This window comes from Devosia sp. MC532, assembly GCF_016461625.1.
Taxonomy (GTDB): Bacteria; Pseudomonadota; Alphaproteobacteria; order Rhizobiales; family Devosiaceae; genus Devosia.
On the sequence record NZ_JAEMNZ010000009.1, the window covers coordinates 57,672 to 111,750 of the forward strand.

The following is a 54,079-nucleotide window of genomic DNA, read 5'->3' on the forward strand; positions in this document are numbered from 1 at the left end:
CGGTGCAAAGCCGGCGATCGGGCCTGTGATGTCTGCTAGGAAGCCGATCTTCACGTCGTCTGCCAGAACTGGCGCGGCGGCAAGCAAGGTGGCGGCAGCGACTGCCAGGCTCAAAGATTTTTTCAGCATTGTTATCCCTCTTATGGTTGCGCCAGAGACCTTTGCATCAGTCCCTCCCTACGGCGCGGCACCTTTAGGGGGCGCGTCATACGCCCCGCTGAGTAAAGTCTTGCATAGAACTGAGGGAAAAGTCACCGGTATTTAGACGAGCATTTCATAAGCTCGTTCGGTTGCTTAACGTGGCCCCCTTCGGCATAAGTTGAGCCTTACAAGACGGAGTACAGGCCGCTATGCATAGACAGGCGATAACGGGGCTATTCTTGGCGGCGATGACGATCTCGGCGCAGGCTCAGTTTAGCGTGTTGAACGATGAAGCCGCGCCCAGTGAAGCGGCCCCGTCAACGGCGGAGAGTGTTGCGCTTCTTGCCTGCGGCACCCAGCCGATTGCCATGGCCAAAATGGGTTGGCCCTCTGCTGCACTTTTGGCTGAGGTTCATGCCAATATTTTGCGCGAGGCATATGACTGCGATGTGCAGTTTGTTCAGGGCGATCTCGCAGCGACGGCCTCCAGCATGGGCGCAGCAGCCTTGCCAACAGTTGCTCCCGAAATGTGGGTCAGCCGTATTGCCGAGGTGTGGAACAGCGCAATGGACAGCCAATTGGTGCGTTCGGCAGCGCCCAGCTACGACACGCAGAGCTTTGAGGGCTGGTTTATGCCGACCCAAACGGCGCAGTCATTCACTGGCGCCCCCAATCTTGCCAATCTGGCAGAAGCGATCCCGCTTTTGTCCCGTAACGAAAAAATCCCATTTATCTCCTGCCCGGCTGACTGGGCTTGCTCGGTCATCAATCGCAATCTGATTGGGGCGCTTGGCCTTGGATCATTGGTCGAGGTGGTGGAGCCCGCCAATCGGTTCGAAATGGATAAGTTGATCGCTGAAGCGGTGAACAAACGCGATGCTTTTCTCTTTTACTACTGGCAGCCAAATCCGGTTCTGGCTCAGCTCGATTTCACCCCTGTGGATATGGGGGCATATGACGAGGCTGCGGCTAAATGTCTGGCGTCATTGAACTGTGCGCTGCCAAAGCCGTCCGCCTTCGCGCCCGAAACAGTCGTTATTGCGCTTTCTGAAAATCTCGTGGTGAATTCGCCCCTTATTGCGGGATATTTTCAAAGAGCGACGCTCTCACTGAAAGAAATGGACGCAATGTTGGCAGAGTTGAGCCAGCCTGGGGCAAGCGAGGAAGCTGTGGCAGCGCAGTTTGTCGAGCGAAATCAATCGATATGGCGTGCTTGGGTTAGCCCGGAATAGATCCGCTAATCGCGGCAAATGACAGTTGCATGACAGCTTCGCCTTTTGTGCTAGTTGCGTACCGGTGCGTACACCGATTATAACCAACCGTCGCTAGTGCTGGTTTAGGGAGACGAGCCTTGGAATTGAAGCGTATTAACGATCACGTCAGTGTATCGGGACAGATACAGCCGGAAGACGTGACGACGCTGAAAAGCCTTGGTTTCACGACGATCATCAACAATCGTCCAGATGGGGAATCGCCGGATCAACCGGCTGGAGCTGAAATCGAAGCAGCCGCAAATGCTGCCGGGCTCACCTATGTTTCTATTCCACTCGGCCGTGACGGGGTAAACCCGGAACTGATCGAAAACACCAAGTCTGCGCTTGAGGGGAGCGAAGGCAAGGTATTCTGTTTCTGCCGCTCGGGTACGCGTTCTACAACGCTCTGGGCTCTTTCGCGCGCTGGTGAGGAGCCAGCCGAAGAGATCATCGCTCAGGCAGCAGAAGCAGGCTATGACATGAGCCATCTGGCTGGTTACCTCAGCCAATCTTAGAAACTTACGACGGTTGGGCGGGCAACCGTTCATTCCGTCGATTACTGAGCCGACCTCACCGTGAGGAATACGCCCCTCTAGCTCGGGTTTAAATCGATGCCAATCAAGAAGATCCTCGTCGCCAATCGCAGCGAGATTGCAATCCGTGTGTTCCGCGCGGCAAACGAACTTGGGCTTAAGACCGTCGCGGTCTATGCCGAAGAGGATAAACTCGCGCTGCACCGGTTCAAGGCTGACGAAGCCTATTTGATCGGTAAGGGGAAAGGCCCGGTTGAGGCCTATCTGCAGATCGACGAGTATATTCGTGTCGCTAAGGCCTCGGGTGCGGATGCAATCCACCCCGGTTATGGTCTTCTCTCGGAAAGCCCAGAATTCGTTGACGCTTGCGAAGCCGCTGGCATTACCTTTATTGGCCCGCGCGCGCAGACCATGCGCGATCTCGGCAATAAGGTCGCCGCGCGCAATATGGCGATCAAGGCCAATGTCCCGGTTGTCCCGGCCACCGACGCGCTTCCAGACGATATGGACGAAGTGAAGCGTATGGCGGCCGAGATCGGCTACCCGCTGATGCTTAAGGCGTCGTGGGGTGGCGGTGGTCGCGGCATGCGCCGCATCATGGACGAAAGCACCCTTATCGCCGAAGTCTCTGAAGGCAAACGTGAAGCCAAGGCTGCGTTCGGCAAGGATGAGATGTATCTCGAAAAGCTGATCGAGCGTGCGCGTCACGTCGAAGTTCAGCTGATCGGTGACGATCACGGCAATCTTGTGCATCTTTACGAGCGCGACTGCTCGGTGCAGCGTCGTAACCAGAAGGTTGTGGAGCGCGCTCCTGCGCCATACCTTTCGGAAGACGTTCGTGCCGAACTGACTGGCGCGGCTGTGCGCCTCGGCAATGAAGCGAACTATCGTGGTGCTGGTACAGTCGAATTCCTGATGGATGCCGACACCAACAAGTTCTACTTCATTGAAGTGAACCCACGCATCCAAGTCGAGCACACTGTCACTGAAGAAGTGACCGGAATCGACATCGTCAAGGCGCAGATCCATCTGCTCGATGGCGCTGTGATCGGTACGCCAGAATCGGGTGTGCCGCTGCAGGAAGACATTCGTCTTAACGGCAACGCCATCCAGTGCCGCGTTACCACTGAAGATCCAGAACAGAACTTTATTCCAGACTATGGCCGCATCACTGCATACCGCGGTGCGACCGGTTTTGGCGTGCGTTTGGATGGTGGTACGGCCTATGCTGGCGCGATCATCACCCGCTATTATGATCCGCTCTTGGAAAAGGTCACCTGCTGGGCGCCGTCCGCAGATGAAGCCATTGCCCGTATGCACCGCGCGCTGCGCGAATTCCGTATTCGTGGCGTGTCGACGAACCTGGCCTTCCTCGAAAACATCATCACCCACACCGACTTCGTCGAGAACCGCTACACCACGCGCTTCATCGATACGACGCCGGATCTATTCAATTTCAAGCCGCGCAAGGACCGTGCGACCAAGCTTTTGACCTACATCGCCGATGTGACGGTCAATGGTCACCCGGAAGTGCGTGATCGTCCGCGTCCGCCTGCTGCTGCGGCGGCGCCGTTCGTGCCGGAATTCCCGGAACTGACCGCAATCGAAGGCTCGCGTCAGATTCTTGATCGCGATGGCCCGGCTGGTCTTGCGCAGTGGATGAAGGATCAGAAGCGGGTTCTCTTCACCGACACGACCATGCGTGACGCGCACCAGAGCTTGCTGGCAACGCGTATGCGCAGCTTTGACATCACGCGTATTGCTGAAGCCTATTCGCGTGGTTTGCCAAATCTGTTCTCGCTCGAATGCTGGGGTGGGGCGACATTCGACGTGTCGATGCGCTTCCTCAACGAAGATCCGTGGGAGCGTCTGGCCAAGGTTCGCGCCGGTGCGCCGAACATTCTGACCCAGATGCTGCTGCGCGGCAGCAATGGCGTTGGCTACACCAACTATCCAGACAACGTCGTAAAGTTCTTCGTCGCGCAGGCGGCTAAGGGCGGCGTTGATATCTTCCGCGTCTTCGATTGCCTCAACTGGGTCGAAAACATGCGCGTGTCGATGGATGCGGTGCTGGAAGCCAATAAGGTCTGTGAAGGCGTTATTTGCTACACCGGCGATATGCTCGATCCAGATCGCGCGAAGTACGATCTCAAGTATTACGTCAATCTGGCCAAGGAATTGGAAGCCGCTGGCGCCCATGTACTTGGCTTGAAGGACATGGCGGGCCTCCTGCGTCCGGCAGCAGCCAAGAAGCTGATTGCAACGCTGAAGGAAGAAATCGGTCTGCCGATCCACCTGCATACACACGACACTTCGGGCGCGGCCTCCGCAACCGTTCTGGCAGCTGTAGATGCGGGTGTTGATGCGGTTGACGCGGCGATGGACGCGCTTTCGGGCACGACCTCGCAGCCGACCCTTGGGTCGCTGGTTGCCGCGCTTGCTGATACCGACAAGGATCCGCAGCTCGACGCTAAGGCGATCCGTCAGCTTTCCTTCTACTGGGAAGCCGTGCGCACGCAGTACCGTGCCTTCGAGAGCGATCTCAAGGGCGGCGCTTCGGAAGTCTATCTGCACGAAATGCCGGGCGGTCAGTTCACCAACCTCAAGGAACAGGCGCGTTCGCTTGGTCTTGAAACTCGCTGGCACGAAGTGGCGCAGACCTATGCTGACGTGAACCAGATGTTCGGTGACATTGTGAAGGTGACGCCATCTTCCAAGGTTGTCGGCGATATGGCTCTGGCTATGGTTTCGGCTGGTATTTCGCGGTCAGACGTCGAAAATCCAGACAAGGACATCGCCTTCCCGGATTCCGTTGTCGGCTTCTTTGCTGGTGACCTTGGTCAGCCTCCTGGCGGGTTCCCGCAGGCACTGCAGAAGAAGGTTCTCAAGGGCAAGACCGCGCTCACCGAGCGTCCGGGTTCCTACCTCAAGGATGTTGATCTGGAAGCCGAGCGTAAGAAGGTTTCGGAAGAAGTCGGCATGCCGATCGATGACTTCCGTCTTGCCTCTTACCTCATGTATCCAAAGGTCTATTCGGACTTTGAAAAGACCCAGGATCGTTATGGTCCAACTGAAGTTCTGCCGACCCCGGTTTACTTCTACGGTCTGAACGAAGGCGATGAGCTGCTGATTGACATCGAACAGGGCAAGACCCTCGTTGTGAACTATCAGGGCCGTGCGGAGACCAACGAAAAGGGCGAAGTACGTGTGTTCTTCGACCTCAACGGTCAGCCGCGTACCATCACCGTACCGGATCGTCTGAAGGCCGGTGACATCAAGGTTCGCGCTAAGGCTGTTGCCGGTGATCCGAAGCAGGTTGGCGCTCCGATGCCGGGCGTTATCTCGACCCTAGCGGTTAAGGAAGGTCAGAAGGTTTCGGCTGGCGACGTTCTCTGCTCGATCGAAGCGATGAAGATGGAAACCGCCATCCACGCTGAAGTGGATGGGGTTGTCGCTGAGCTTCTGATTAAGCCGGGTGACCAGATTGACGCTAAGGACCTTCTGGTTCGCCTCGACTAAGCTTGGAAGGCCCCGCTTAACGCGGGGCTTTCTTTTTGTTCAGCTATTGGCGCTGTGCCCGCCACCAGCGTATCTGGGCCACCGGCCTCGGCGCTCTTGAGGGCCTGCTGGGCCCGCATCAAAGCTTGGGTGTAGGTTTCGTCTGCCCCGATTTCTACAATCCCCACACTGATGGTCATTGGGCCCAGATTATCGTCGCTGCAGAAGTTGTGGTCGCGCAGTGTCGCCTTGAAATCTTTCAGCGTGTCGATCCCAATCGCCAGTTTGGTTTGGGGGAGAAGAATTAAAAATTCTTCGCCGTCGAAACGGCCCGTTAGATTGGCGCGACGGATATTGCGGGCGAGGACGTGGCCAAACTCCGCAATGATGCGATCGCCTTCCTCATAGCCTTGGCGTTGGTTAAAGCGGCGAAAGTTGTCGATATCAAAGATCGCTAAGCAGCAAGGTAAACTACCGCTTTTACTGAGCATTTCCTCTGATCGCTGATGGAAGGCGCGGCGTGAGAGGACCCGTGTCAGCCGGTCTCTGTCGCGATCATCGGTCATGTAATTCACGGTGTCGTAGATACAGGCGCAGAGCACTGCAATGGCAACCGCTGATCCAAATGCAGAAAGGCACAATTGCAAGGTGAACCAATAGGACGAGATCATGAAATCGTCCGGCTCCATCTGCAGCCCGAAGCCCGCAGTCAGAATAGTGCGCGGGAAAAAGTGAAGGCCGAAAAGGAGCAAGCTCCAGAACAGCAGCTTTTCGGTGAACACCGCGTGGCGTCCGGGCATGGCTGTTAAGGCCGTAATGATCAAGATTAGCCCGGCCGAGAAATTGAGGAGATAGATGCGCGCCAACTGGTTCGGGTTCACATAAGTGAAGTACCAAGTCTGTAGGGCAAGGATGATCAGCACGGGGACCATAACGCGGTAGGGCGGCTGCCTACCCATGCGCTTGGCCAGTCCTGCGCAGAACAGGAAGCCCGCTATGACGTAGAGAATGTTGGCCGGGAGGCCAGTCTCTGTTTCGTTAAGCGCATCAATGATTTGCGTCAGCATGCCAAGGCTGAACGTGCCAGCTGTGGCTGCAAAAATCAGCAGGTGGGTATGTTGTCGGTTTTGAAAATAAAGAACTAAAAAAATTACGGCAAACGCCGAAAGTGTAGCAGGCCCAGCAAGGCTAAAAGTAACATTCGTAATCTGTCGATCCATTAGGAGCACCATTTCACGCATAAATTATTCTTACGCGGAATAAGTGCTCGCTGTCACGGCAAAAAACTAAACTTATAACTCTGCTGGACTATGCCTTTGATTTATCGACGCTTGGCTGTGCCGTCGATGGTGGGGCCATGCTTGCCGGAATAGACCTTAGCGGGGACCGGTATACGCGAGACGATCCAGCTAACCATCAGCGGGATAAGGACAAAATCGTCCACCCAGCCAATAAAGGGCAGGACATCGGGGACGATGTCAAAGGGGTTGATGAGGTAGAAGGCTGTAAACAGCGTTGCCGCTTTGAGATAAAGCGGGGTCTCGCGTGCCCAGAATGCTTTCCAGAGCTGCGCGACTTCTTTGCGGAACAGGATCAGACGGGGGAGGAGGAGGTTCATCATGACCCATAAATGGGGGATGATTGCTCCCGTTCAAGACTTGTCGGTGATCACAAAGTTCACGGGTTCTTGAGCGCTGATTTATAACGATAATTCTGTCGGCGCGCCGTGTTTAGGGCGTTTTGGCCTCTATTGGCCTTTTTGTGGCACTTGGCTGGCACTTCTGGGCGGCTCACTGGGCGCGGCCTTGGCATACGAGAGTATCGCGCCCCTCGAGAGGCACGGTTGCGCATTTGCGTTGAGCGTCACGCCATTGTTGAGTTGCCAGTCCATGGTGGAAGGCCTATTTGCGTAGGCAAGAGTATCTTCGGGGAAGAATATGTCCGGTCCAGCGCCGCGTAGGCAGTCTGTTGGTGTCAATGTCGGTGGCGTTATGGTTGGCGGCGGGGCTCCCGTCGTGGTCCAATCCATGACCAATACCGATACAGCTGACATCGATGCGACCGTAAAGCAGGTCATGCAGCTGGCACGCGCTGGCTCTGAGATCGTGCGCATCACCGTGGATCGCGACGAGAGCGCGGCTGCGGTTCCTGAAATTCGCGATCGTCTTCTGACCATGGGCTATGACGTGCCGCTGGTCGGGGATTTTCACTATATCGGCCATAAGCTCCTCACCGATCACCCTGCCTGTGCGCAGGCTTTGGCCAAGTATCGCATCAATCCGGGCAATGTGGGTTTCAAAGCCAAGCGCGATACCCAGTTTGCCACACTGATTGAGATCGCGAATAAATACGACAAGCCGGTGCGCATCGGCGTCAATTGGGGCTCGCTCGACGAAGAGCTGCTGACGCGGTTGATGGATGATAACGCCAATTCGGCTCAGCCGATCTCGGCTGCGGCTGTGCAGCGCGAGGCGATCATCCAGTCTGCTCTGCTTTCTGCGGCGCGGGCCGAAGAGCTCGGGATGCCGCGCAATAAGATCTTGCTCTCGACCAAGGTGTCGGATGTGCAGCATCTGATCGCGGTCTATCAGGATTTGGCGGCACGCTGCGACTATGCCTTGCACCTTGGTCTGACAGAGGCCGGTATGGGCTCTAAGGGCATTGTGGCTTCCTCGGCGGCGCTCGGGATTTTGCTGCAGCAGGGGATTGGCGACACCATTCGCATTTCGCTGACGCCGGAGCCGGGTGGCGATCGGACGACGGAAGTGAAGGTGGCGCAGGAACTCTTGCAGACCATGGGCTTCCGTCAGTTCTTGCCGGTGGTGGCGGCGTGTCCGGGGTGTGGGCGCACAACATCTTCGACCTTCCAGACCCTTGCCATGGAAATTCAGACCCACCTCAACGACTCCATGCCTGCGTGGCGCGAGCGCTATCCCGGTGTGGAAACGCTTTCTGTCGCGGTGATGGGCTGCATCGTCAATGGTCCGGGCGAGAGCAAGCACGCCAATATCGGTATTTCGCTGCCCGGTACCGGGGAAACGCCAGCGGCGCCGGTTTTCGTCGATGGCGCGAAGGTGGCAACGCTACGCGGCGCCGATGTGGCCGATCAGTTTAAGGCCATGGTCGCTGCTTACATTGAAAAGAAGTTCGGCGCAGGCCGTCAGGATGCGGCTGAATGAGTGAACGCAATGTACGGCGACTGTTTTGGTTCGCCATGCTGATCATCGTGCTCAGCGCTTTAAAATTCACCGGGCATCTGAATTGAAAAAAAGGGGCGCTGAGCGCCCCTTTTGTTTGTTTGGCTTGGCGTGCGCCTTAGATCAGGCCTTCGGCCTTGAGCGTTGCCAGAACGGCTGGGCGGGCACCAACGGCGGCCATCAGTGCGCCAACGCGTGGGAAGGCTGCAAAGTCGAGGAGCTGGCGGCCCCAGTTGATGACTGTGAAGGCATAAGCGTCAGCCTGGGTGAAGTCACCGAGGAAATATGGGCTGGCGTCGGTGAGCGTTGCTTCGATCTGGCCAACACGACGGTTGATTTCACCGATAACGGCGGCCTTTTCTTCGTCCGAGAGATTTGGCTTGAACAGGCCACCGAAAGCCTTGTGCGTGTCGCCAATGATGCCGAGCGCTTCTTGGAGACGCGCGCGTTCGATCGAGCCGTAAGCAGGCTTGAAAGCGGCGATGTCGGAGTTGTCGCCCAGATACTGCAGAATTGCAGGGCCCTGCGAAATAACGGTGCCTGGAGCCACTTCGAGCGCCGGAACAGCACCACGTGGGTTCAGCGCGAGAAAATCAGCGCCGCTTTCGGTTGTCTTGGCGCGCAGGTCGACCTTTTCAATGCTGAAAGTGCCGCCGATTTCGTTCAGAACAATATGCGAAGCCAGCGAGCAAGCGCCTGGCGTATAAAACAGCTTCATTTGATACCTAACCCAGAACTACGCCGTCCTTAGACGGCGCAGCATAGGTAGGTGATTAATCTGTGTTCAGCCAGATGCTGCGACAGTTTGATCGAGAAATTACGCGTTACCTTCAGTCCACTCGGGGAGCGGGAAAATGCGGTCGTAGGCCCAGTTAAAGACCAGCGCGTAGATCATGTAAAAAATGGCGAGGGCCAGATCCATGATGAAGGCGTCGAGTAGCGAAATCTGCAGGTACCAAGCGATGGGTGGCAGCATGATCGCGAGCAGGCCGACTTCAAAGAAGATCGCGTGAAAGACGCGGATCAGCTTGGTCTTTTCGGTTGTGCCCCGGAAGCGCTGCATGCCGTGGTCGAACATCAAATTATAGATGTAGTTCCACAGCATAGCGACGGTGGCGCTGGCGATAACGATGACCATCGAATCGCCGCCCTCCAAATGGAAGGCGAAGGCCGCGAGCGGGGTCGCGAGCAAAATGCCGATGAGCTCGAAAGAGATGGCGTGGCGGATACGATCACGTGTGGTGCGCATGGATGACCCCATGGTTATCCGGGCCGTCCCGGTACACAAACCAAACTGGAAGAGGTCGTCCTCTTGAGCTGGCGATATAGGAGGATTGCGACATATTGGCAAGTTTTGGCCGGGCAAGGCCGATATGCGCGAGGGGGAGGGAACCTTCTTAGTGGCGCTCGATGAGCGCGAAAATCCCCGATGGGACGGGGGATTTTGCGCCCATGTCTGGCACAGAATAGCGCGCGATCTCGCGCATGGCGTCAGCGGGTCGGGTGGATCGATACGGATCGCCGATCAGAACTTGCGTGCCGGTTTGGGCAAGGGCTTGAAGGAGCGGCAGGACGGCTGCGGCGCTGTCCTCGTCATAAAAGACATCGCCCGCGACGACGATGTCGGTGTGGAGCAAGGTTGGGACGAGGGTGAGGGCAACGCCATTGGCCTCGGCGTTAAGCGTGGTTGCCACTTGCGCCAATGGATCTGGGTCTAGGGCGAAGACCGCAGCGGCGCCCAGCTTGGCAGCGGCTATGCCCACCAGGCCTGAGCCCGAGCCGAGATCGAGAACAGTTTTACCAGCAACCAACTCCGGATGGGCTTTGAGATGAAGGGCCAGCGCGGCCCCGCCAGCCCATGCGTAGGCCCAATAGGGTGCGGCTCGGTGGCCATAGGCCTCAAGCCAAGCGGCGAGGCCGCTATGGGCATTGGCTTGATGCAGAACAATGTCGGGCCAGAGGCTCAAAGGCTGAAGCGGAAGCTTTTGCGCAATGAACTGCTCTGGGCTCATCGCGTTACTCGGGCAATTGGGCCGCATCGACCCAATTATTGCCGCAGAGCTCGGCAAGGCGCTCGACGGTCAGGCGCACCGAGGAATGGGTGCTGCCGCCTGCGGGGATGACCACGTCATAAATCTTGAGCGAGGTATCGAGATAGATTTTGAGCGGTGCGGGCAGGCCAAAGGGGCAAACGCCGCCAACTTGATGGGAGGTGAGACGAAGCACGTCTTCAGCACCCAACATGCGCGGACGGCCGCCAAAGGCGGTTTTGGACTTTTGGTTGTCGAGCCGGGCATCGCCACGCGTGACCAGCAAGAACTCTTCGTCTTTGACTTTGATGCAAAGCGTTTTGGCGATCTGTCCGGGTTCAACGCCATGGACTTCGGCGGCCAGCTGAACAGTTGCAGTGGAGTCTTCGGTGACGATGACGGCAAGGTCTGGGGCGCGGGCGGCGAGGTCCGCTTGGACAGATTCAAGGCTCATGGAAAACTCAGAATAGTCGGTTCAAATTGGTTTCGTATTTTTCGCGCGTCTTTTCCCGCAGTGGCGTGGTGAGAGCGCGGCGCATGAAATCGTCGGGGATGAGGGCAACACCATCATAGCCCATGATTTCGGCGGTGGTGATTCTTTCGCCAGAGTAGGGGGTGATGGTGACATCCATGCCTGCTTGTACGGTTCCCGGGGTGATCACACGGCAATATGCGCCGGAGCGTCGGGCTTTTTGGAAGCGTTTGACCCAAGCAGGATTGCCCATGCGGGCCGAGAAGGTACGGCAAGGCTTGCGGTAATAGGTCACCTCAAGAACGAGTTCGCCAATGGTGAAGCGATCGCCAATGGCACAGGTGAGGCTATCGGTGCCCGAGAGGGTGAAGTTTTCGCCAAAGAGACCGGGCTCGGTGGCGACGCCTTGGCTTTCCCAGAAAATATAGTCCTCTTGGAAATAGACGTAGATCGCCTGGTCAGCACCGCCGTGGTGACGGCGGTCGGCGATGATGTCTGTGGCGATGCCTTCGCGGGTGATGGCGACGGGGCCTTCGACCGGAAGCTTATAGATGCCCGTCAGCGTCTGGGTGCCGGGAATGTTGCGCGGGACGCCGACATTGACGCTGAGGAGCTGAGCCAAGTTATTTCTCCCGTGAGGCAAAATAGCGGGCGGTGGCGCGCAGGCCGTCGGCCTTGGGGCCAAAGGTGCGGAGACACCCAACTGCTTCATTGACGATTTGCGCCAGCGCCTCGCGCGCGCCATCGACGCCCAGACGAGCGACGAGGGTTTGCTTATTCTTATCGGCGTCCTTGCCCGTGGCCTTGCCCATGGTTTCAGCGGTGGCGGTGACGTCTAAAATGTCATCGGCAAGCTGGAAGGCGCGGCCTGCGGCTTCTGCATAGGCTGTGAGGGCGGAGAGAGCGCGCGGTTCAGCACCACCGAGAATCGCGCCCATGCGGACGGAGGCGCGAATGAGCGCGCCGGTCTTCATCGCCTGCATGGTGGAAATCTCATCCGGGGTGAAGCCGCCCTTTTCCCCTTCGATGTCGCGCATCTGCCCGCCAACCATGCCGCCAGCACCAGCGCCGGAGGCGAGCTCGGTGACAAGGCGAATACGCACCGTGGGGTCTGCGTGGCAGGCTTCATCGGCCAGCATGGAAAAGGCGTGGGTAAGGAGCGCGTCGCCCGCCAGAATCGCTGTGGCGTCGTCATAGGCCTTGTGGACCGTGGGGCGGCCGCGACGCATGTCGTCATTGTCCATGGCGGGCAGATCGTCGTGGATCAGCGAATAGCAATGGATCATTTCAACGGCGAGGCCCGCGCTCAGCGTCGCCTCTTTGGGCACGGAGAAAATGGCCGCGGCCTGACGCACCAGTAGCGGGCGCAGGCGCTTGCCGCCTTCGAGTGCGCCGTGGCGCATGGCCTCAACCAGGCGATCGGCAGGAATACCCGGTCCACTCAGCTGAGTGGCCGTTAGATATTGCGAGAGGCCGGCTTCAACGGCGCGGGCGCAATCAGCGCTATCGGCAGAAAAATCGTACATGGCTCGTTGCTAGCCCGAAGGGGGAAATACAGCAAGAGGCCGGGGTGGCACGGGTTTGCAGGACCGAGAGGTTCTTTTAAAGAGGGGGAATGTCCAAAGGCATCAAATCACTATTTAGAGCCCTCAAAATACCGATGATCATTCTCGGGGTGTTGATCGCCATTCCCGTGGTGATGACGCCGATCTATCTGGTGGTGCCGCCCATTTCGGTGCCGATGATGGTGCGCGGGGTGACGGGGCAACCGGTGACGCGGGTGTGGCGCGATATTGACGATATTTCGGACCGCTTGAAGGCCGCGGTGATCCTTTCCGAGGACGGGCAGTTCTGTCGGCACTGGGGGGTCGATATGAGCGCGTTGAGAATCGAGATCGACAATTACTTTGCAGGCAAACCGACCCGCGGCGCTTCGACGCTGACCATGCAGGTGGCGCGCAATCTCTTCCTTTGGAATGGGCAGAGCGCGGTGCGCAAAGCGCTCGAGGTGCCGCTGGCGATGTATATCGATCTGGTCATGCCCAAAAAGCGGATCATGGAGATCTATCTCAATATCGCCGAATGGGGACCGGACGGGGAATTTGGTGTGGCAGCGGGCGCTAACCGGGCTTTTGGGCGGGAGCCGCAGAATCTGGACTGGCGCACGGCGAGCCTTTTGGCGGTGACACTGCCCAATCCGATCGTGCGCAATCCGGCCAATCCCAATCGCGGACTCAGCCGCGTGGCGGGGATTGTGCAGCAACGTACCCAAGAATATGGGGCCCGGGCGTCCTGTGTGGGGCAGGGCGGGCAGCTCTCACTTTAGTGCAAAGGCCCGTGTTTTGAGTCAGAAACCCCTAGCCAAGGGTGGTTTTCTGATCTATAGACCGCACCAATCCTGACAGAGATAATCTCTCTGGGCCGCTAGTTGGCGGCACAACGATATTGAATTCGGAGTTCCGACCATGGCAGTGCCAAAACGCAAAACTTCGCCAATGAAGCGCGGTTTCCGCCGCTCGCATGACGCGATTGCAAACCCAACCTATGTCGAAGACAAGGATTCGGGCGAGCTTCGCCGTCCGCACCACGTTGATCTCAAGACCGGCATGTACCGCGGTCGCCAGATCCTCGCGGTCAAGGGCTAAGCCGAAAGGCGGTTTGGCGCAGATGCGCTAGATTTGATATTAAACGGTCGATCCAGTGATGGGTCGGCCGTTTTTGTTTACCCCCACCGCCACAAGAAGCGGTGTTTGCAAACAGTTTGGAGAAGGCAAATGAGCACGCGCGTCGAATCGGACACCATGGGCACAATCGAGGTTCCGACCGATAAGTATTACGGGGCACAGACGGCGCGTAGCCTGATGAACTTCGATATCGGCGGGGAAAAGATGCCCGTCGAAATCATCCGTGCCTTCGGCATTCTGAAAAAGGCGGCGGCGCTGGCCAACCACAAGCTGGGCCTGATGGATGCGGCAACGCGCGACCTCGTGGTTGCTGCGGCCGATGAAGTCATCGAAGGCAAGCTCGCTGACCACTTCCCGCTCGTTGTCTGGCAGACCGGCTCGGGCACACAGTCCAATATGAACGTCAATGAAGTGATCTCGAACCGCGCCATTGAAATGGCGGGCGGCGTCATGGGCTCCAAGAAGCCTGTGCACCCGAACGATCACGTCAATATGAGCCAGAGCTCGAACGACACCTATCCAACTGCGATGCATATCGCGGCGGTGGAAGCGGTCGAGAATTATCTCTACGAACGCGTCGAGCTGCTGCGCAACACGCTCAATGCCAAGTCCGAAGAGTTCATGGATGTGGTCAAGATCGGCCGCACGCACTTGCAGGACGCAACCCCGCTCACCCTTGGTCAGGAAATCTCGGGCTGGGTGGCGCAGATCGACTATGCGCTCGACGCTATCAAGAAGACCATGCCGCAGCTCAAGGAGCTGGCGCTGGGTGGCACTGCTGTTGGGACCGGGCTTAACGCCCATCCAGACTATGCGGTGACTGTGGCGGCGGAAATCGCGGCGCTGACCGGGCATGACTTTGTCACTGGCCCGAACAAGTTCGCGCTGCTCGCGGGGCACGACGCTTTCGTTGGCACCTCGGGCGCGCTCAAGCAGCTCGCTGTCGCCTTCATGAAGATCGCCAATGACGTGCGTTGGTTGGCTTCGGGTCCTCGCTCGGGTCTGGGTGAAATCACCATCCCAGAAAACGAGCCGGGCTCTTCGATCATGCCTGGCAAGGTGAACCCGACTCAGTCGGAAGCCATGACCATGGTTGTGGCTCAGGTGATGGGTAATGACGCGGCAATCGGCTTTGCGGCTTCGCAGGGCAATTTCGAGCTCAATGTCTTTAAGCCCGTGATCGCTTACAACTTCCTGCAGTCCGTGCGTTTGCTGGCGGATGCGGCCAAGTCGTTCAACGACAATTGCGCCATCGGCATTGAGCCAGACCACAAGCGCATCAAGCAGCTGGTGGACCAGTCGCTGATGCTGGTGACGGCGCTCAACCGCAAGATTGGCTATGACAATGCGGCCAAGATCGCCAAGACCGCTCACAAGAACGGTTCGACCCTGCGTGAAACCGCGATTGAACTGGGTCTGCTCACCGGCGAAGAGTTCGACGCTGAAGTGAAGCCAGAACAGATGGTCGGCCCGCTCAAGCGCTGACTTTTAGATTTTTGCATTCGGGCTTCCATAGGGATCCGAATGTGCTGATCAAAAAAATGCCGCTCCGTAAGGGGCGGCATTTTGCTTTTAGGGCATGGGGTAGGGCGTGACGAAGGGCATGATGTCGACGCCACTGCCGGGGAAGATGGCAAAATGCGGGTGGTCAGCAAAAATGGCTGCGGCGGCATCAATCGTTTCGGCCTCGACAACGATATAGCCGCAGATGTCATTTCTGGCCGGAGCAATGCCGGAGCCGGACGCGCGCAGGGTGCCTCCCACCATGCCGCCCTTATCAACGATCATGGCCGCATGGGTCTTCTCCCAAGCTTCCCACGCCGGGAGCCCCTGATCGTCCACGGCGTTCTGCTCTTCCTCAGGGCGTTCGCGGAAGCGGTCGAGGTCTTCTGGAGTCATCGTATAGACTGCTAGAAAGTGAGGCATTCTGGCCTCCTCAGCTTGGTTTGGATGCGTGATGCTAGGGCGGCAAACGCAAGTTGTCACGCAAACAAAAATGCCGCCCGGAGGCGGCATCGTTCAGTTTAGGCGCGCATTGGCTTGAGCGCTGCGGCCCATTTGGCCAGTTCGTTGAGCTGAAGCGTCATGCCGTCGATCATGGGCTGGTTTGGCGTAAACACACCGTCCTGCATGAACTGCGGGAACATCGGCACGGGCACCACCTGCGGGATGGCGTGCACATTGACGTTGCTCAGGAGGGTGCGCAGGGTCTGCGCTGAGCGCAGGCCCGCAGAAACGCCGCCATAGCTGACCACGCCCGCGCATTTATAGGCCCACTCGTTCATCAGCACCTGAATGGCGTTGATGGTGACGGCGGGGGTGAAGAAATCATATTCCGGGGTCACGAAAATGAAAGCATCGGCCGAGCCGACGATGGCCGACCAGTTCTTGGTGTGCTCGAAGGCGTAGGTCTGCAAGCGTGGATGCGTTGCTTCATCGAGGAACGGCAGGTTCACTTCAGCCAGATCGACAATCTCGACATTGAATTGGCCGTGGGCAATGGCGCTTTCAGCAACCCAAGCAGCAATTTTGGGGCAGACACGACCGGGGCGGGTGCTGCCGATGATGATTTTAAGATTAAGCGACAAAAAACTCGTCCGTTCAGGAGATCGGATAGAAGGAAAGGGGGATTGAGACAGCGATATGGCTGGGCGGTGGAGAGAGGACAAGAGAGCTCAGCCTGCGACAAGAGCGCACTGTTGGGCGGGGACGTTCCAATTGGGGAAGGAGACGGTAAGTGTGGTTTCAGGCTTTCAGACCTCGGCCGGAGCGCATTAGGGTTAGGGCGACGCAGAACCAGAGTTTGTTGCTATGACCACTCCCTCTTCCCGCCCAATGGCCAAGACCAGCCTCAAATGGTCGATGATCGAAGAAGATCTTTCGATTGCAGACAAGTTCCGTCTGGTCGCTGATCTCGGTTTTGATGGGGTTGAGCTGGACGCGCCCAATGATCTGCCGCTGGCGGAAGTGCTGGCAGGACGCGATGCGACCGGCGTGGCTATTCCGGGCGTGATCAATTCGGCCCATTGGCCGACCCCGCTTACCGACCCTGATCCTGCGGTGCGTGACGCCTGCGTTGCAGCGAGCATTGAAGGCATGAAGCAGGCCAAGGCCTATGGCGCGGAAACCATGTTGTTGGTGCCCGGCGTCGTCAATGACAAGACCAGCTATGCAGCGGCCTATGACCGCGCTGTGGAAGGCATTGATCGCCTGCTGCCGCATGCCGAAGAGATCGGCATCAAGATCGCGCTTGAAAATGTCTGGAACAATTTCCTGTTGAGCCCGCTCGAAGCCGCGCATCTGATTGATGGTTTTGAGAACGACCATCTGGGCTGGTATTTCGATATTGGCAATGTGCTGCGCTATGGCAATCCATGTGACTGGATTGAAGCGCTGGGCACACGCATCATGCGCCTCGACGTCAAGGAATATAGCCTTGCCAAGATGAATGCCGAAGGCCCGTGGAAGGGCTTTGAGGTGGAACTGGGCGAGGGTGATGTCGATTGGGCAGCGGTCAATGCCAGCCTTGCCAAGATCGGTTATTCCGGCTGGGCTTCGGTTGAAATGCCGGGCGGCGACCGCAGCCATCTCGCCGATATGAAGGCGCGGTTTGACCGCCTGATCGCGCTTTAAGCGCTGGTCTCGTGACGCGCCTTGCCTCTTTCAAAGAAAAACCCCGCTGTCGTGGCGGGGTTTTGTTTTAGGCGGCGGGTGATTGGCGCAGAAACCGCCTGAGGTTGTTGAGGCCATGCTCGCAGCCAAACAGGGTTGGATCGCCCCCTTCATATTCGAGCGAGACAAAACCATCATAGCCGGAGGCGATGACCGCATCGGCAAGCGCCTGAATGTCGAGATCGCCATAGCCCAGAACAGAGCCGCGAATGAACTCGCCCCCTGCGGTTTTCAGCCAGCCCGGACCGGGCTCGGCTTGACGCATATAGAAATCTTTGAAGTGGACGAAGCTGGCGAGCGGCAGGGTGCGCTTGGTGGCGACATAGGGATTGTCGTCAACGCAGAGGAAATTGCCGACATCGACGGTGAGCTTGAAATTGGGGTGGTTGACCAGATGATGGAGACGCGTGAGGCGCTCGGCCGAAACCATGACGAAGCCGTGGTTTTCAACGCTGGTGACGACATTCTTGCTGGCGCCATATTCGGCAATCTCGCGGCAGGCATCGGCGAGCATTGGGTAAGCGTTTTCAATGGCCTGAGTGTCGGCCAGACGATTGCCCCAAATGACGATGTCATGGCGCAAATAGTTGACGCCGAACCGCGCGCAAAGATCAACATAGCGTTTTACTTTGGCGATCTCCTCGGCGCGATTTTCGCCCAACATGTCTGCGCCAAGGCAGAAGCCGGAGATGGGAATGCCGGTGCGCGCAACGGCTGCTTCCAGCGCGAGAAGAGTTTTTTCATCGCTGGCAAGATCATAGGTCGATCCTTCGCCGGGTGGGGCGAAGCTGAAGGTTGCGATTTCCAGGTGCTCGGCGCCATTTGCGCTGAGCCAATCGAACAGGCCATCGACGCTTAGGCTGCCGTTCGCGAGCAGGGGGAGGAAGCTATAAGAGGACATACCGATCTTCATCAGCGCGCTCCGGGAATAGAAATTATCGCATTAGTTTCAGTTGGCTACTTTACATCGAGTTTGCACAATTGATACCAATTTCATACCAGCGTTTTGATGGAATTCGTTTCATGTCTTCTTTCTCCACCGACGTCGTCATCATCGGTAGCGGCCCCAATGGGAGCGCCTATGCGCGCGTGATCCGCAACAATTGGCCTGAAGCCCGCATCGTGATGGTGGAGGCTGGCCCTCAAATCCTTCCGGAAGTGGGCGGGCACCTCGACAACGTGCTGGATTTGGAAAAGCGCGCTGAGCTGGAAACGCTGGCGCAGGGCGCCGATCGCAGCCGTCGCTTGTCGATCTCCAAGGAAGAATGGGAAGCCCGTCGCGCGGGTGGTTTCGATGCCTCGCTGCTGCGCCGCTCGGGCCTGTTCATCGCCAATGAGGGCGATGATGGTCAGGGGCTGTTCGCAGGCTTCTCGGCGGCAAACGTCGGTGGCATGGGGACAAAGTGGTCCACCGGCACGCCAACGCCATCGGAAACGGAACGCGTTCCGTTCATTGCAAGCGATGTGTTTGACGCGGCTGTCGCCGACGCAGAAATGCTGTTGGGCACCAACAAGGACCCACGCGCAGGCGACGCAGTCGCTGCGCAACTGCGCGAGCGCCTGGGGGCAGAATTTAATCCGGGCCGGAACGAAGATCGCACAGTGCGCCCGATGCCGCTGGCGGCAACGCCAAAGGACGGCGATCTGTTCTACCACGGCACCGATGTGATCCTGGGCGATCTGGTCCAAGAGCCAAAGGAACGCTTCCAGATTTTGGCGGAAACCATTTGCCGCCGCGTCATTCATGAAAATGGCCACGCAACTGGCGTTGAATTGGTCCGCGCGGGCGAGAGCGACAGCTTCGTTATTACGGCCGCGACCGTGGTTGTTGCCGCCGATTCGTTGCACACGCCGCAGATCCTTTTTGCCTCGGGCATTCGCCCAGCGGCGCTGGGGCGATATATCAACGATCACTACATGATCTCCCAGATTGCTGAGTTCCAGAGCAAAGAGCCTATGCGGGCGATGAACTGGATCCCAGCGACCAAGGATTTCCCCTTCTCGGTGACGATTGCGCAGACCAGCCTAAGCAGCATGCCCGTCAATGAAGAGTTTTCGGGCTATCCAGTGGGCATGGGCGTGTTTGTGCCGGCCGATGTCGACGCGAACAATCGCATTGAGTTTGACGAGAACAATCTCGATTGGCACGGCCTGCCGTCGATCTCGATCAAGTGGAAGCAATCGGCAGCGGATCTGGCGCGTATCGAGTATGCTAAGGAAACCGCCTTGCGCATTGCCAATATCATTGGTCGTCCAGCGCCGGGCTTTGCCACGATCCAACTGCCAGTGGGCAGCTCGCTGCACTATCAGGGCACGATCCGCATGGGCGAGGCCAATGACGGCACCAGCGTTTGCGACGCCACCAGCAAGGTGTGGGATTTTGACAATCTCTATGTCGCGGGCAATGGCGTGATCCCGACCATGACCGCAACCAACCCCACATTGTACTCGGTGGCGCTGTCCACTCTGGGCGCGCGTCAGATTGCTGCCGCTCGTCGCACTCTTTAACTTTTCGGGAGACCCTTCATGACCGCAACACCGCTTAAAGTACTGGTGGTTGGACTAGGCCAAATGGGTCGTAGCCATGCATTGGCCTATCATAGCCACGAAGGCTTTGAGATTGTGGGTCTGGTGAACCGCTCGGCACCGAGCAATCTTCCGGAGGATCTGGCCTCTTATCCGCTGCGTACGGACTACGCAGCGGCATTGGCTGAGTTCAAGCCGGACGTTGTCTCGATTGCAACGCATACCAATACCCATGCTGACTATGCCGTAGCGGCGATGGCAGCGGGCGCGCATGTGTTCGTGGAAAAGCCGTTGGCGGCAACGGTCGCGGATGCGCGTCGCGTGGTGGCGGCGGCCGAGGAGTATAAGCGCAAGCTGGTGGTGGGCTATATTCTGCGTCACCACCCGTCGTGGACGACGCTGATCGAGCAGGCCCGCAAGCTCGGTGGGCCTTATGTGTTCCGCATGAACCTCAACCAGCAGTCGAGCGGGGCGGCTTGGGACATTCACCGTTCCATCATGCAGACGACGTCGCCCATCGTTGATTGTGGCGTGCACTATGTCGACGTCATGTGCCAGATCACCGATGCCACCCCGGTGGAAGTGCGTGGCATGGGCGTGCCGCTGGCCAAGGGCCTGCCGGAAGGCATGTATAATTACGGCCACTTCCAGGTGCTGTTCGATGATGGGAGCGTGGGCTGGTATGAGGCGGGCTGGGGGCCGATGATGTCGGAAACCGCGTTCTTTGTGAAAGACGTGATCTCGGCCAATGGCTCGGTGTCCATCGTCATGGATCAGGGCGCGGCCTCGGCCGATATTAACGCCCACACCCAGACCTCGCGCATTCTGGTGCATCACGCTGGGCTTGATGCGGACAACAAGCCGCTCAAGGCCGACGAGTGGCTCGATATGCATGGAGAGCCGGACCATCAGGGGCTGTGTGATCGCGAGCAGGATTATCTCTATCGTGCGATCACGGAAGACTATGATCTGACGCGCCATATGAATGACGCGGTGGCTTCGCTCAATATCTGCATTGCTGCAGACGAGAGCGTGCGGACCGGGCAAGCTGTTAAGCTTTAAGAGTTTTGCGGGAGGGGCTTTGGTCCCTCCCGTTTTTTATGTCCCTACCCGCGGCGGGCGGCGTCGATGGCGGCGACGTCGATTTTCTTCATGGTCATCATGGCTTCAAAGGCGCGGCGGGCTTCGTCGCCACCCGCTTGCATGGCTTGGGTGAGGGTATCGGGCGTGATCTGCCACGAGACGCCCCAACGATCCTTGCACCAGCCGCACATGCTCTCCTCGCCGCCATTGCTGGTGATTGCATTCCAATAGCGGTCCGTCTCTTCCTGGTCCTTGGTGGACACTTGCATGGAAAAGGCTTCCGAGTGCTTGAAGGTGGACCCGCCATTGATGCCGATGCAGGGAATACCCATGACCGTGAATTCTACGGTGAGAACGGCACCGGCCTTGGTCGATGGATTGTCGCCGGGGGCACTGCGGACGGCGTGGATATGGGTGTCGGGGAAGGTGGCCGCATAGAATTGGGCCGCTTGCTCTGCCTCGGTATCGTACCAGATGCAGACAGTGTTTTTTGGAGTCGTCATTGTCGTCTCCTCCTGCCGGAATGGCGTTTGTAGGCTAGCAGAAGATTTTTGGCTTGGTCACTCGGTTTCTGGGAGGGGGTGATCAATCCTGGTCGCTGAGCGGCGTGGGAAGCCTTTTCCAGCCGCGCGGCGTTTGCTAGGGAAGACTATCAAGGCGCGGAGAGCGAGATGAGCGAAACAGTGATGATGCCAAGTCGTTCGGTGCGGGCGCACAAGGGACGGTTTATTCCGCCACTGCTGGTCGTCCCCTTTGTGCTCTACAATATTGTGGTGTTCATTTTCTTTGGCGGGAACCCGGCCAATTGGAATTTTGGGCTGTTCTCGCTGCCCATGCCTTCGGGCATGCCTTGGGCGATAACCGCCGGCGACTTTCTGGCCGTGATCGGGATTTTGCTGCTGTTCTTTGAGGTGCTGAAGTCCACGCGCACGGCACAGGCTTCCATCGTTGAGCACATGCTCTCGATGGCGCTGTTCATTTTGTTTTTGGTGGAGTTTTTGCTGGTCGGAGCGGCGGCGAGCTCGGTGTTCTTCCTGCTCATGGTGATGAGCCTGATCGACGTGGTCGCCGGATTTACCGTTTCGATCACCAGCGCCAGCCGCGACGTGGAAATGCACTAATCCACGGCGGTACAGATTGGACGAAACTGGCGCCTCAGGGCGCCATTTTTGTCTGCGGAGTGGAAGTGTTAAGCGACGACAGTCTTGCGATAGCCAAGCGGCATGCGGCGGTCGGCCATGCTCATGCCGCGACCATAGGCACCGACGGCGCCTTCTGCCGTATTGGTGCGGCGATGGCGCTGAGGCGGCAAACGATCACGCGCTGCGATCAGCTGCGAGACAAATTCGGGGGTTGGCGCGCAGTGCGGTGAAGACGAACGGGCGCTCAGCTCACTCTGGAAAGAGTAAACCACCGGCGTATCTGTATCGAATTCGGGCAGTCCGGGCATAAATCGCTCCATTTTGGGCCCGCTGTTCCATTTTGGAACATTCTTACGCGTGCCTTACCCAGTTAGGGGCAAGTGCTGTGCCAGATGGTAACGATTTGTTAAGAATTAGCTAGACGGGAGTTCGCTAAAAACCGCTTAAAACTGTCTTTGTGCGCCGTATGGACAGAAAAATAGGCCGGTGGATTGCACCGGCCTAAATCTAGTTTGATTAGAAAGTGTCTTTGCCCTTGCGGATGGCGCCAAAGACTTCGCCTGCATCTGCGCCCGAAAGGCCATAGAACTGCGCCAGTTCTGGAGCATCGGCGCGTAAGAACGGGTTGGCCTTCTTATCTTCGCCGAGGTTGAACGGAATGGTTGGCTTGCCAGCGTCGCGCAGAGCGGTGACTTCGGCAGCGCGGGCCTGAAGCGCCGCATTGTTGGGGTCGATCGAGAGAGCAAAGCGCGCGTTCGAGGCGGTGTATTCATGGCCGCAATAAACGAGCGTTGCGTCGGGCAGATCGCGCAGGCGCTTAACGCCGTTCCACATTGGGCCAGGGGTGCCTTCAAACATGCGGCCTACGCCGAGCGAGAAGAGGGCGTCGGCAGAGAAGAGGTGACCGCCTTCGGCATTGTAGAAGACGATGTGACCGAGCGTGTGGCCGGGGGTAGCGAACACCTCGAACGTGGCATCGCCGACCGAAACAATGTCGCCTTCGCCGACGAGTTCATCGAGGCCTTCGATCTTGTCAGCTTCGGCCTTTGGACCAATGACGCGCGCGCCATAGCTGGCCTTGAGATCGGCGATAGCTTCGACGTGGTCGATGTGGTGGTGGGTGATGAGAATATCGGTGAGGGTCCAGCCGCGTGCCTTGAGCGCCTTTTCGATGGCGGCGGTTTCGGGCGCGTCGATGGCTGCAGTGCGACCTGTGGCCTCGTCATGCACGAGATAGCCGTAATTATCGTCACGTGCGGGGAAGACATCCACGATCAAAGCCATTGCGAACTCCTAATTTGACTGGCCGCACGCTAGGAAGTCGTGGTCACGATGACAACCGGGATTGGACAAGAGCGCGCGTGTTTCCTAAGTTTAACGCATGAGTTCGGATGTCGCTCGCCTTATCGCTTATTATAAATCGCCTTTGGGGCGGCTTTCGCGCGCACTTGTGCGCGAGCATGTTGTGGCTTTGGCTGGCGACGTGAAGGGAAAACGCGTGTTGGGGCTTGGCTTTGCCACACCCTATATGCGCTTTGCTCTCGAGCCTGCTGAGCGGGTTCTGGCCTTTATGCCGGCGCGGCAGGGTGCTTCATCCTGGCCGCGCGAAGGTCCGTCTCGCACGGTGCTGTGTGATCCGCTGGAAATGCCACTGACCGATGCGGCCATTGATTTGACCATTGGCATTCACGCCCTTGAGCATGTGGCGGACGCCGAAGAACTGATGCGCGAGTTGTGGCGGATCACAGCGCCGAACGGGCATCTCATTTTGGTGGTGCCAAGGCGACGGGGCATGTGGGCGCAAAGGGACAACACGCCCTTTGGTCAGGGAAACCCGTATTCGGGTGGGCAGATTGAAAAGCTGCTGCGTGACCATAGCTTTGTGCCAGTGGCCTGGCGCGATGCGCTGTTCGTGCCGCCGATTAATTCTAAGCTGATGATGCGCTCAACGCGTTTTTGGGAAGGGGCAGGGCGCGTCGTCGGCTCGGCCATGAGTGGGGTGATTTGCGTGCGGGCGCGCAAGGAGGCTTTTCCAGCTGTGCCGCGCCGCATCAAAGAAACGCGCTATGTGCGCGTCCCCAACTTAAAGACGGCAACCGCACGCTCGGGATGATTGCAGGATTGTGCCACAGAGGCTTTGCCTTTGGCTCTGTGTTTGCATATGGTCCGCGCGGCTTTCCTGCCTAATCAGATGACCAATATGTCCGAAAATAAGCGCCCGACGCCGCAAGCCGGCATTCTCGACATTGCCCCCTATTTGCCCGGCAAGTCCGGTGCGCCGGGGAGCCATGCGATCAAGCTTTCTGCCAATGAATCCCCGCTCGGCGCCAGCCCAAAGGCTATCGAAGCCTTTGCCGCTATGGCCGACAAGCTGGCGATTTATCCTGAAGGCTCGTCCAAGATTTTGCGCGAGGCGATTGGTGAAGTGCATGGCATCGACCCAGCGGCAATTGTCTGCGGCAATGGCTCGGACGATATTTTGCACCTGTTGGCGCAGATCTACCTTGGCGAGGGCGATGAAGCGGTGATGAACCGCTATGGTTTTTCGGTCTATCCGATCATCACCAAGGCGACCGGCGCGCAGATCGTAATGGTCGAGGAAACCGATTATACGGCTGACGTCGATCTAATCCTTGCCGCTGTGACTGAGCGCACAAAGGTGATTTGGCTCGCCAATCCGAACAACCCGACCGGCACCTATCTCACCGACGCTGAAGTGCGCCGCCTGCATGCGGGTCTGCGTCCCGACATTTTGCTCGTTATCGACAGTGCTTACGCCGAGTATGCGACGGCCGCCGACTATTCGGTTGGGATCGAGCTGGTGCGTGAATTCGACAATGTCGTGATGGTGCGCACCTTCTCCAAAATGGGGCTGGCTGCGGCGCGTATTGGCTGGATGGTTGGTCCTGACCACGTCATCGACGCCATGCACCGCATTCGTGGTCCGTTTAACGTCAACCTGCCCGCGCAAATGGCCGGGGCCGCAGCGATGCGCGACGTTGAGTTTACCGCCCAGCTCAATGCGCACAATGCCAAGTGGCGCGACTGGCTGACCGCTGAACTGAGCGGCAATGCCATGCGCGTGCTGCCAAGCCAGGCCAATTTCATCCTTGTGCTGTTTGAGACCAAGGAAGAGGCTGCGGCGGCGTTTGAAACGCTGCTGGCCGCAGGCTATGTCGTGCGTGAAGTGGGCAAATCCTACGATATTTGGAACGGCATCCGCATTTCTATCGGCTCGGAAGAGGCGATGCGCGCCGTGGCGCAGGTGCTTAAAGAGTTTAAGGGGGCGTAATGGCGGCGCAGTTTAATAAGCTCGCGCTGATCGGCATTGGCTTGATCGGCTCTTCCATCGCGCTGGCGGCTCGTCGTCATGGCTTGGTCGACACCATTGCGATTGCAACCCGCAAGCAAGAGACGCTGGATGAGGCCAAGGCGCTCAACCTTGGCGATATCTATACGCTCGACAGCGCCGAGGCCGTGAAGGGCGCAGACCTCGTTATTCTGTGCGCGCCGGTTGGCACCTATGCCAAGCTGGCTGAAACCATTGCACCACACTTAGAGCCGGGCGCGATCATTTCGGACGTTGGTTCGGTCAAAGAGCACGTTCTCAATGCGGTGGGACCATACCTGCCCGACACAGTGCATTTTATTCCCGGGCATCCGCTTGCGGGTACTGAACACTCGGGGCCATCGGCTGGCTTTGCGGAGCTCTTTGTTGGCCGTTGGTGCGTGTTGACGCCGGGCGAGGAAGTGCCACAGGCAGAAGTCGACAAGCTCATCGGTTTTTGGCAGGGCATGGGTTCCAATGTGGAATGCATGGACGCGGCTCACCACGATATGGTGCTGGCGATTACCAGCCATATTCCGCATTTGATCGCTTACAATATTGTGGGCACGGTGGCCGACCTTGAGGCTTCGACGAAGTCCGAGGTGATCAAGTTCTCGGCGTCGGGTTTCCGCGATTTTACCCGTATCGCGGCGTCTGATCCGGTGATGTGGCGCGATATTTTCCTGACCAACCGTGACGCGGTTTTGGAAATGCTCGGACGCTTTTCAGAAGATTTGTCGGCGCTTCAGCGCGCTGTTCGCACCGGCGATGGGGCTTCGCTGGAAGCGCTCTTTACCCGCACGCGGGCCATTCGCCGGTCGATCATCAATGCGGGTCAGGAAACGGCCGCTGCCGATTTTGGGCGCGCTCATGAGGCCGCGCCCAAAACCGACGATAAGGCTTAAAACAGCGGCGGGATGGCGGCGACAGGCACAAGCCCTGCCGACATGCCGCCATTGGCAAAGGTTAGAACATTGGTGTGTCGGCCGTTTTCGCCCGGCACACCCAGAACCAGAGTGCGCACAGGTTCTTCCAGCATTACGCCCAAGCGCTGCGCTACACCCTCAGAATCAATGGTGATCGAGCCTGTTGGATAGCCTGCAGCGTCCAGCGTCAGCTCGCCCGTGGCGTTGAGATCGCCCTCAGGATCGCTTGCGCGAAGGCCAACGAGCTTGAGCGTGCCGCCAGCCTGCTGCCAATCGGGCAGGAAGGGGACGGCGCCGAGATTGCGCAGATCATCCGGTAGGGCCGAGAGTTCGGCTTCCAATTCGGCATTGGTCTGGGTGACGTTAAAGCCGGGGGCTTCAATATCGGCAAAGCGCAGATAGGTGGCGACCGAGGCGCGCTTGGTTTCGGTGTTGTGCGCTTCGGGAATATCGAGCAGATGCAGTTCGGCCTTGGAGCTGGTGGCGATAGTGCGATCACCAAAAAGCTGATCGGCCCAAACGAGATCGTCGGCGATCAGCGAAATGCGGCCAATGCGCCAATCCTTGAGGCGAATGCTGGCCTCAAGACCGGACCAGGCAAGGCTCTGCTCGGAGCCGGTGAAGGCGTCGGAAATCGTGGCCGGGCCAAGCGCTGAAACGCGGGCATTGGTTGGGCTATAGACAAAGGCTGTGGCGCGGACGGCTGGAATTTTGGTTAGCACGTCGCCGGTGACGACACTGGCATTGCGGCAATCAATGGCAAAGCTGGACGGGAAACCCGTGATGTCGAGCGTTTCGCACACCAGCTGCGGTGCGGTCTCGCCATCATTATAGGCGAGCAGGCCGATCTGCTCGCGCAGTTGGCCCGAAATGTAGAACCAGACGCCGGTCCAAGCCAGCAGGACGAGCAGGACAACGCTGCCGAGAATGATGATTCGCTTCTTCATATCTTCTTCTTATCTGGCGCTGACGGCGCTTGCATCACTGTGATGCTTGCACTGCATTTGTGTCGCTGGCGGGTCTGGATTACCATGATGGTCAGTTCAAGCATGGTAGTTCGACTGAATGCAAACACGATGGGTCTTTGGCTATGGTTCGCTGATTTGGAACCCTGGTTTTTCTTTCGTGTCGTCGCAGCTGGGCATGCTTCGCGGAGCGCATCGCTCGCTCTCTATCATCTCGCATCATCATCGCGGAACGCCGGATGTGCCCGGACTTGTGTTTGGGCTGGCGCGGGGTGGGTCGTGCCGGGGCATGGCTTTTGAGGTCAGTGAGACGGTCTGGGATGAGGTGCGGGCCTATCTTGATGCGCGCGAACTCGTCACCTCGGTCTATCGCGATGTTTGGCGGCCAGTGACGTTGGCTGATGGGCGGCGGGTGAGCGCCTTAGCCTATGTCGTCGATGAGGCGCATGAGCAGTTTGCGGGCAGCTTGCCGGTTGCGGAGCAATTGGCAATCATCCGCGCGGGTGTCGGAATTTCGGGCCGCAATGTCGACTATGTGATCAACACCGCCAATATGCTGAGCCAGCTGGGGATCAGAGATAAGCGTTTGGCGGACATTGTTCGCCAGCTGCAAGAGGCCAATAGCGCTGCGGCGTAAGCTAGGCGGCGTGTTGGTGGGCAGGACCTGGCGTGCCGACTAGATCCCACACCACGGCTTGCGCATTGTCTGGGCAATCCATGGAAAAGGCGTCGGTAGCGTTTTCAAGAGCCTGACGGAATTTGGCGCGGCTTGAGGTGTCGACGATCAAATCATCGGCCGTTCCAGCCCAAGCAATGACCGAGCCTTCGGCTAAAACATAGAGCGCGGCGGTATTGAGGCTGAAGCTTGAGAGATTTTCGGGAACGAGGCCATAGTCTCGGCCGGACCGGCCAAGCCAATGTGTGACGGTCGCTTTGTCTTGCTCGTTCCTATCAACACACGCCATTTCGCGAACCCATACAAACTCACGGAACAAAAGTAGAACAAATTTGACGCAAAGTCAAAGCATGTTCTGTGATGTGTCTACCTATATGGTTCGCTTCCGGATGGAAATCAAGATGTAGTGTTTTTTGCGTTGTGGAGTGCTGCTAATCGTTGTTTGAGCTGACCATCGAGGGGACGGTTGAGCCCTTCAGCTTCCGCTTCGAGGATCAAACGATTGGTTTCTGCCTCAATGGCGGAGCGCAGGCGGTCCATGAACACCTCGGGACTGAGGCCGGGCTCAATCGGCGCGAGAAAGCGGGCTTTGGCTGTACCGGGCCAGATGAGGAGGCTGTTGCGGCCCCAATAGAGGCCGGAATTGAGGGCGACGGGCACGACGGGGACATTGAGCTGGGTGTACATGCGCACGATGCCTTGCCGGTAGTCCGGCGGGGCGAGGGGGGCTTTGCGCGTACCCTCGGGGTAGATGACGATCTGGCAGCCGCGCTCGATGGCTGCGCGCGAATCTTGCAGCATCAGAGGAATGGATTCGGCGCCACGCTGACGGTCGACCTCGATGCAGTCGATGGAGCGCGCGGCCCAGCCGAAAAAGGGGATCCGCATCAGCTCTTTTTTGGCGATGAAGGCAGGCCGCGTGATGTGGGGGAATAGCCCGAAAATATCCCAATCGGATTGGTGCTTGGAGGCGATGATGCAGCCGCCGGGGGGGATGTTTTCGGCGCCCTCAACATCGGTTTTAACCCCGACGATGGTGCGCAGATAAACGAGGTTGGACGCGCACCAGAAACGGGCAATGGCAGTGCCGACGCGCGTGCGCCCTGCGATGACTGCAATGGTGCCCAAGATCAGCGCCAGAACTACGGTTTGACCCAAAAACACCACATAAAACAGGGCGGTTCGGAGGGCCTGGATCGCGGTTCTGATCGACATGTGGGTTGCCTTGTCAATGGCTGGTGCTGCCTCGTCATAGCGTGACGGGCAGCACTTGGCGAGGCATTTGGATTAGGACGCTTCGCTGAGATAGCGACGAACGGTGATGCGCGAGGTGATGGCTGTGAGGACGGCAATAACCGGCACAACGGCGATGACCCAGCCGATGCCATCTAGGCCGAGGATGAATTGGCCAAACAGAGCATCCATCTGCGCTGTCGCTTCCGAGGGTAGGACTGAGCTGGCAGCTGTGCCTACGAGGAGGAAGAAGACGATCGCGAGGAGCGCGCCCAAGAGGCCGCCTTGCAGGCCAATAGAGAGGAAGCGTCCCTGAAATTCGCCAGCGATGAAGCGATTCGATGCGCCGATAAAATGCAGCACATCGACGATTTCGCGGTTCGTCGCCATCGCGCCGCGGGTGGCAAAGACAATGGCTAGAACCGTCGCAACGCCAATGAGGCCGAGCACCAGCAGACCAGAGAACACGACGGTGCCGGCCATGGTGTTGAGCTGTTGACGCCAAGCGGCGTGTGTATCGAGGCTTGCGCCATTGATGGCTTGCAGATTGCGCGAAAGCTGTTCGACGTCGGCCAAGTTTGGATCAGAGAGCTGAACCACAACCAGACGCGGAATGGCGATGGTCGACAGGTCGAGCCCTGCGCCCAGCCAAGGGGTGAGGAGGGCCTCGCTCTCGGCAAGGGTCAGCGCGCGGGCATTGGCAACGCCGGGGGTGGATTGGGCCAGCGACACGGCGGTGCGCAGATTGCTGTCCATCACCTCGCCCTCAACCGGGCGGATCTGGATGGTCAGTTCGCGGCCAACATCGGCGGACCATGCAATGGCGGACTTTTGCACCAGCACGACGCCACCAAGGGTCACGGCCGAGAGGAAGGCCATGATGGTGATGAGCAGAAGGAGGGTGCGCCCGGCGACGGATTTTTCCGGCACGATTGGAGCGGCACCGGTGCGGCGCGGAACGAAGCGCAGAAGCTGCTTAACCATGGATGGCCAGCTCCCCCTTGTTGAGAACCATGCGCGGATAGGAGAACCGATCGAGCAGGGGCAATTCGTGGGTGGCCAGAATAATGGTCATGCCCAGGGTGCGATTGAGCTCGGCGAACAGGTGCACGAGGCGGCTCGAGAGTTCGGGATCGACGTTACCGGTCGGCTCGTCTGCCAGAAGAATTTTGGGGCGTGCAATCACCGCGCGGGCAATGGCGGCGCGTTGTTTTTCGCCGCCAGAGAGAAGCGTAGGATGGGCGTGCATGCGCTCGCCAAGACCAACCCATTCGAGCAGCTCGGTCACATTGGGGCGGTATTCGCTTTCGGGCTGGCCGAGAACGCGCAGCGGCAGGGCCACGTTTTCGAAGGTGGTCAAATGATCGAGCAGGCGGAACTCCTGAAACACGATGCCGATATGGCGGCGCATTTGCAAAAGACTATCCTGATCGAGATTGCCCACGTCTTCGCCAAACATGGTGACTTTGCCGCGCGACGGCTTCAGCGACAGCAGCAAGAGGCGCAAGAGGCTGGTCTTGCCAGAGCCCGAAGGGCCCGTGAGAAAGTGAAACGAGCCTGGCTCAATGGAGAACGACAGGTCTTTCAGGATCTCCGGGCCATGGCCGTAGCGCAGACCCACATCGGAAAACTCGATCAAGAACGGATGCTCCCCAGCTGGTCCGGTGGTGCCAAAAAGGCGAATCAGCCTTTCGGCCATCATAGCAGCGTCGTGTAGCCGACGCGGTGTTAGGCAAGTGTTTCGACGGGGGAAACGGCACAATTGTGGTGATGACGTCGCTTTAGCGAGGTTTGAGGAGTTTTAACAAGTGGGCATTAGGGTCAATGCGACTCCATGTGAAAGCCACTCGGCGCGATGATTATTTCTTGTCCGCATTGCCAGACCAAATACCAGGTGGCGTTTGACGCCATAGGGTCGGCTGGCCGTAAGGTAAAGTGTGCCCATTGTCGGCAAGCTTGGGATCAAGTGCCAGTCAATGAAGCCCCTGCAATTCCTGAGGGAATCAAGTTCACTGATCTGGCTGAAGACCTGCTCGATGAGGCCATGGCCGAGGCGGCCAAAATGCGCAGCAGGCGAAAGACCACCGCATTGGTTGAGGCGATTGCCGAGCCCGTTGCTCCTGTTATGCCCGACGAATCTGTCGGTGAGACGACTGTAGACCTGACTATGCCCCCGCCAAATGCCGCCGAATTAAAACAACGACAGGCGGAATTTTCTCGCCGCCAAAATGCTTTAAGTTCTCGCCTGCCGCTTGCCCGCATGCGCCGTGGTGCGCGCCTGACGAGTGTTTTGCTGCTCAGCGCTGTGTTGTGCACTGGCTATTTTGCGCGCGTACAATTGGTCGAACGGTACCCGGGACTGGCTGGCCTTTATTCCAGCATCGGGCTGGGCGTGAACACTGTTGGTTTGGAATTTACCAAGTTGCAGACGCTGCGGAGCCTTTCGCAGGGTAAGGACGTTCTCTCAGTCTCGGCGCAAATTGTAGGAATTGGCCGAAAACCTGTCCCGGTGCCTCCGGTAGTGGTCAGTCTCTTGGATAGCAGTGGACGAGCTATTTATGAGTGGAGTGTCAATCCGCGCGTGCCCGACCTTATGGCTGGGGAAACAGCGACGTTTGACACGCGACTAACGCTGCCACCAGCTGATGCGCAACGCGTGCGCTTGAGCTTTGCCTCCACAGGGAGCGCTGTCCGTCCGGGGACAGACCAGACATCACAGGCGGCCGTGCCGCAAGTGGTTCAACCTATTGCTCATGCCGGCATTTCGGCAACGAGGTAAAGAACAGCATGGCACGCATTCTTGTTGCAGAGGACGATCCATCGGTCCGCGCCTTCGTCGAAGCTGCTCTGAAAATGAGAGGCCACGAGGTTGTGGCTGAGGAAGATGGTGAGCTGGCGGCGGAAACGCTGGACGCCGAAAATGGCGCGTTCGACCTGCTGCTGTCAGATATCAAGATGCCGGTGTTGGACGGCATTGCCTTGGCGCAGCGCGCAGGGGCGAGCTATCCTGAGCTGACGATTTTGTTGATGACAGGATTTGCAGATCAGCGCGAGCGCAGCCGTGGGCTTGAGGCGCTGATCTACGATGTGATTCCAAAGCCGTTTACGCTTGTCGACCTTTTGGCTAAGGTTGATGATGCCTTGGCGGGTGTTCCCGTTGAGGTGATGTCGCTGGGCCAAAGGGCCCAAGCGATCTAACCCCCAAACTGATTACAGCCAGTCTGGCACGCTATCGAGCGCGAGCAGCTCATCAATGCTCTTGCGTGGACGGATGACGTGCCAGCGGCTGCCATCAACCAGGACCTCGGGCACAAGCGGGCGCGAGTTATAGGTTGAGGCCATAACAGCGCCATAAGCACCCGCACTCATCACGGCCAAAAGGTCGCCTTCAACGACGCCCGGAATGGTCCGGTTGGTGGCGAGGTAATCGCCGGTTTCGCACACGGGGCCAACGATGTCGCCCGTGATTGGGGCTAGGTTGGAGTGGTTGACCGGGACGATGTCGTGGTGGGCTTCATAAAGCGTGGGGCGGATGAGGTCGTTCATCGCCGCATCGACAATGACGAAGTCCTTTTCGCCGCGCTTCACATATTCCACCTTGGTGACCAGAATACCGGCATTGCCGACGAGCAGACGGCCCGGCTCAATAACGAGGGAGCAGCCGAGCTGGCCGACCTTGTCTCGTACGACAGCGGCGTAAGCATCTGGATGAGGCGGCAGTTCGCCATCGGCCGAATAGGGGATGCCGAGGCCGCCACCGACGTCGACATGCTCAATGGTGTGACCGTCTTCGCGCAAAGCTTTGACCAGCTCAGCCATGAGGCCAAAGGCATTGCCGAAGGGTTCTAGGTCGGTGATCTGGCTGCCAATGTGCATGTCGACACCAACAGCCTGAACATTGGATAGCGCAGCGATGCGGTTATACACTTCACGAGCGCGCTTGTAGGGAATGCCGAATTTGTTTTCGGACTTACCGGTCGAGATTTTGGCGTGGGTGCGGGCATCAACGTCTGGGTTGACGCGCACGGAAACGCGAGCGGTGAGGCCAAGATCGGAGGCGACAATGGACAGGCGCTCAAGCTCGGGCTCGCTCTCGACGTTGAAGCACTTGATGCCCGCTTCTAGGCCGCGACGCATGTCCGCAATGGTTTTGGCGACGCCAGAAAAGACGATCTTGTTGGCCGGGATGCCAGCGGCGAGCGCGCGTTCCAGTTCGCCAAGCGAGACAACGTCGGCGCCACAGCCTTCGGCGGCCATGAGCTTGAGAACGGCCTGATTGGAATTGGCCTTCATGGCATAGGCCAGGGTCGTGGGAATGCCTTCAAACGCCTTCTGAACCACAGCGACGTGGCGGCGCAGAGTGGCGCTGGAATAAACGTAGAAGGGAGTGCCGACCTCCGCCGCGAGTTCGTTGAGATTGACGTCCTCGGCAAAGAGGGTGTCGTTGCGGTGATGGAAGTGGTGGACCACGATAGTTCCCCAAAGGCGGTAGTTTGGGAAACCTCTACGGCAAGCTCGCAGAAAACGGAAGCGGCCGTGTGCTCTAGCGCTCGTAAACCGCCTCAATCCGCTCAGCGACCATGTGTTGCAGCCGCCACATATGGGGATCGTGAATGCCCATGTCTTCGAGATGGCTGACGGTGGAATAGAGGTAATCGGCCATTGAGCCGCGGGTGCCTGTGGCGGTGGCCAGCATGTCGGCGATTTGCTCTTCGCTCAGGCCCGAAACATAGCGCCCAGAATGGCGATCAATGCAAAACGTTAGAGCGCGCACGGTGCGGTCGCCGGATTTGACCTTGACCCAGCGCGGGGGGAAAGAGCTCGGAAGCCAGCTCATCTCACGCTCCAGCAGCTTTTGGACGTTCTCGTCCCGCGCGTCGGGCGGCAAACGATAGAGCGCGCCATTGCAGGCGCCGCCGCGATCGAGCGCCAGCATCAGGCCGGGGTTTTCCGGGCTGCCGCGAAAGCCAGTGTTCCAGCCCAAGCAGAAGCGACGGTGCCAACCATGCAGTCGGCCGGTTCGCACCTCGACATAGTCGCAGGCTGGTCGCCAGATGAGAGACCCATAGGCAAAGACCCAGGTTTCCTCGTGGTGGTCCGCTTCGGAGAACAGATGGGCGATGGCGGCATCATAATCGGCCTGCGTGGCTTCGCGCATGCCCACCGGAGGCTTGGGCAGGGTGACATCAATGGTCGCGGGCTGGAGATGGGACACGTGACGCGGGGTAAGGCGCATCTGTCGGGTACGAGAGAGCATGTTACGCGACCGTATAAGCTGTTGGATATGCTCAAGCTATGGTTCTGGGCTCGATTTGCAAGACCGCTGGCGTGAACAGTCTGTCACCAAAAATAAAGCCCTCCAGGGGAGGGCTTTATTGTTTAGGCTTATTCGATGCCGCCGTCGCCGTGACCAGATTTTTTGGCTTTTAGCGCGCGCGGCTCGTGGGTCTCCCCGGTGAGCAAGGATTTCCAACGCGCGGCCTGTGCCACGACATTGCTCGGGGCGGTGCCGCCGTAAGATTTACGCGCGGCAACGGAGGCTTCCACGGTGATGACCTTATGGATGCGGCTGTCGATACGCTCATCGACCGCCTTAAAGTCTTCGATGGTGAGACCTTCGAGACCGCAGCCCTTTTTCTCTGCCGCCGAAACAATAGCGCCAGTGATGTGGTGGGCATCGCGGAACGGAATGTTCAGCTCTTTCACCAGCCAATCGGCAACGTCGGTTGCGGTCGAGAAGCCAGCCGAAGCCGAGGCATGCATCTTGTCGCGGTTTGGCTGCATGTCGCCAACCATGCCGGTCATTGCAGCAAGGGAGAGCGAGAGCGCGTCGAGCGCGTCAAACGCCACTTCCTTGTCTTCCTGCATGTCCTTGGAATAGGCCAAAGGCAGGCCCTTCATGACGACGAGCAGGGAATTGAGCGAGCCCATGATGCGACCGATTTTGGCGCGAACCAGTTCGGCAGCATCGGGATTGCGCTTCTGCGGCATGATGGACGAGCCGGTGGTGAACTTGTCCGAGAGCTTTACGAAGCTGAACTGGGCCGAAGACCAGATGACCATTTCCTCGGCGAAACGCGACAGGTGCATGGCGCAGATGGCCGCTGCTGCAAGGGTTTCGAGGATGAAATCGCGGTCAGACACAGCGTCGAGCGAATTGGCGGTTGGGCGATCAAAGCCGAGCGCCGAAGCGGTCATTTCGCGGTTGATCGGATAAGGCGTGCCAGCGAGGGCTGCCGAACCCAATGGGTTTTCATTGAGACGCTTGCGCGCGTCTTCCAGGCGACCTGCGTCGCGGCCGAGCATTTCGACATAAGCGAGCAGATGGTGGCCAAAGGTCACCGGCTGGGCGTTTTGCAGATGGGTGAAGCCCGGCAGAATGGTTTCGGCTTCGTCTTCGGCGCGCAGCACCAAGGCGAGCTGGAGCTTTTTAATCTGGGTGACCAGGTGGTCGATGTAATCGCGCACATAAAGCTTGAAGTCGGTCGCGACCTGATCATTGCGCGAGCGGGCGGTATGCAAACGGCCTGCAGCATCGCCGATCTTCTCACGCAAACGTGACTCTACGTTCATGTGGATGTCTTCGAGCGCACGGGAGAATTTGAACTCGCCGCTCTCGATTTCGCCCAAAACTTCGTCGAGTCCGGTCAAAATGGCGTCGCGATCTTCGCGCGTCAAAATGCCCGTGGCTTCCAACATTGTCGCGTGTGCCTTAGAACCGGCAATATCTTGACGGAAGAGGCGCTGATCAAAGCCGATCGAGGCGTTGATCTCTTCCATAATCGCATCGGGCGCCTCGGCAAACCGACCGCCCCACATCTTATTGCTTGAAGACTTGTCCGGAGACACCATGGCCAATATCCGCTCAGATCGATCCTCAACCGCGATGCGCTGGATCATGCCAGCTGCGGCGGGACTTGTGGTGGTTGGTGGGTCTATAGCGGCATGGCTGATGCTCGGCAATGCCGGGGAAGCGAATGAATGCCCAGTTCAGGCCGCTGCAGCACAGATTATTGAGGGCGCGGCGGTGGGTGAATTGGCCGCTTTGAACGGCACCGGCGAAGGTCGTGGCTATGCCGATATGGCATTTAAGGACATTGACGGCACGGATATGACCGTTGCTTCGTTCAATGGAAAGTCGCTGCTGGTCAATTTCTGGGCCAGCTGGTGTGTGCCGTGCCGCGAAGAAATGCCGGCGCTCGACGCCATTGCGACCGAGTTCAATTCCGATAGCTTTATGGTCTTGCCGATCAATCTCGATATTGGCTCGGACGGCTTGGGTAAGGCGCAGCAGTTTTTGGATGAAGGGCAGTTCGAGAACTTGCCGCTTTATGCCGACAACACTTTTGCAGCGTTTGAGCGGTTGAAGCGTCAGGCGGTAGCGATTGGCCTACCAGCGACGCTGTTGCTGGACCCAGAAGGGTGCGAGCTGGCCGTGTTGCAGGGCCCTGCCGAGTGGCAGACCGAAGACGGCAAGAATGTTGTAAAGGCGCTTTTGAGCCTGCGCAGCTAATTTAGGCGATCTTGTCGACCGAGATGCCTTGACCGGGCGGTGGCGCATTGAGCGCCACCTGCATCAGCATCTCGAGCGTTTCCGTCTGCATGTCATGAGCTTTTTTCACCAGCGCGACGCTGATTTGTTGCTGCATGTGCTGCTGACGCATGCCTAGGGCTGTCGATGCCAGTTCGGCGCTCATCCTGAGACCTCTTGTATGGTGGGTTAAGGCTAGGCCTTAGTGCTTAAGACAAGCTTACCGTCCACCGAACAAAGGCACGTCACGTCGTTTGAAAATTGGCGTTAACGCCATGCCCGCGACGAAGCCGCCCAAATGCGCCCACCATGCCACTGCGTCGGGCGAGCCGAGAATGGCGTAAAACAACTGCATGGCGATCCAGAACCCCAGCATCCAGAAGGCCGGAACCGGCACGGGAATGGGGATGACGATTTTGGCGAGCACAAAGACGCGGGCGTGCGGATACAAGAGAATATAGGCGCCCATCACCCCGGCCACGGCACCAGAGGCGCCGATCAGTGGGCCATTGCCATCGAGATTGAAGGCGAGATGGAAGAGGGCGGCGAGGATGGCGCAGGCCCCATAAAACAGAAAATAGCGCACGTGCCCAAAGGCGTCTTCGACATTGTCGCCGAACACCCAGAGGAAGAGCATATTGCTCAACAGATGCAGCCAATCGGCGTGTAAAAACGCGTAGGTGAACAGCGTCGCCCAATCGGGCAGCCACGGCACAGGCTGGGGATAGAGATCGCGCACCACAATCGGGATCATGCCGAAATTGATGGTGGCTTGATCGAAATCGGCTGGCGGCAAAATCGCCTGAAAGCAGAAGACGAGGATGGTGAACGCCATCAGCCCATAAGTCACATAGGGGAAACGAACGTGACGGATGGCGTTTCTATCATGCAAAGGAACGAACAGAGCCGGTCTCCAAAAAAGATCGGCTGTGCCTGTCAGCCTTTTGAGATGTCACCATAATTGCCCGGAACCCACAAGACATCCTTTGCGCCATTGCCATTGGTGGTGCGCGAGAGGACGAACATAAGGTCCGAGAGGCGATTAAGATAACGCAGGGTTTCGGCGCTGGTTTCCGGTTCGACTTCAAGAAGTTCGGCAACCAGCCGTTCGGCACGACGCGCGACGGTGCGGATCACGTGGAGCAGGGCCGCCAGAGGCGAGCCACCGGGGAGAATAAAGCTCGTCAGCGGGGCGAGATCGGCGTTGTAAAGATCGATCTGCTCTTCGAGATAGGTGGTCTGTACCGGGCGAATCCGCAGGCTTGGATAGGGATCTTCCGGGCTATCGGCGCCCGGTGTTGCTAGATCGCAGCCGAGATCGAAGAGGTCGTTCTGAATGCGGCCGAGCACCGCATCAATGGCTGGAAAATCTGCGGTGTGCAGGCGCGCCTGACCGATGAAGGCATTGGTTTCGTCGACCGTGCCGAAGGCGTCGATGCGCAGATCGTGCTTGGGGCGACGGGGACCGCGCACGAGACCCGTGGTACCGTTGTCACCGGTCTTGGTGTAGATGGCGTTGAGCTTGACCATGGATCAGCGGCTGCCGCCGAAGAGGGCCAAGGCAATGAGCAGCAGCAGCAGGGCAACGCCCTGACCGATGACGCGCAAGCGCATGAGCTTCTGGCTGGTGTTGCCGGAGCCGCCCTTGAGCATGTTCCACAGGCCCATGCCCAGAACGATGACCACGAACAGCATGACGAGGCCGATGGCGATATTGAGAAGGGTTTCCATTTGGACCTAACCGATCGATGGGGTCTTGGGTTCGCCTCTTATATAGGCGGTTATCCCATTGGCGAGTGCGTCATAAATGGCACGGATTCGGGGTGAGGTGAACAAGTGCTCGTGGGTGGTGAGCCAGAAAGGCAAAGGCGGGGCTTTGATGTCGATAGGGAGGACAACAAGTCCTGATGTCGTTTGGGCCAGAACTTTCTGCCCAAACCCTATGCCTAGACCGGCTTTGATCGCTTCCCAGAGATAGGCCTGATCGGCCGAACGGATAGCAAAATTGTCGTCGGTGAGGGTGTAGCCGAGCGTTTTGGCGTGGCTGATCAAGGCGGTGGAGCCAGAAAATCCGATGAGATCATGCTGGAAAAGCTCGTCCAGCGTTCGCGGCGTGCCGCGGCGCGCCAAGTAAGTCTCATGAGCAAGAGCGACAATCTCTGTTGAGCCCAAGTGACGACTGATCAACTCCAGCTGGGTCGGACGAAACATGCGCAGGGCGATGTCGGCGTCATTGAGCAGCAGGTTTTCACTGGTGTCCGAGGGAATGATCTCCAGGGCAATATTGGGATAGGCGAGGCGGAGAGGCGCTAAAATGGCCGGCAGGACGTGGTGAGAAATGATGAGGCTGGCGGTAATGCGGACGGTGCCTAAGAGCGTGTCCTGCGCCCCTGTGGCGCGGATGTTGGCCTCAGCGATTGCCGCTTGCGCGGTGCGAATGGGCTCGTAGAGCCGGAGGGCGGTGGCGTTGGGTTTGAGGCCCGACAGGGTGCGATCAAAGAGTTTGAGCGCGAGCGCTAACTCAAGCGCCTCAATATGGCGACCAATGGTGGGCTGGCTGATCGACAGCGCCCGAGCGGCGCCAGAGAGCGAGCCGTGCTCGACCACGGCGGCAAAACTGCGCCAAAAATTCCAATCGGGCTCTCTATTCATTTTTGAATATTAATCGTCCAGTTTTGGCGGATTTCTATTCAGAACTGTATCGGCCATTCCTCAATCGAACAAGATTGAGGACGGCGGCGATGGACGAGCGGTTTACACAGCGATGGCAGCGGGTCGAGGGGGCGGTGCTGTTTGCCGTGGCGCTCGGTGTTATGCTGAGCGGGGATTATGGCTTGCCAGTTTGGGCGGCAATTGTGGTGTTCTTTGCGCCCGATCTGAGCTTTTTGGGCTATGTCTTGGGCCCGCGCATGGGGGCGTGGATCTATAATAGCGTCCACAATTATGGATTGGGCGCGGGTGTCTTCGCTCTTGGCGCGATGCTGTCCGCCCCGCTTGGTTGCGCAATTGGGCTGCTGCTGCTCGCTCACACGGGATTTGACCGCATGTTGGGCTATGGCCTCAAGTCGCGACTGGCTTTTGGGGTGACGCACCTTGGCCGGATTGGACGGGACAAGCTCAGCGTTCAGGCAGACCAATCAACCGACGCACATCGTTTGGGGTGAGCCCCTCAGCCCGCAAATCGCGCAGGCTTTTGGAATTGCGCGATTTGGAGAGCTTTGCTCCAGTCTCGTCTTTGAGCAGTCGGTGGAAGTGATAGATCGGGCTATTAAGGCCCAATATGGCCTGCAGGAGAACGTGAATATCGGTTGCCGCCTCGAGATCACGGCCACGGGTGACATGGGTAACACCCTCTGCGGCGTCGTCGACAACAACAGAGAGGTGGTAGCTCGTGGGCGTGTCTTTGCGTTGCAGCACCACATCGCCCCAACGTTCGGGGCGGGCGTAGCGCACTTGCGGGCGGTCAAGGACAGTGGGGCCGACGACAGTATAGGTCAGCATGCCAACGCGGTCGCGTGTCGCTTCGGTATCGAGGCGGAACTGGACGGCGTCGCCCCGCTCCAAGCGCTCGATGCGCTCGGCATTGGAGAGGTGGCGGCAGGTGCCGGGATAGATTGGCGCACCGTCTGGATCGGTCTCAGTGGCATGTTCGGCGATTTCTGCGCGGGTGCAAAAGCACGGATAGATCAGCGCTTGGTCGCGCAAAACATTGGCCGCATCCGCATAAAGCTCGAGCCGTTCGGACTGGATCAGCACTGGTTGAGGCCAAGACAAGCCCAGCCAAGCCAAGTCTTCAAGGATCGCTTGGGTAAATTCGGGTTTACAGCGGTTGAGGTCGATGTCTTCGATGCGCAGATGGGCAGTGCCGCCCAGCTTTTCGGCCGCCTCCCAAGTGAGGAAGGCGGAGAGGGCGTGGCCCAGATGGAGATAGCCATTGGGGCTGGGAGCGAAGCGAAGGATCGGCTGAGACATGGCGCAGAGACTTACCAAAGATTTGGTCCTTGCAACACCGCGCATTGATCATCCCGAGGGACTGGCCTGGCATGTGGACCAGCTCGTGGGGTTTTGGCCCCAGTTGGCGCCAATGCGGGAGGTGGCTGGCGTTGTTGAGCCGCGGGTCAATCCCAAGGGCTTTGCCGGGCTCGCGAAGGTTGTCTGTGGGCAACAGGTTTCAGTGCAAAGCGCAGCAGCAATATGGGCGCGGTATTCGGCGCTTCCGGGCGCACTTGAGCCCGATGGCTATCTTGGCGTGTCAGAAGACGACATTCGCGGGGCCGGGTTTTCGCGTAGCAAATATGCGACCATGCGCGGCGTCGCCGAAGCGATTGGCGCGGGTGAGATCGATTTGGCGGCGGTGGAGATTTTGCCAGCCGAAGAGGCGGTGGCCAGACTGGTACAGTTGAAGGGGATCGGCCCCTGGACGGCCGAGGTTTATCTGCTGTTCTGCGCCGGGCATCCGGATATTTTTCCAGCCGGGGATTTGGCCTTACTCAAGGCTGCCCATTCCGGGCTTGGTCTTGACGCTCGCCCGACGATCAAAGAAATGATTGGCATTGCCCAGGATTGGTCGCCGCACCGATCCGCCGCGGCTATTTTATTTTGGCGCTATTTTGCCGCCATGAAGAATCGAGAAGGAAGCCTGCTGTGACCAAACTCTCTGGCCCGATGGTGGCTCCGGCAAATGGCCAAGCACCCGATAGTGCAGTGATTTTGCTCCATGGTTATGGCAGCGACGGCAATGATCTGATTGGTCTGGCGAGCCATTGGCTGCATCTGCTGCCCGGTGCGCTGTTTATCTCGCCGAACGCGCCGCAACCGGTTGGTCAATTCAGCGCTGGTTTTCAGTGGTTCCCCATTGATTGGGACCCGAGCGCAGACCGCCTTGCCAATCGCCAGACGGGCGTGGTGACGGCCCGTCCGGTTTTGGAAGAGTTTCTCAACGATCTTTGGAGCCAAACTGGAATTTTGCCCGAGCGCACAATTTTGGGGGGCTTTAGCCAAGGCGCGATGATGGCGCTGCACACGGGATTGGCCCTGCCTAAGTCCCAGCAGCTGATGGGGGTAATCGGAGTTTCCGGCGCTTTCCTGCCGCCAGAACAGTTTGGTTCGGACGCGCTGGCCAAGCCGCCGGTATGCCTCGTCCATGGCGATATGGATGAGGTCGTCGACCCCAATCATAGCGCCGACGCTGACCGCATTCTCCGGGATGAAAAATTTGACGTGCACTATCACGTGAGCCGTGGCGTCGGGCATGGAATTGCACCCGATGGTCTTGATTTCATGACGAATTTTATTTCGGCAGTCAGCCAAAAATAAATCCGGCATCTGCTTCACACAGGCGACACAAACGGCGTAGTATTACTGCGCTATGGACTTACACGATTCCCGTTTCGGGAGACTCAAGTGACTATCCATGTGTCGCCTGAGACTTGTCCCGCATTGGTACTGAACGCCGACTACCGGCCGCTCAGTTACTACCCACTGTCTTTATGGTCGTGGCAGGATGCGATTAAGGCGGTGTATCTGGATCGGGTCAACATCGTGTCGCACTACGACACGGTGATCCATTCTCCCAGTTTCGATATGCGTCTGCCCAGTGTTGTGGCGCTCAAAGACTATGTGCAGCCGGTGCGCTTCCCGGCTTTCACACGCTTTAATGTGTTCCTGCGCGACCGCTTCCAATGCCAGTATTGCGGCAATCCGCACGATCTGACCTTCGACCACGTTATTCCGCGCTCTAAGGGCGGGCTGACGACTTGGGAAAATGTGGTGGCGGCGTGCGCGCCGTGCAATCTGCGAAAAGCAAACCGCCTGCCGAGCGAGATCAAGATGTTTCCTCGGCAGACGCCTTTTGCGCCAAGCGTGCATGATCTGCACAATAATGGGCGGTCTTTCCCGCCCAATCATCTGCATAAGAGCTGGCTCGATTATCTCTATTGGGACATCGAGCTTGAGCCCTAGGCTTTAGCGCTGACGCGATGTGCGCAGGATGGACAGGGTCAGCAGGCCTGCGACTGCCAGCGAGATGATGGCGTTATAGCCAGCCATGGAAATGCCCAGGAAGCGGAACTGCACCACGTCGCAGCCGATAACCGGCTTCAGCTCATTGAGCGAATCGAGCGAGAGGCTTTCGCCAAGGCCAGAGCATGTGGTCGGGCCGGGCCAGAAGCCCCATTCGACGCCAGAGTGGAACGCGCCAAGATAAGCGCCATAGGCAAACAGCGCCGCAACAATCGCCATGCCGGCGATTTTGACCTGCTTGGGTAGGCGGCCCCAAAGCACCAGAATCAGGGCCAAGAGGGGGAGGCCCCAATAATAGGGCATGCGCTGTTGCAGGCAGAGGTCGCAGGGCTGGAGACCGCCGATGTATTGGGAGCCGAGGGCTCCCAGAATGGTGGCGAGGCCTAGGATAAAGGCGATCCCGGCGGCAATTCGTTCGAACGGACGAGCCATTTAGTTTTCTCTGCTGACGCGATTAGGTGGCAGGCGCTTAGCCCGTATTCATGTCAAAACCCAGACAAAGCGCAAGTTTGTTGTGTGTGCCTTATTTCGCCACAAGCATAGGGCAATGTCGCGCGCGAAATTGTGATCGCAGCGGACGAAAGTTGATGCGATTGGCCTTAAGCTGGTGCAGGCCGGTAATCCTTTTTTGCCCAGTTGTGGTGCATGGTGAACAAAGTATTGATCTAAGGTGGTGGTATTGCGCAGCGTCACTCTGGCCTCAATCAGTGCAGGAATTTTGGCGGCGGTCAGTCCGGCGGCGGCGGAAAGCTGTGCCGAATTGCGCATGGTCAAAGGCGGGCTGGTGGTGCAGGTCACCGACGGCGATACCATCGTGCTCGATAGTGGAATCACGGTGCGGATGATCGGGACACAAGCGCCAAAATTGCCATTGGGTCGGGAAGGGTTTCCAACCTGGCCGCTCGCCGAAGAGGCGAAGGCGCAGCTTGAAGCACTGGCGCTCAACAAGCGCGTCCAATTGGGTTATGGCGGGCAGGAGATCGACCGCTATGACCGCGCGCTCGCCCATCTGTTTGTCGAAGACGGCGAGACGCTGATCTGGTCGCAACTGCATATGGTCGCGAACGGCTTGGCGCGGGTCTATTCTTTCCCCGATAATCGCAAATGCCTCGGCCCGCTTTTGGCCGCAGAAGCGCGCGCGCGCGTCGAAGGCCTTGGCATTTGGGCCAACTCCTATTATCGAGTGCGACAAGCAGACCGGCCCGAGATGCTCACAGATCGCGTCGGCGACTACGAACTGGTTGAGGGCAGAGTGTTAACCGCCGAAAAGAGCGGAGCACGTGTTTATCTCAATTTTGGCCGTTTCTATAAAGAAGACTTCACTGTGGTGATCGAGGGGCCGGCTCAACGGCTCTTTGATGACGATAGTATTGATTTGCTGGCGCTGGAGGGTGCGCTGGTGCGAGTGCGTGGATGGGTGGACGATCGGGACGGTCCACGCATCGAGGTGACCCATCCCGAACAGATCGAGGTACTTGGGCGGCAATGACCACGCTTCCTAAAAAATTTGCCCTTCGTGCCTCCGCCTTGGCGGTTAGCGTGCTTGCTATAACGGCTTGCTCCTCGATTACGGGCTCCAACATCAGCGTTGGCCGGACCGGGGACAATCCCGCGCCTTCAGTGTCGCAGGAGACGCTCACTGGCGATGATGCCATTGGCCGTCGCGAGCATCCGCGCATTGTTGCAACCTATGGTGGGGTCTATGAAGACCGCCAAGCCGAGATCATGGTTGCGCGGATTGTGGGCCGCCTGTTGGCTGCCGCAAACCAGCCCAATGTGCAGTTCCAGGTGACGATCCTCGACACCTCGGAAGTGAACGCTTTCGCGCTACCGGGCGGCTATATTTATGTGACGCGCGGGATTTTGGCGCTGGCCTCGGATACGAGCGAGCTGGCGGCCGTTCTCGCGCACGAAATTGCTCACGTGACGCTGCGCCATGCGCGCGCGCGCACCGACAAGACCCGGACGACGCAAATTGTGGACCGCGTGGTTACAGGGATTTTCGGTGGCGATCGATCGAGCGATGCAGCTGCCGATCGGACGCGTCAATCCTTGGCGGCCTTTAGCCAGAACCAAGAGCTTGAGGCCGATCGTGAAGGGATCAAGTTTGCCGGTAAGGCTGGCTATGATCCAACCGCTGCGGCGCGCTTCTTGGGCGTGATGAGCCGGTTTGCGGCCTTCTCGGCCGGTGCTGCTAAGGGCGATGGTTTCTTGTCATCGCACCCATCGACGCCAGCGCGCGTTGAGACCGCGTTGAGCTCGGCACGCTTGTTTGGTGCGGGTGCTGTTGGTGAGACCGATCGCGAGGGGTATCTGGCGGCTATTTCCGGCATGACTTTTGGCGATAGCCCGGCGCAGGGCAGTATTGTGGGTCAGCGCTTCGTTAATCCAGCGCGTAAGTTCACCTTTGCCGTGCCGCAAAACTATGCGCTGCAAAATGCGCAGAGCGCGGTTGTGGGCGTGGCCGGCGACGGGGAAGCGGTGCGCTTTGATAGCGCGCAGGTCCAAGGCAATATGGAGCTGACGGCGTACCTCAAGTCCGGCTGGATAGCGGGCCTTAAGGCCGACACGGTTCAAGCGCTCAATTACAACGGCATTGAGATGGCGTCGGGCCTCGCGCAGACGGACCAGTGGTTCTTCCGCGTGGCGGTGATGCGTATGGATGGCGAAGTGTATCGCTTTATCTTCGCGGCCAAGGCTGACAGTCAGCGATTTGCGCAGGGCTTTGATACAACGCTCCAAAGCTTCCGCCGCACGACGGCGGCCGATCTGGCCCCGATCCGGAAAACCTCTATTCGTTTGGTGACGGCGAAGGCTGGGGATACGGCCAATAATTTGGCAACGCAGATGGCCAATATTCCGGCCGGGCGCGACCTGTTCTTTATCTTGAACAATCTCTATCCGGGCGATGAGCTCAGAGCCGGTCAGCGCTATAAAATCGTGGCGGTGCAGTAGCGCTTAGAGGTTGGCGGCTTTTTCGGCAAAAATATTGGCCGCGTTCCCGTATTTGAGCAGATTTTCAATGCTGGGGCCGAGCACCGAGGCCGAAGCTAGGGCCGTCAGGCTGAGAAGCGCGGCAATGAGCACATATTCGATCGCTGTGGCGCCACTGGTGTCACGTATAAAGCGCGAAAATGTTGTGCTCAGCATAGGGCCTCCAAACTTGCCCTATGCCGCTCTCCTCAAAGCAGATCGCACAGGGCCGCGATGAGCGGTTCATCGGCTGGGGGCATGGGGTAATCTCGCAGAGCCTGCGGGCGGACCCATTTGAGGGCCTGGTGCTCGTTGGTTTGCGGCGTGCCTTGCCACTTCCGACAGGCGTAAAGTGGCATCAACAGGTGAATATTATCGTAAGAATGGGATGCAAATGAAACCGGTGCGAGGCAGGCCTCCTTGGTTTCAATTCCCAGTTCTTCGCGCAGTTCGCGGATAAGGGCTGCCTCTGGCGTTTCGCCGGGTTCGACTTTGCCGCCGGGGAATTCCCACAGACCTGCCATGTTCTTGCCCTCGGGGCGCTGGGCGATCAGCACGCGACGGTCGGCATCGACAAGAGCGCAGGCGACAACAAGGAGAATAGGCTTATCGCTCACTTGGGTGCTCCGGGGATGCGGTAGTGATAATCATATTGATGGGTGTAGCCGAGCTCTGAATAGAGCGCGATAGCGGCCGGATTGTCGCCTTGGACATTGAGGGCGGCAAATTTGGCGCCCTGTTTTTTGGCCCAAGCCAGGCCCGAGTTCATCATGGACTTGGCGAGCCCCTGACGGCGACGTTGGGTGTCAGTGATGACATTGCCGGTGATGACAATGCCATCGGCAATGGCCATGAGGCCTGAGGCCACGGCTTGCCCATCACGCGTGAGCACCACGCCGGTGGCGGGCACCTTCAAAACCGCCATCAGATTTGTGAACCCGGTCAGCGTCGTGTCGTCATAAGACTGAAGCTGCTGCTGAGCTGCGACAAATTTGGGGTCCGTGACGCTGAGGAAATGCGCCTCGGCGTCTGCTTCATGATCGCCTAGGTCCATCGCATAGACATGGCTGAGATCAATGGTTTGCCAGCCCGACTCGTCGAGCGTGGCGGACACTTCAGGAGCCGCGAGCGGGGTGATGCGGAAAACTGGCTTGGTTTTGCGAATGATCATCCACGTGCTGGCCGAGATGATGCGAAGATCGGCGTCTTCGAAATCATCAGGGTCAAAGCACTGGGTTGAGTTGGCGCGTTTGGTGTAGCCACCTGATGCGCGTCGTACCCAAGAGCCATCCCATTTTTCTTCGATGCCGGGCCAGGCGGATAGCCCGGCGCGTTCAATCGCTTCGACGTCTGGGATGCTCATTGTGGTACTCCGCGCGACGACCGAATTAGCTCCGGTAGTCGCCGTTGATGGTGATGTAACCGTGGGTCAGATCGCAGGTGTAGATGGTGGCGCGGCCTTCGCCCATGCCGAGCGATACGGTGAGCTCAAGCTCTTCGCCCTTCATGTAAGCGCTGGTGGCGGCTTCATCATAACCATGAGCGCGCTCGCCATCCTTGGCGACGACGAGATCGCCGAAGCGGATGGAGAGCTTATCGCGGTCCGCTGGCTCGCCGGCCTTGCCGACGGCCATAACCACGCGGCCCCAATTGGCGTCTTCGCCGGCAATGGCGGTCTTGACCAATGGGCTATCAGCAATGGCCTTGCCGATGCGGAAGGCGCTTTCGTCAGAGACTGCGCCTTCGATGTGGACGGACACTTGCTTGGTGGCGCCTTCGCCATCGCGGACAGTGAGGATAGCCAATTCGAACAGCACGTCAGCCAAGGCCTGGCCGAAGATTTCTGCGCGCGGATCATCGAGCGATGCAATCGGCTCGACAGCGGCCTTATTGGTGGCGAAAACCAGCAGCGTATCGGAGGTGGAGGTGTCGCTATCAACGGTGATGGCGTTGAAGGTGGTCTGGACGTGACGGCTGAGGAGCGCCTGCAGAACCGGTGCTGCGATCGGCATGTCGGTGACGACAAAGCTCAGCATGGTCGCCATGTCCGGCGCAATCATGCCCGAACCCTTGGCAATACCGTTGATCTTGATCTCAGTGCCGTCAATGTCCAGGACAGCGCCGGAGAGCTTTGGATAGGTGTCCGTGGTCATGATGGCCTTGGCAGGCTCGATCCACGGCATGAGGTTCATGCGGGTCGCGGTTTCGTCGAGAACGCCATCAAACTTGGACGCATCGATCAGCTCACCGATAACGCCGGTCTGAGCGATGAACACTTCCGAAGGGGAACAGCCGAGCGCCTTGGCAGCGGTTGCGGCGATGTGCTTGACGCTTTCGCGGCCCTTCATGCCGGTGAAGGCATTGGAATTGCCCGAGTTGACGACGAGGCCACGGGCGATGCCGCCGGGCAGGTTTTCGCGGCACAACTCGACAGCGGCCGACGAGCACAGCGAGCGCGTGAGAACACCAGCAACGGAGGTGCCTTCATCAAACGCCATCAACAGAACGTCGGTGCGGTTCTTGTACTTAATGCCAGCTTCGGCAGTGGCGAAGCGAACGCCTTCAATCGCTGGGAGCTCGGGGAAAGTCTTCGGCGCGAGCGGTGATACCGGAATTGCGGCCATGGGCGAAACCTCAAAGGCAAATCGATTGCTTTCCGGTTTGCCTCAAAGGTGTGACGGACGCAAGGTAGAGCAGAAGGACTGTAACTGCAGTGCGGTGTTTTTAACCAATAGGCTTACGCCCGGTGATGAATTTGGCAAACCGGCGGTTGATGAAGGGCGAGATGAGTATGGCAAGGCTTGAGCTGACCACTGGCACTAAAATCAAGGTTCGTTGCCAAAGTTCCCAAGTGTGGGTCAGCGGGCCAAGTGCATAGAGCCCAAGGGTGACGAGGGGATAAACGGCAATAGTGAGGAGGAGTGCCAGTCTGACGCGGGCGGGGATGGGCATGTCTGGGATCTCTAATGAAACGATGCGTTTCGTATGTAATGAAACGGGCCGTTTCGTTCAAGTCTTTTCTTTGCGTGGCACCTCGGGCATATTCGGGGGATGGACCAAAAAGACTCTCAGGCAGAACCCACCGGCGCTGTGACGCGAAAATCGATCGGCGCGCGCCGCAATCCGGCGAGCCAAGAAGCCATTCTGGATGCGGCGGAAGCCGTGTTAAACGAAGGCGGTGTGGCTGGGTTTTCGATCGAGGCGGTCGCTAAAAAGGCCCGTGCTGGCAAGCCAACCATCTATCGCTGGTGGCCAAACAGAACCGCGCTGATGCTCGACGTCTACCGGCGGTTTAAAAACGATCGCCCGTTTCCCGACACGGGCAGCTTGCGGGCGGACCTTATCGCGTTCCTCGACAATCAGCTACTCGGGTTCTGGCATAACAGCCTCGCCGCCACGGTTTATCGCGCGCTGATTGCCGAGGCGCAGACCGATCAAGCGGCAGCCGATGCGCTTTATGCGTATCAGGAAGGCCGCAAAGCTGTGGTTATTCAAATCATCGAAAAGGCCAAGCTGCGTGGGGAGTGCACGCCCGAGGTCAATTCCGAGTTGATCGTTGATCTCATCGTCTCCTACGCATGGCACCAGCTTTTGCTTGGGCGCGTGGAGGCGGCCATGGGGACAATCGAGGCGGTCGTCGATAGCGTGCTGCGCGGCGCGTTGAACAGTACCACAAGATAAAAAAAGCCCGGTGCGAGACCGGGCTTTCTTCGCACAGTGTGACGAGGATTATTGAGCGGGGATAGCCGCTTCCGCTTCTGCGGCTTCCTGTTCGTCGAACTTGGCCTTGAGCGCTTCGTCGTTAATGGTGATGTCCAAGCCATCCATCAGTGTGGTGACCTTGTCGTTAAACGTGGTCATCATCAGCTGCTGCTGGATCTGGCCTGCAACCTGTTCAAAGGTTGGCGGAGCCGATTGGCGCTTTTCTTCAAGCTTGATGATGTGCCAGCCGAACTGGGACTGAACTGGCGCCGAAATGTCGCCGGTGTTTTCAAGCGCGAAGGCCGCTTCTTCGAATGGAGCGACCATCATGCCCTTGCCAAAGAAACCAAGATCACCACCGTTGGCGGCTCCTGGATCAATGGAGTTTTCAGCCGCGAGCTTGGCGAAATCTGCGCCCTTGTCGAGCTCGGCCTTGAGTTCATTGGCCTTGGCTTCCTCTTCAACGAGGATGTGGCGGGCGTGAACTTCGTCTTCCGGCGTGTACTCGGCAACGAACTTGTCGTACTCGGCGCGGGCGGCTTCTTCGGTCACGCTCGCAACGATCTGTTCGTTGAAATAGGCGCGACGCAGAGCGCGTTCTTCGAGGTAATCAAGGCGCTGAGCGAAGGTCTCGGTCTTGTCCATACCCGCTTCGCGAGCCGCTTCAGCCATCACCTTCATGTCGATGAGGATGCGCACGAGAAACGCGCGACGTTCATCGGGTGGGAGCTGTGCCAGATCCTGTGCCATGTCTTCGGCGGCGAAGGTCAGGTCAGCTTCGGTAATGGAGTGCGCGCCAATGGTGGCAACGACCGCATTCTGATCAGGTGCTGCAGGAGCGGCGTCTTGCGCGTAGGTGGCAAGAGCAGGAACCGCGAGCAGGACTGTCGCGAGGCTAGCAGCGCGCAGCAGGCGCAAGGCAGGGTTCTGCATAGGGATTAGGTCTCTCCTTTGCCGATGTCGGATCGGCACTACCGAATCTTTGTTCTTTCCGGCTCGCACGACATGACGGCTAAAATGTGCCGTGCACTCCGTTGTGTCTGGCACTATAAATCTATCGCAACGCCCGGAAAGTCAGAGGCTTGCTGTGGTGTGGCTGATTTCGGATACGTTGACAAGACCACCCCTCACTCTTACATCTCACCCGCTTTTCCAAAAGCATGGGCCCGCTGTCGCGCCCAACCAAAATCGCGCAGTGGACATGCAAGACTTCGCTCAGAGAAGCTGATTAGGCTTTTTCTGATGAGTCGCGATGAGTTGAGAGACGCCATAGGCGCTGTCCTTAACTCGTTATGACTCCGAATTAAAAAGGACCAGAACACATGGCACTTACTGCTCTTGCCCGGAAAATCTTCGGGTCACCGTCCGATCGACAGGTGAAGCGGTATCAGAGCAAGGTAGCGGCGATCAACGCGCTGGAACCGGAACTGGTCAAGCTTACTGACGAGCAATTGCGCGCACGCACCACTGAGTTCAAGCAAAAGCTTGAGCAGGGCGCTTCGCTCGATGATTTGCTTATCCCCGCTTTTGCGACCGTGCGTGAAGCCGGTAAGCGTGCCTTGGGCATGCGCCACTTCGATACGCAGATGATCGGCGGCATGGTCATGAATGACCGCGCTATCGCTGAAATGCGCACCGGTGAAGGCAAGACGCTGGTTGCGACTTTGCCAATGTATCTCAATGCGCTGACCGGTAAGGGCGCGCATCTGGTGACCGTGAACGACTACCTTGTGCGTCGCGACGCGCAGTGGATGGGTCAGCTCTATAATTTCCTCGGCCTCAGCTATGGCGTTGTGGTGCCAGGCATTTCGGACACCGAGCGTAAGGCGGCTTATGCGGCCGATATTACCTACGGCACCAATAATGAGCTCGGGTTCGATTATCTTCGCGACAACATGAAATACTCGCGCGCCCAGATGGTGCAGCGCGGACATGAATTTGCGATCGTTGACGAAGTCGACTCGATTCTGGTCGACGAAGCGCGGACCCCGCTGATCATTTCTGGTCCATCGGAAGATCGTTCTGATCTTTATGTGAAAATCGACAAGCTGATGGCGATCATCGGCGAAGGCGATTTCGAGCATGATGAAAAGCAACGTTCGGTGACGCTGACCGATCAGGGCACGGAAAAGCTGGAAGAAGCACTGGCGGCCGAAGGCCTGCTTAAGAGCTCGTCCATGTATGACGTTGAGAACGTGGCGCTGGTTCACCACGCAAACTCGGCTCTGCGCGCCCACAAAATGTTCCGTCGCGACAAGGACTACATCGTTCGTAACGATGAAGTCGTGATCATCGACGAGTTCTCGGGCCGCATGATGGCGGGCCGCAGGTATTCGGAAGGCCTGCATCAGGCGCTTGAAGCCAAGGAAGGTGTCAAGATCCAGCCAGAAAACCAGACGCTGGCCTCGATCACCTTCCAGAACTATTTCCGTCTCTACAAGAAGCTTGCTGGCATGACCGGTACGGCGGCGACGGAAGCGGAAGAATTTGCGGACATCTACCGTCTCGGCGTGATCACTGTTCCGACCAATCTGCCGGTTCAGCGTATCGACGAAGACGATGCGATTTTCCGTACGGCAGACGAAAAGTTCAATGCCATCGCCGACCTGATCAAGGAATGTCAGGATCGCGGTCAGCCGGTTCTGGTGGGCACGACCTCGATTGAAAAGTCGGAAATGCTCGCTGACCTTCTGCGCAAGAAGAACGTTGGTACGATGAACGTGCTCAATGCTCGTCACCACGAGCAGGAAGCGTTTATCGTTGCGGACGCGGGTCTGCCGGGCGCGATCACTATTGCGACCAATATGGCTGGTCGCGGTACCGACATTCAGCTCGGTGGTAACCTTGAGATGCGCATCCAGCGGGATGCGGAAGGTCTTGAGGGTGCTGCGCGCGATGCCAAGATCGAAGAGATCAAGGCCAAGATCGCCGATGACAAGGCCAAGGCACTGGCGGCAGGCGGGCTGATGGTTATCGGCACGGAACGCCATGAGTCGCGTCGTATCGACAATCAGCTGCGTGGTCGTTCGGGCCGTCAGGGTGACCCCGGTCACTCAAAGTTCTTCCTGTCGCTGCAGGACGATCTGATGCGTATTTTCCCTGTCGACAGCATGGATTCCATGCTCGGCAAGCTTGGTCTTGAGCAGGGCGAAAGCATCACGCACCCTTGGGTTACCAAGGCGATTGAACGCGCGCAGGGCAAGGTTGAAGCCCGCAACTTCGATATTCGTAAGAATATCCTGAAGTACGACGACGTTATGAACGATCAGCGTAAGGTGATCTTCGAACAGCGTCTCGAGTTCATGGATGCGGAAGACGTATCTGAAACCATCACAGAAATGCGCCACGAGGTGGTGAGCAATGTGGTGGGCAAGGCCATTCCGCCGCGTTCTTATCCCGATCAGTGGAACATTGAGCAGCTGACCGCTGCGACCAAGACCTATCTCAATGTTGACGCGCCTATCGCTGAATGGGCTGCGGAAGAAGGGATTGAGGCCGAGGTTGTTGAAGAGCGTATTCGTGAGGCGGCAGACGCTGTCATCGCTGCCAAGCACGAGAAATACTCGGCCGATGTGATGAAGCAGGTCGAAAAGTCGATCCTGCTGCAGTCGCTCGATGGTCTGTGGCGCGAACATCTCGTGATGCTTGACCACCTGTCCAAGGTTGTCGGCTGGCGCGGTATTGCGCAGCGCGACCCGCTCACCGAATACAAGCAGGAAGCCTATGAGCTGTTCCAGTCTCTGCTGGCGAACCTGCGTGAATTGGTGACGACGCAGCTCTCCCACGTTGAGTTGCAGGTGCGCTCGCCTGAACAGGAACAGGCTCTTGCGCAGCAGCAAGCGCAGGCTGCGCAGGGTCTCGCAGCTGCCGCCGCAGCGTCTGCTGCGCTGGCTCCGCAAGTGGCTCGCGAACCCTTGGCGCCAATTGATCCGGCTCTGCTCGTCGGCGTTTCGCGCAATGCGGATTGCCCATGCGGTTCGGGCAAGAAGTTCAAGCACTGCCATGGTGCCTTCGCTTAAGCGAACGGCATCCAGAATTGAAAAGGCCCGGAGCGATCCGGGCCTTTTTTATTGGGGGATTAGCAGGTGACGCGTATTTCAGCGTAGCCGGTGAGGCCTTCGTCGCCCGAGGAGGTGACCGAAACGGTGCAGGTCGAATTGGGTAGTGGGACCGCGACGCCAGAGGGGACAATTGTTCCGTCCACAAGGGTGATGTAGCCGCTGTCGACAAGGCTGACGTCGATCGTGGCGGGCTGATCGCAAATGGGATAGCTGTCGCCAGTGGTGACGAGGAGGCGCATGCCTGCGGGCAGGCAGTCATCGCTCACGCCTGCTGTGGGCGCTGGGGTAGTCAGGGGAGCGGGTACAGGCGCTGTTGTAAGCGGCGACGCTGGAGCAGGCTCTGGGGCGCTTGTTTGGCGCTCTTCGAGCGCGGTAAGGCGTTCCGTGAGGGCGCTGAGCTGCTGGGAGCCAGTATTTGAATTGCTGCCACGG

The 54,079-nt window shown here is 58.3% G+C and carries 63 protein-coding genes (2 of these 63 only partly in view); 26 read left to right on the plus strand and 37 right to left on the minus strand.

Annotation, left to right across the window (positions count from 1 at the left end):
- On the minus strand, positions 1-129 hold the beginning of the coding sequence (locus tag JHC09_RS12160; RefSeq protein ID WP_169195561.1) for an ABC transporter substrate-binding protein. The gene continues 1,074 nt to the left of window position 1, outside the view; only the first 129 of its 1,203 coding nucleotides appear in the window; the start codon lies at positions 127-129; the stop codon falls past the left edge of the window.
- A gap of 221 nt (positions 130-350) precedes the next feature.
- On the opposite strand from JHC09_RS12160, the gene JHC09_RS12165 reads away from it, so the two are divergent.
- From JHC09_RS12165 to pyc, 3 genes are all read left to right on the plus strand, one after another.
- Positions 351-1,373, plus strand: a complete 1,023-nt coding sequence (locus tag JHC09_RS12165; RefSeq protein WP_199532142.1) for a glycine betaine ABC transporter substrate-binding protein — start codon at positions 351-353, stop codon at positions 1,371-1,373.
- 119 nt (positions 1,374-1,492) lie between these two features.
- Positions 1,493-1,909 carry a TIGR01244 family sulfur transferase gene (locus JHC09_RS12170; protein ID WP_199532143.1) on the plus strand — a complete coding sequence of 139 codons (417 nt, stop codon included), beginning with the start codon at positions 1,493-1,495 and terminating at the stop codon, positions 1,907-1,909.
- A 96-nt stretch (positions 1,910-2,005) separates the two neighbouring features.
- Positions 2,006-5,446 carry a pyruvate carboxylase gene (pyc, locus tag JHC09_RS12175; RefSeq protein WP_199532144.1) on the plus strand — a complete coding sequence of 1,147 codons (3,441 nt, stop codon included), beginning with the start codon at positions 2,006-2,008 and terminating at the stop codon, positions 5,444-5,446.
- Here pyc and JHC09_RS12180 read toward each other — a convergent pair.
- Positions 5,443-6,492: a GGDEF domain-containing protein gene (locus JHC09_RS12180; protein ID WP_199532145.1), complete on the minus strand. Its 1,050-nt coding sequence runs from the start codon at positions 6,490-6,492 to the stop codon at positions 5,443-5,445. The genes pyc and JHC09_RS12180 overlap by 4 nt on opposite strands.
- Positions 6,493-6,746: 254 nt before the next feature.
- Positions 6,747-7,043, minus strand: coding sequence for a DUF1232 domain-containing protein (locus JHC09_RS12185; RefSeq protein ID WP_199532146.1), 297 nt, complete (start codon positions 7,041-7,043; stop codon positions 6,747-6,749).
- 319 nt (positions 7,044-7,362) lie between these two features.
- Between JHC09_RS12185 and ispG the strand changes: the two genes are divergently transcribed.
- Positions 7,363-8,604 carry a flavodoxin-dependent (E)-4-hydroxy-3-methylbut-2-enyl-diphosphate synthase gene (gene ispG / locus JHC09_RS12190; RefSeq protein WP_199532147.1) on the plus strand — a complete coding sequence of 414 codons (1,242 nt, stop codon included), beginning with the start codon at positions 7,363-7,365 and terminating at the stop codon, positions 8,602-8,604.
- Positions 8,605-8,740: 136 nt separating this feature from the next.
- Here the strand turns inward: ispG and JHC09_RS12195 are convergent, their stop codons facing one another.
- From JHC09_RS12195 to JHC09_RS12220, 6 genes are all read right to left on the minus strand, one after another.
- The gene (locus JHC09_RS12195) at positions 8,741-9,340 is read right to left on the minus strand and encodes a glutathione binding-like protein (RefSeq protein ID WP_199532148.1); all 600 of its coding nucleotides are present in this window, start codon (positions 9,338-9,340) and stop codon (positions 8,741-8,743) included.
- Between the two features lie 99 nt (positions 9,341-9,439).
- On the minus strand, positions 9,440-9,871 hold the full coding sequence (locus tag JHC09_RS12200) for a PACE efflux transporter (protein WP_169195553.1): 432 nt from the start codon (positions 9,869-9,871) through the stop codon (positions 9,440-9,442).
- Positions 9,872-10,019: 148 nt separating this feature from the next.
- Entirely contained in the window at positions 10,020-10,634 is a 615-nt protein-coding gene (locus tag JHC09_RS12205; protein ID WP_199532149.1) for a 50S ribosomal protein L11 methyltransferase, read from the minus strand.
- Positions 10,635-10,638: 4 nt separating this feature from the next.
- Positions 10,639-11,106, minus strand: coding sequence for a YbaK/EbsC family protein (locus JHC09_RS12210; RefSeq protein ID WP_199532150.1), 468 nt, complete (start codon positions 11,104-11,106; stop codon positions 10,639-10,641).
- Positions 11,107-11,113: 7 nt separating this feature from the next.
- On the minus strand, positions 11,114-11,746 hold the full coding sequence (locus tag JHC09_RS12215) for an MOSC domain-containing protein (protein WP_199532151.1): 633 nt from the start codon (positions 11,744-11,746) through the stop codon (positions 11,114-11,116).
- Position 11,747: 1 nt separating this feature from the next.
- Entirely contained in the window at positions 11,748-12,650 is a 903-nt protein-coding gene (locus JHC09_RS12220) for a polyprenyl synthetase family protein (RefSeq protein WP_199532152.1), read from the minus strand.
- A gap of 89 nt (positions 12,651-12,739) precedes the next feature.
- Here JHC09_RS12220 and JHC09_RS12225 point away from each other — a divergent pair, with 89 nt between their 5' ends.
- From JHC09_RS12225 to fumC, 3 genes are all read left to right on the plus strand, one after another.
- A complete protein-coding gene (locus JHC09_RS12225) occupies positions 12,740-13,450 on the plus strand; it encodes a transglycosylase domain-containing protein (RefSeq protein ID WP_199532153.1) in 711 nt (236 codons plus the stop codon).
- Between the two features lie 139 nt (positions 13,451-13,589).
- Positions 13,590-13,769 (plus strand): 50S ribosomal protein L32, encoded by a 180-nt coding sequence (rpmF, locus tag JHC09_RS12230; RefSeq protein WP_169195547.1) that lies wholly within the window; start codon positions 13,590-13,592, stop codon positions 13,767-13,769.
- 129 nt (positions 13,770-13,898) lie between these two features.
- A complete protein-coding gene (gene fumC / locus JHC09_RS12235; protein ID WP_199532154.1) occupies positions 13,899-15,293 on the plus strand; it encodes a class II fumarate hydratase in 1,395 nt (464 codons plus the stop codon).
- 87 nt (positions 15,294-15,380) lie between these two features.
- Here the strand turns inward: fumC and JHC09_RS12240 are convergent, their stop codons facing one another.
- Positions 15,381-15,734, minus strand: coding sequence for a hypothetical protein (locus tag JHC09_RS12240; RefSeq protein ID WP_199532155.1), 354 nt, complete (start codon positions 15,732-15,734; stop codon positions 15,381-15,383).
- Positions 15,735-15,832: 98 nt separating this feature from the next.
- Positions 15,833-16,396: an NAD(P)H-dependent oxidoreductase gene (locus JHC09_RS12245; RefSeq protein WP_199532156.1), complete on the minus strand. Its 564-nt coding sequence runs from the start codon at positions 16,394-16,396 to the stop codon at positions 15,833-15,835.
- Between the two features lie 223 nt (positions 16,397-16,619).
- On the opposite strand from JHC09_RS12245, the gene JHC09_RS12250 reads away from it, so the two are divergent.
- The gene (locus JHC09_RS12250; protein ID WP_248309005.1) at positions 16,620-17,441 is read left to right on the plus strand and encodes a sugar phosphate isomerase/epimerase family protein; all 822 of its coding nucleotides are present in this window, start codon (positions 16,620-16,622) and stop codon (positions 17,439-17,441) included.
- Positions 17,442-17,508: 67 nt separating this feature from the next.
- On the opposite strand, the gene JHC09_RS12255 is transcribed toward JHC09_RS12250, so the two are convergent.
- Positions 17,509-18,393: a sugar phosphate isomerase/epimerase family protein gene (locus tag JHC09_RS12255; RefSeq protein WP_199532157.1), complete on the minus strand. Its 885-nt coding sequence runs from the start codon at positions 18,391-18,393 to the stop codon at positions 17,509-17,511.
- Between the two features lie 110 nt (positions 18,394-18,503).
- Between JHC09_RS12255 and JHC09_RS12260 the strand changes: the two genes are divergently transcribed.
- Together JHC09_RS12260 and JHC09_RS12265 are read left to right on the plus strand one after the other, a co-directional pair.
- Positions 18,504-19,988 carry a GMC oxidoreductase gene (locus tag JHC09_RS12260; RefSeq protein WP_199532158.1) on the plus strand — a complete coding sequence of 495 codons (1,485 nt, stop codon included), beginning with the start codon at positions 18,504-18,506 and terminating at the stop codon, positions 19,986-19,988.
- A gap of 18 nt (positions 19,989-20,006) precedes the next feature.
- Complete coding sequence (locus tag JHC09_RS12265; RefSeq protein WP_199532159.1) at positions 20,007-21,068, plus strand: Gfo/Idh/MocA family oxidoreductase; 1,062 nt, start codon at positions 20,007-20,009, stop codon at positions 21,066-21,068.
- A gap of 44 nt (positions 21,069-21,112) precedes the next feature.
- On the opposite strand, the gene JHC09_RS12270 is transcribed toward JHC09_RS12265, so the two are convergent.
- A complete protein-coding gene (locus JHC09_RS12270; RefSeq protein WP_169195540.1) occupies positions 21,113-21,592 on the minus strand; it encodes a VOC family protein in 480 nt (159 codons plus the stop codon).
- Positions 21,593-21,760: 168 nt separating this feature from the next.
- Between JHC09_RS12270 and JHC09_RS12275 the strand changes: the two genes are divergently transcribed.
- A complete protein-coding gene (locus JHC09_RS12275; protein ID WP_349236465.1) occupies positions 21,761-22,210 on the plus strand; it encodes a hypothetical protein in 450 nt (149 codons plus the stop codon).
- A gap of 68 nt (positions 22,211-22,278) precedes the next feature.
- Here the strand turns inward: JHC09_RS12275 and JHC09_RS12280 are convergent, their stop codons facing one another.
- On the minus strand, positions 22,279-22,539 hold the full coding sequence (locus JHC09_RS12280) for a hypothetical protein (protein ID WP_169195539.1): 261 nt from the start codon (positions 22,537-22,539) through the stop codon (positions 22,279-22,281).
- Positions 22,540-22,747: 208 nt separating this feature from the next.
- A complete protein-coding gene (gene gloB, locus JHC09_RS12285) occupies positions 22,748-23,515 on the minus strand; it encodes a hydroxyacylglutathione hydrolase (protein ID WP_199532160.1) in 768 nt (255 codons plus the stop codon).
- Positions 23,516-23,612: 97 nt separating this feature from the next.
- Between gloB and JHC09_RS12290 the strand changes: the two genes are divergently transcribed.
- From JHC09_RS12290 to JHC09_RS12300, 3 genes are all read left to right on the plus strand, one after another.
- Positions 23,613-24,344: a methyltransferase domain-containing protein gene (locus JHC09_RS12290; protein ID WP_199532161.1), complete on the plus strand. Its 732-nt coding sequence runs from the start codon at positions 23,613-23,615 to the stop codon at positions 24,342-24,344.
- Between the two features lie 87 nt (positions 24,345-24,431).
- Positions 24,432-25,523 carry a histidinol-phosphate transaminase gene (gene hisC / locus JHC09_RS12295; RefSeq protein ID WP_199532162.1) on the plus strand — a complete coding sequence of 364 codons (1,092 nt, stop codon included), beginning with the start codon at positions 24,432-24,434 and terminating at the stop codon, positions 25,521-25,523.
- The gene (locus JHC09_RS12300; protein WP_199532163.1) at positions 25,523-26,464 is read left to right on the plus strand and encodes a prephenate/arogenate dehydrogenase family protein; all 942 of its coding nucleotides are present in this window, start codon (positions 25,523-25,525) and stop codon (positions 26,462-26,464) included. The genes hisC and JHC09_RS12300 overlap by 1 nt, the downstream gene beginning before the upstream one ends.
- Here JHC09_RS12300 and JHC09_RS12305 read toward each other — a convergent pair.
- On the minus strand, positions 26,461-27,432 hold the full coding sequence (locus JHC09_RS12305; RefSeq protein ID WP_199532164.1) for a DUF2125 domain-containing protein: 972 nt from the start codon (positions 27,430-27,432) through the stop codon (positions 26,461-26,463). The genes JHC09_RS12300 and JHC09_RS12305 overlap by 4 nt on opposite strands.
- A gap of 118 nt (positions 27,433-27,550) precedes the next feature.
- Here JHC09_RS12305 and JHC09_RS12310 point away from each other — a divergent pair, with 118 nt between their 5' ends.
- On the plus strand, positions 27,551-28,087 hold the full coding sequence (locus JHC09_RS12310) for a gamma-glutamylcyclotransferase (protein ID WP_199532165.1): 537 nt from the start codon (positions 27,551-27,553) through the stop codon (positions 28,085-28,087).
- Between the two features lies 1 nt (position 28,088).
- Here JHC09_RS12310 and JHC09_RS12315 read toward each other — a convergent pair whose 3' ends face one another.
- From JHC09_RS12315 to ftsE, 4 genes are all read right to left on the minus strand, one after another.
- Entirely contained in the window at positions 28,089-28,415 is a 327-nt protein-coding gene (locus tag JHC09_RS12315) for a hypothetical protein (protein WP_169195532.1), read from the minus strand.
- A 107-nt stretch (positions 28,416-28,522) separates the two neighbouring features.
- Positions 28,523-29,341 (minus strand): lysophospholipid acyltransferase family protein, encoded by an 819-nt coding sequence (locus tag JHC09_RS12320; protein ID WP_199532166.1) that lies wholly within the window; start codon positions 29,339-29,341, stop codon positions 28,523-28,525.
- 72 nt (positions 29,342-29,413) lie between these two features.
- A complete protein-coding gene (locus JHC09_RS12325) occupies positions 29,414-30,343 on the minus strand; it encodes an ABC transporter permease (RefSeq protein WP_169195530.1) in 930 nt (309 codons plus the stop codon).
- Positions 30,336-30,998: a cell division ATP-binding protein FtsE gene (gene ftsE, locus JHC09_RS12330; protein WP_169195529.1), complete on the minus strand. Its 663-nt coding sequence runs from the start codon at positions 30,996-30,998 to the stop codon at positions 30,336-30,338. The genes JHC09_RS12325 and ftsE overlap by 8 nt, the downstream gene beginning before the upstream one ends.
- A gap of 327 nt (positions 30,999-31,325) precedes the next feature.
- Between ftsE and JHC09_RS12335 the strand changes: the two genes are divergently transcribed.
- Together JHC09_RS12335 and JHC09_RS12340 are read left to right on the plus strand one after the other, a co-directional pair.
- Positions 31,326-32,138, plus strand: coding sequence for a hypothetical protein (locus JHC09_RS12335; protein ID WP_248309006.1), 813 nt, complete (start codon positions 31,326-31,328; stop codon positions 32,136-32,138).
- Between the two features lie 8 nt (positions 32,139-32,146).
- Positions 32,147-32,557: a response regulator gene (locus tag JHC09_RS12340; protein ID WP_169195528.1), complete on the plus strand. Its 411-nt coding sequence runs from the start codon at positions 32,147-32,149 to the stop codon at positions 32,555-32,557.
- A gap of 12 nt (positions 32,558-32,569) precedes the next feature.
- Here JHC09_RS12340 and lysA read toward each other — a convergent pair whose 3' ends face one another.
- The 3 genes from lysA to argH form a co-directional block, all read right to left on the minus strand.
- Entirely contained in the window at positions 32,570-33,829 is a 1,260-nt protein-coding gene (lysA, locus tag JHC09_RS12345; protein ID WP_199532168.1) for a diaminopimelate decarboxylase, read from the minus strand.
- Positions 33,830-33,902: 73 nt separating this feature from the next.
- Entirely contained in the window at positions 33,903-34,616 is a 714-nt protein-coding gene (locus JHC09_RS12350; RefSeq protein WP_199532169.1) for a gamma-glutamylcyclotransferase, read from the minus strand.
- Positions 34,617-34,744: 128 nt separating this feature from the next.
- Positions 34,745-36,211 carry an argininosuccinate lyase gene (gene argH, locus JHC09_RS12355; protein WP_211200590.1) on the minus strand — a complete coding sequence of 489 codons (1,467 nt, stop codon included), beginning with the start codon at positions 36,209-36,211 and terminating at the stop codon, positions 34,745-34,747.
- Between argH and JHC09_RS12360 the strand changes: the two genes are divergently transcribed.
- A complete protein-coding gene (locus tag JHC09_RS12360) occupies positions 36,210-36,872 on the plus strand; it encodes a TlpA disulfide reductase family protein (protein WP_248309007.1) in 663 nt (220 codons plus the stop codon). The genes argH and JHC09_RS12360 overlap by 2 nt on opposite strands.
- A 1-nt stretch (position 36,873) precedes the next feature.
- On the opposite strand, the gene JHC09_RS12365 is transcribed toward JHC09_RS12360, so the two are convergent.
- From JHC09_RS12365 to JHC09_RS12385, 5 genes are read right to left on the minus strand one after another with little or no spacing between them, the layout of a single operon-like run.
- Positions 36,874-37,056: a putative motility protein gene (locus JHC09_RS12365; protein WP_169195525.1), complete on the minus strand. Its 183-nt coding sequence runs from the start codon at positions 37,054-37,056 to the stop codon at positions 36,874-36,876.
- A gap of 54 nt (positions 37,057-37,110) precedes the next feature.
- Positions 37,111-37,782: a rhomboid family intramembrane serine protease gene (locus JHC09_RS12370; protein ID WP_169195524.1), complete on the minus strand. Its 672-nt coding sequence runs from the start codon at positions 37,780-37,782 to the stop codon at positions 37,111-37,113.
- 44 nt (positions 37,783-37,826) lie between these two features.
- Positions 37,827-38,420, minus strand: a complete 594-nt coding sequence (locus JHC09_RS12375) for a cob(I)yrinic acid a,c-diamide adenosyltransferase (RefSeq protein ID WP_199532170.1) — start codon at positions 38,418-38,420, stop codon at positions 37,827-37,829.
- Between the two features lie 3 nt (positions 38,421-38,423).
- Complete coding sequence (locus JHC09_RS12380) at positions 38,424-38,621, minus strand: twin transmembrane helix small protein (RefSeq protein WP_169195522.1); 198 nt, start codon at positions 38,619-38,621, stop codon at positions 38,424-38,426.
- Positions 38,622-38,627: 6 nt separating this feature from the next.
- A complete protein-coding gene (locus tag JHC09_RS12385; protein WP_199532171.1) occupies positions 38,628-39,542 on the minus strand; it encodes a LysR family transcriptional regulator in 915 nt (304 codons plus the stop codon).
- 89 nt (positions 39,543-39,631) lie between these two features.
- On the opposite strand from JHC09_RS12385, the gene JHC09_RS12390 reads away from it, so the two are divergent.
- Entirely contained in the window at positions 39,632-40,054 is a 423-nt protein-coding gene (locus tag JHC09_RS12390; protein ID WP_199532172.1) for a DUF4260 domain-containing protein, read from the plus strand.
- Here JHC09_RS12390 and gluQRS read toward each other — a convergent pair.
- A complete protein-coding gene (gene gluQRS / locus JHC09_RS12395; RefSeq protein WP_199532173.1) occupies positions 40,008-40,862 on the minus strand; it encodes a tRNA glutamyl-Q(34) synthetase GluQRS in 855 nt (284 codons plus the stop codon). The genes JHC09_RS12390 and gluQRS overlap by 47 nt on opposite strands.
- Between gluQRS and JHC09_RS12400 the strand changes: the two genes are divergently transcribed.
- The 3 genes from JHC09_RS12400 to JHC09_RS12410 all read left to right on the plus strand — a co-directional run bounded on the left by JHC09_RS12400 (position 40,861) and on the right by JHC09_RS12410 (position 42,851).
- A complete protein-coding gene (locus JHC09_RS12400) occupies positions 40,861-41,538 on the plus strand; it encodes a DNA-3-methyladenine glycosylase 2 family protein (protein ID WP_199532174.1) in 678 nt (225 codons plus the stop codon). The genes gluQRS and JHC09_RS12400 overlap by 2 nt on opposite strands.
- Positions 41,535-42,206: a prolyl oligopeptidase family serine peptidase gene (locus tag JHC09_RS12405; RefSeq protein ID WP_199532175.1), complete on the plus strand. Its 672-nt coding sequence runs from the start codon at positions 41,535-41,537 to the stop codon at positions 42,204-42,206. Before JHC09_RS12400 ends, JHC09_RS12405 begins: the two co-directional genes overlap by 4 nt.
- A gap of 87 nt (positions 42,207-42,293) precedes the next feature.
- A complete protein-coding gene (locus tag JHC09_RS12410) occupies positions 42,294-42,851 on the plus strand; it encodes an HNH endonuclease (RefSeq protein ID WP_169195516.1) in 558 nt (185 codons plus the stop codon).
- 3 nt (positions 42,852-42,854) lie between these two features.
- Here JHC09_RS12410 and JHC09_RS12415 read toward each other — a convergent pair whose 3' ends face one another.
- On the minus strand, positions 42,855-43,343 hold the full coding sequence (locus JHC09_RS12415; protein ID WP_199532176.1) for a disulfide bond formation protein B: 489 nt from the start codon (positions 43,341-43,343) through the stop codon (positions 42,855-42,857).
- A 286-nt stretch (positions 43,344-43,629) separates the two neighbouring features.
- On the opposite strand from JHC09_RS12415, the gene JHC09_RS12420 reads away from it, so the two are divergent.
- Together JHC09_RS12420 and JHC09_RS12425 are read left to right on the plus strand one after the other, a co-directional pair.
- Positions 43,630-44,400 (plus strand): thermonuclease family protein, encoded by a 771-nt coding sequence (locus JHC09_RS12420; RefSeq protein ID WP_248309008.1) that lies wholly within the window; start codon positions 43,630-43,632, stop codon positions 44,398-44,400.
- On the plus strand, positions 44,397-45,866 hold the full coding sequence (locus tag JHC09_RS12425) for a M48 family metalloprotease (protein WP_199532177.1): 1,470 nt from the start codon (positions 44,397-44,399) through the stop codon (positions 45,864-45,866). The genes JHC09_RS12420 and JHC09_RS12425 overlap by 4 nt, the downstream gene beginning before the upstream one ends.
- A gap of 3 nt (positions 45,867-45,869) precedes the next feature.
- Here the strand turns inward: JHC09_RS12425 and JHC09_RS12430 are convergent, their stop codons facing one another.
- From JHC09_RS12430 to JHC09_RS12450, 5 genes are all read right to left on the minus strand, one after another.
- Complete coding sequence (locus JHC09_RS12430) at positions 45,870-46,061, minus strand: Flp family type IVb pilin (protein WP_349236464.1); 192 nt, start codon at positions 46,059-46,061, stop codon at positions 45,870-45,872.
- Between the two features lie 32 nt (positions 46,062-46,093).
- Positions 46,094-46,501 (minus strand): 8-oxo-dGTP diphosphatase MutT, encoded by a 408-nt coding sequence (gene mutT, locus JHC09_RS12435; protein ID WP_169195513.1) that lies wholly within the window; start codon positions 46,499-46,501, stop codon positions 46,094-46,096.
- On the minus strand, positions 46,498-47,247 hold the full coding sequence (locus JHC09_RS12440; RefSeq protein ID WP_169195512.1) for a GNAT family N-acetyltransferase: 750 nt from the start codon (positions 47,245-47,247) through the stop codon (positions 46,498-46,500). Before JHC09_RS12440 ends, mutT begins: the two co-directional genes overlap by 4 nt.
- A 25-nt stretch (positions 47,248-47,272) precedes the next feature.
- Positions 47,273-48,508: a bifunctional glutamate N-acetyltransferase/amino-acid acetyltransferase ArgJ gene (gene argJ, locus JHC09_RS12445; protein WP_199532178.1), complete on the minus strand. Its 1,236-nt coding sequence runs from the start codon at positions 48,506-48,508 to the stop codon at positions 47,273-47,275.
- 100 nt (positions 48,509-48,608) lie between these two features.
- On the minus strand, positions 48,609-48,836 hold the full coding sequence (locus JHC09_RS12450) for a hypothetical protein (RefSeq protein WP_199532179.1): 228 nt from the start codon (positions 48,834-48,836) through the stop codon (positions 48,609-48,611).
- 99 nt (positions 48,837-48,935) lie between these two features.
- Between JHC09_RS12450 and JHC09_RS12455 the strand changes: the two genes are divergently transcribed.
- The gene (locus JHC09_RS12455; protein WP_199532180.1) at positions 48,936-49,565 is read left to right on the plus strand and encodes a TetR/AcrR family transcriptional regulator; all 630 of its coding nucleotides are present in this window, start codon (positions 48,936-48,938) and stop codon (positions 49,563-49,565) included.
- 48 nt (positions 49,566-49,613) lie between these two features.
- On the opposite strand, the gene JHC09_RS12460 is transcribed toward JHC09_RS12455, so the two are convergent.
- Positions 49,614-50,519: a peptidylprolyl isomerase gene (locus JHC09_RS12460; RefSeq protein ID WP_199532181.1), complete on the minus strand. Its 906-nt coding sequence runs from the start codon at positions 50,517-50,519 to the stop codon at positions 49,614-49,616.
- Positions 50,520-50,908: 389 nt separating this feature from the next.
- Between JHC09_RS12460 and secA the strand changes: the two genes are divergently transcribed.
- On the plus strand, positions 50,909-53,605 hold the full coding sequence (secA, locus tag JHC09_RS12465) for a preprotein translocase subunit SecA (protein ID WP_199532182.1): 2,697 nt from the start codon (positions 50,909-50,911) through the stop codon (positions 53,603-53,605).
- 59 nt (positions 53,606-53,664) lie between these two features.
- Here the strand turns inward: secA and JHC09_RS12470 are convergent, their stop codons facing one another.
- A protein-coding gene (locus JHC09_RS12470; protein ID WP_199532183.1) for a hypothetical protein crosses the window boundary here: on the minus strand, positions 53,665-54,079 show its 3' portion. 299 nt of this gene lie beyond the right edge of the window; 415 of the gene's 714 nt are visible here — the last part of the coding sequence; its start codon lies off the right edge, out of view; its stop codon occupies positions 53,665-53,667.

Excerpts from the sequence above, each read along its gene's own strand:
- JHC09_RS12240 (WP_199532155.1), bottom strand. The coding sequence starts at position 15,734 with ATGCCTCACTTTCTAGCAGTCTATACGATGACTCCAGAAGACCTCGAC.
- JHC09_RS12265 (WP_199532159.1), top strand. The coding sequence starts at position 20,007 with ATGACCGCAACACCGCTTAAAGTACTGGTGGTTGGACTAGGCCAAATG.
- JHC09_RS12305 (WP_199532164.1), bottom strand. The coding sequence starts at position 27,432 with ATGAAGAAGCGAATCATCATTCTCGGCAGCGTTGTCCTGCTCGTCCTG.
- JHC09_RS12225 (WP_199532153.1), top strand. The coding sequence starts at position 12,740 with ATGTCCAAAGGCATCAAATCACTATTTAGAGCCCTCAAAATACCGATG.
- JHC09_RS12380 (WP_169195522.1), bottom strand. The coding sequence starts at position 38,621 with ATGGAAACCCTTCTCAATATCGCCATCGGCCTCGTCATGCTGTTCGTG.
- JHC09_RS12460 (WP_199532181.1), bottom strand. The coding sequence starts at position 50,519 with ATGCAGAACCCTGCCTTGCGCCTGCTGCGCGCTGCTAGCCTCGCGACA.
- JHC09_RS12280 (WP_169195539.1), bottom strand. The coding sequence starts at position 22,539 with ATGCCCGGACTGCCCGAATTCGATACAGATACGCCGGTGGTTTACTCT.
- JHC09_RS12275 (WP_349236465.1), top strand. The coding sequence starts at position 21,761 with ATGAGCGAAACAGTGATGATGCCAAGTCGTTCGGTGCGGGCGCACAAG.
- JHC09_RS12350 (WP_199532169.1), bottom strand. The coding sequence starts at position 34,616 with ATGCTCTCTCGTACCCGACAGATGCGCCTTACCCCGCGTCACGTGTCC.
- JHC09_RS12200 (WP_169195553.1), bottom strand. The coding sequence starts at position 9,871 with ATGCGCACCACACGTGATCGTATCCGCCACGCCATCTCTTTCGAGCTC.
- JHC09_RS12300 (WP_199532163.1), top strand. The coding sequence starts at position 25,523 with ATGGCGGCGCAGTTTAATAAGCTCGCGCTGATCGGCATTGGCTTGATC.
- JHC09_RS12385 (WP_199532171.1), bottom strand. The coding sequence starts at position 39,542 with ATGAATAGAGAGCCCGATTGGAATTTTTGGCGCAGTTTTGCCGCCGTG.
- argJ (WP_199532178.1), bottom strand. The coding sequence starts at position 48,508 with ATGGCCGCAATTCCGGTATCACCGCTCGCGCCGAAGACTTTCCCCGAG.
- JHC09_RS12270 (WP_169195540.1), bottom strand. The coding sequence starts at position 21,592 with ATGACGACTCCAAAAAACACTGTCTGCATCTGGTACGATACCGAGGCA.
- JHC09_RS12415 (WP_199532176.1), bottom strand. The coding sequence starts at position 43,343 with ATGGCTCGTCCGTTCGAACGAATTGCCGCCGGGATCGCCTTTATCCTA.
- JHC09_RS12310 (WP_199532165.1), top strand. The coding sequence starts at position 27,551 with ATGCAAACACGATGGGTCTTTGGCTATGGTTCGCTGATTTGGAACCCT.
- JHC09_RS12340 (WP_169195528.1), top strand. The coding sequence starts at position 32,147 with ATGGCACGCATTCTTGTTGCAGAGGACGATCCATCGGTCCGCGCCTTC.
- JHC09_RS12365 (WP_169195525.1), bottom strand. The coding sequence starts at position 37,056 with ATGAGCGCCGAACTGGCATCGACAGCCCTAGGCATGCGTCAGCAGCAC.
- JHC09_RS12325 (WP_169195530.1), bottom strand. The coding sequence starts at position 30,343 with ATGGTTAAGCAGCTTCTGCGCTTCGTTCCGCGCCGCACCGGTGCCGCT.
- JHC09_RS12450 (WP_199532179.1), bottom strand. The coding sequence starts at position 48,836 with ATGCCCATCCCCGCCCGCGTCAGACTGGCACTCCTCCTCACTATTGCC.
- argH (WP_211200590.1), bottom strand. The coding sequence starts at position 36,211 with ATGGTGTCTCCGGACAAGTCTTCAAGCAATAAGATGTGGGGCGGTCGG.
- JHC09_RS12315 (WP_169195532.1), bottom strand. The coding sequence starts at position 28,415 with ATGGCGTGTGTTGATAGGAACGAGCAAGACAAAGCGACCGTCACACAT.
- fumC (WP_199532154.1), top strand. The coding sequence starts at position 13,899 with ATGAGCACGCGCGTCGAATCGGACACCATGGGCACAATCGAGGTTCCG.
- JHC09_RS12430 (WP_349236464.1), bottom strand. The coding sequence starts at position 46,061 with ATGCTGAGCACAACATTTTCGCGCTTTATACGTGACACCAGTGGCGCC.
- hisC (WP_199532162.1), top strand. The coding sequence starts at position 24,432 with ATGTCCGAAAATAAGCGCCCGACGCCGCAAGCCGGCATTCTCGACATT.
- JHC09_RS12220 (WP_199532152.1), bottom strand. The coding sequence starts at position 12,650 with ATGTACGATTTTTCTGCCGATAGCGCTGATTGCGCCCGCGCCGTTGAA.
- JHC09_RS12455 (WP_199532180.1), top strand. The coding sequence starts at position 48,936 with ATGGACCAAAAAGACTCTCAGGCAGAACCCACCGGCGCTGTGACGCGA.
- JHC09_RS12360 (WP_248309007.1), top strand. The coding sequence starts at position 36,210 with ATGGCCAATATCCGCTCAGATCGATCCTCAACCGCGATGCGCTGGATC.
- JHC09_RS12425 (WP_199532177.1), top strand. The coding sequence starts at position 44,397 with ATGACCACGCTTCCTAAAAAATTTGCCCTTCGTGCCTCCGCCTTGGCG.
- JHC09_RS12210 (WP_199532150.1), bottom strand. The coding sequence starts at position 11,106 with ATGAGCCTTGAATCTGTCCAAGCGGACCTCGCCGCCCGCGCCCCAGAC.
- secA (WP_199532182.1), top strand. The coding sequence starts at position 50,909 with ATGGCACTTACTGCTCTTGCCCGGAAAATCTTCGGGTCACCGTCCGAT.
- ispG (WP_199532147.1), top strand. The coding sequence starts at position 7,363 with ATGTCCGGTCCAGCGCCGCGTAGGCAGTCTGTTGGTGTCAATGTCGGT.
- JHC09_RS12180 (WP_199532145.1), bottom strand. The coding sequence starts at position 6,492 with ATGCTGACGCAAATCATTGATGCGCTTAACGAAACAGAGACTGGCCTC.
- JHC09_RS12195 (WP_199532148.1), bottom strand. The coding sequence starts at position 9,340 with ATGAAGCTGTTTTATACGCCAGGCGCTTGCTCGCTGGCTTCGCATATT.
- JHC09_RS12320 (WP_199532166.1), bottom strand. The coding sequence starts at position 29,341 with ATGTCGATCAGAACCGCGATCCAGGCCCTCCGAACCGCCCTGTTTTAT.
- pyc (WP_199532144.1), top strand. The coding sequence starts at position 2,006 with ATGCCAATCAAGAAGATCCTCGTCGCCAATCGCAGCGAGATTGCAATC.
- JHC09_RS12205 (WP_199532149.1), bottom strand. The coding sequence starts at position 10,634 with ATGAGCCCAGAGCAGTTCATTGCGCAAAAGCTTCCGCTTCAGCCTTTG.
- rpmF (WP_169195547.1), top strand. The coding sequence starts at position 13,590 with ATGGCAGTGCCAAAACGCAAAACTTCGCCAATGAAGCGCGGTTTCCGC.
- JHC09_RS12165 (WP_199532142.1), top strand. The coding sequence starts at position 351 with ATGCATAGACAGGCGATAACGGGGCTATTCTTGGCGGCGATGACGATC.
- gloB (WP_199532160.1), bottom strand. The coding sequence starts at position 23,515 with ATGGCTTTGATCGTGGATGTCTTCCCCGCACGTGACGATAATTACGGC.
- JHC09_RS12250 (WP_248309005.1), top strand. The coding sequence starts at position 16,620 with ATGACCACTCCCTCTTCCCGCCCAATGGCCAAGACCAGCCTCAAATGG.
- JHC09_RS12260 (WP_199532158.1), top strand. The coding sequence starts at position 18,504 with ATGTCTTCTTTCTCCACCGACGTCGTCATCATCGGTAGCGGCCCCAAT.
- gluQRS (WP_199532173.1), bottom strand. The coding sequence starts at position 40,862 with ATGTCTCAGCCGATCCTTCGCTTCGCTCCCAGCCCCAATGGCTATCTC.
- JHC09_RS12375 (WP_199532170.1), bottom strand. The coding sequence starts at position 38,420 with ATGGTCAAGCTCAACGCCATCTACACCAAGACCGGTGACAACGGTACC.
- JHC09_RS12290 (WP_199532161.1), top strand. The coding sequence starts at position 23,613 with ATGAGTTCGGATGTCGCTCGCCTTATCGCTTATTATAAATCGCCTTTG.
- JHC09_RS12185 (WP_199532146.1), bottom strand. The coding sequence starts at position 7,043 with ATGAACCTCCTCCTCCCCCGTCTGATCCTGTTCCGCAAAGAAGTCGCG.
- JHC09_RS12390 (WP_199532172.1), top strand. The coding sequence starts at position 39,632 with ATGGACGAGCGGTTTACACAGCGATGGCAGCGGGTCGAGGGGGCGGTG.
- JHC09_RS12400 (WP_199532174.1), top strand. The coding sequence starts at position 40,861 with ATGGCGCAGAGACTTACCAAAGATTTGGTCCTTGCAACACCGCGCATT.
- JHC09_RS12255 (WP_199532157.1), bottom strand. The coding sequence starts at position 18,393 with ATGAAGATCGGTATGTCCTCTTATAGCTTCCTCCCCCTGCTCGCGAAC.
- JHC09_RS12440 (WP_169195512.1), bottom strand. The coding sequence starts at position 47,247 with ATGAGCATCCCAGACGTCGAAGCGATTGAACGCGCCGGGCTATCCGCC.